This is a genomic window from Pseudomonas sp. PICF141 (assembly GCF_002286815.1).
Lineage (GTDB): Bacteria > Pseudomonadota > Gammaproteobacteria > Pseudomonadales > Pseudomonadaceae > Aquipseudomonas.
Window position 1 is genome coordinate 1 of record NZ_MUNM01000069.1, and the last position, 56385, is coordinate 56385.

Here is a 56385-nt window from a genome sequence, read left to right on the forward strand (position 1 = left end):
ACGACCGTTGCGGCGGGTGGACATGAACAGGACCATGAAGTCCTGAACCGCACCGGCCAGCACCACCCCGGCAATCAGCCACAGCGTACCGGGCAGGTAACCCATCTGCGCCGCCAGGACCGGGCCGACCAGCGGCCCCGCGCCAGCGATGGCGGCGAAGTGGTGTCCGAACAGAATGTGTTTGTTGGTCGGCACGTAGTCCAGACCATCATTGTTGAGCACGGCGGGGGTAGCCCGACGCGGATCGAGTTGCATCACTTTGGTGGCGATGAACAGGCTGTAGTAGCGGTACGCGACCAGATAAATGGCCACGGCGGCAACCACAATCCACAAGGCATTGATTGCCTCGCCTCGGCGCAATGCCACGACACCCAGGGCGCACGCTCCCAGGATTGCCAGCAGCAGCCAGGGTAGGTGGCGTAGCAGGCTATTATTATTTTTCATTTTATGATTCCAGCCAGAGTGGACAAGAAAGAAAGCCACCCGGAGTTTAGCGCTACTGACAGCAAAGGCCATACCCCGACATTGATCCAGGGCCTTGTCTTGGCTGGCAGGTTTTAATAATGCGGGTCTATAGTCAGCGGACATTCAGAGGATTACGCCATGAGTGACCACCGCGCTGATCGTCGCCGCTTCAAACGTTTTGCGTTCGATGCCCGCACCGAGCTGAGTCAGGGGGAGTTCATCTGGCCGGTGAAGTTGATCGACCTGTCGCTCAAAGGATTGTTGATCGAAAAACCCGAGCCTTGGCTGGGTAATCCAGACTGGCATTTCCTGGTTGATATTCATCTCAACGAAGATGTCGCCATCAAGATGGATGTGCTGCTGACCCACGATGGAGGTGGTCAACTCGGGTTTGTCTGCAAACACATCAGCCTGGAATCCATCGAGCGTCTGCGACGGTTGGTTGAGCTCAATCTGGGAGATCCCCAGGAACTTGAGCGCGAATTGGGCGCACTCATCGAAACCTGAAGACACGACGCAATACCTGTGGGAGCGGGCTTGCCCGCGATAGCTGATTCAACCGCAACAGATAGGTTGAATGAAGGAATGCAATCGCGAGCAAGCCCGCTCCCACAGGTTTTTGTATCGATCCGAAGTTACTCGAACAACGCGTCCAACGCTTGCTCCAGCCGCGTCACGGCAATAATCTGCAACCCCGGCGGCGCTTCTTTCGGCGCGTTGCCCTTGGGCACGATGGCGCGCTTGAAGCCGTGCTTGGCCGCTTCCTTCAAACGCTCCTGGCCGCTCGGCACCGGGCGCACTTCACCCGACAAGCCGACTTCGCCAAACACCAGCAGATCATGGGGCAGCGGCCGGTTACGCAAACTGGACATGACCGCCGCCATCAAGGCAAGGTCCGAAGCGGTTTCCAGCACCTTTACCCCGCCGACCACGTTGAGGAACACGTCCTGATCGTGAGTCGGGATGCCGCCATGTCGATGCAAAACCGCCAACAACATGGCCAAGCGATTCTGATCCAGACCGAGCGTTACCCTGCGTGGATTGGCCATGTGGCTGTCGTCCACCAACGCCTGCACTTCCACCAGCATCGGCCGGGTGCCTTCCCACGTTGCCATGACCACGCTACCCGGGACTTCCTCCTGGGCACGGGTCAGAAAAATCGCCGAGGGGTTAGAGACTTCTTTCAGGCCCTTGTCGGTCATGCCGAACACGCCCAATTCATTGACTGCGCCGAAACGGTTTTTCACCGCCCGCAACAAACGCAGGCGTCCATCGGATTCGCCTTCGAAATACAGAACGGTGTCGACCATATGTTCCAGCACTCGCGGGCCGGCCAGTGCGCCTTCTTTGGTGACATGGCCGACGAGGAAAATCGCCGTACCGCTTTGTTTGGCGTAACGCACCAGTAACGCCGCACTTTCGCGAACCTGAGAGACGCCACCCGGTGCCGATTGCAGTTGCTCGGTGAAAATCGTCTGGATCGAATCGATCACCATCACCTTGGGCTTTTCCTGCCGGGCCGTGGCGATGATGGTTTCGATGCAGGTTTCGGTCATCACCCTCAGCTGATCCTGAGGCAAGCCCAAGCGCCGGGCGCGCATGGCCACTTGTTGCTGGGACTCTTCGCCGGTGACATACAGTGCCGGCATGCTCTTGGCGAGGTTGCACAGGGTTTGCAACAAAATGGTCGACTTGCCGATGCCCGGATCCCCACCGATCAACACCACCGAGCCATCCACCAGGCCGCCGCCCAGAACGCGATCCAGCTCGCTGGACGCCGTGGAGAAACGCGGGATTTCTTCGACGCTGACTTCGGCCAGGGTCTTGATCTGCGCCTGCTGACCGGTCCAACCGGTGCGTCCACTGGGGGCTGCGGCACCGCCGCTCTCGACCATGGTTTCGGTCAAAGTGTTCCAGGCCCCGCATTCACCGCACTGGCCGGCCCACTTGGGGAAGGTTGAGCCGCACTCGGTGCAGCCGTACATGCGCTTGGCCTTGGCCATCTGAACTCCCGGCAAAAACCGCGATGATAGCTCAGCTCACGCGGATCAGCGCGGCGGCGCCGTACGGATTTCACCGCTGGCCAGACGCGCGGCACTGTTGCCCAGCGGATCTTCGGCGTGCATGTCCGCCCCTTTGGCCTTGAGGACGTCCAGCAACTCGACACGCCTGAACAAACCGGCGTACATCGCGGCAGTCTGCCCCGCGCCATTGCGTTGGTCGGGGTTGCAAGGAGCGGCCAACAAAGTCCTGGCGATCTGCACTTCGCCTTTGAAAATCGCGCCCATCAACGCCGTATTGCCGCGTTGATCCTGAGCGCACGCGTCTGCCCCGGCAGCGAGTAAACGCGCCACCGCGGCGCTGTGACCGTGATAGGCGGACAGAATCAATGCGGTGTAACCCTTGCTGTCGCGGGTATCGAGGGAATAGCCGGCCTCGATGAAGGTCTCGAGCATGGGCACATCACCGCGCCGGGCGGCATCAAAGTAGTAATCCTGTAATTGGGATTGCAGCGCCTGAGGGTTGTTCGAGGTTTGCGCGTCAGGCCCGGCGAACCCACTGAGTGACCAGCACGCCAGAAAAACAGACAGATAAAAACGCATGGCACAGCTCCTTGATCAGACGGGACCTGCATGAGGCCCCGCTTCAGGCAGATGGATCAATCGACCAGTTTGGCCGCCAGCGCCTTGACCCGAGCCAGATCACCCTTGGCCACTTTGGCGACCCCGGTGCCGTACTCCGGGTCGGCCTTGTACAGGAACGACAGGATGATGTGTTTGCTCTCATCGTCAGTGGTGGCCAGTGAGCCACCGAAGCTGCCGATCAGGTCCTGACGCTCCTTCTGATTGAACGAGCGATACAGATCACCCGCCTGCTTGAAGTTCTGCTCGCGCTGAATCTTCGTCTGCTGCGTGCTGCCCGACAGGGCCGACTGGCTGTAACGCGCGGTTGGCGGCTCATCACGGGACAGCAGGCGACTTGGCTGGTAATTCACGCCAGTGCTGCTGGCGCCGATGTTCATTGCGCCATCCTGATTACCGTTATTCACGGCAACTTTGGGGGCGTTGATCGGCAACTGCAGAGCGTTGGCCCCCAGACGATACAGTTGAGTATCGGCATACGAGAAAACTCGCCCTTGCAATAAGCGATCTTCCGAAGGTTCGATACCCGGAACTAAATTGGCCGGGGCCATGGCCACTTGTTCAGTTTCCTGGAACACATTCGCCGGGTTACGGTTCAACACCATTTGTCCAACTTTTCGTTCCGGCACACCTGGCCAGATCTTGGTCGCATCCAATGGATCGAAATCAAACTTGGACAAGTCTTGCGGGCTGAGAACCTGGATGTACAAGTCCCATTTAGGAAAGTTGCCCTTATTGATATTGGCGACCAAGTCGTTAGTCATATGACTGTAGTCTTGACCTTGAACACTTGTCACTTCTTTAGGGTCGAGGTTCTTTAACCCCTGCAAACTTTTCCAGTGGAATTTTACATAGTGCACATCGCCTTTGGCGTTCACTAACTTGTAGGCATGTACACCGTTACCGTCCATCTCCCGATAACTGGCCGGCGTACCGGAGTTGGAATACAACTCGGTCAGGGTACGAGTGGCTTCCGGAACATGGGAGAAAAAGTCGAAACGACGGGAATCGTCGTCAAGGTTGGTACGCGGATCCGGCTTGAAGGCATGAACCATGTCTGGAAACTTGATCGCGTCACGGATGAAGAAGGTTGGAAAATTGTTGCCGACCAGGTCCCAGTTGCCGTCTGCGGTGTAGAACTTGGTGGCGAACCCCCGCGGATCACGCAAGGTTTCCGGGGAATGGTTGCCGTGAACCACCGCGGAAAAACGCACAAAAACCGGTGTGCTCTGACCACCGGCGAACACCTTGGCCTTGGTCAGGTCGCTGAGGTCGTCGGTGACGGTGAACGTGCCATGGGCGCCAGTGCCACGGGCATGCACCACGCGTTCGGGAATGCGTTCACGGTCAAAACGCTGGAGTTTCTGAATCAATTGTATGTCTTGCAACAGCACCGGCCCGGTCGCGCCAGCGGTTTGCGAGTTCTGGTTGTCGCCGACGGCAGCACCGTTATCGCGGGTCAAGGTCGCGGCATTGACGCTGAAGGACAACAGGCTGGCGGTCAGAACGCCAAGGGTACGACGAAGGGGAAAAGCCCCGAGGCCAAGGGGAGTTGTCATGGAAGTTTCCTCTGATTTTATAAGGCGCATCCAGGTGCGCCCCACAGAGGCTAGTGACCCAAAGGCCAAAATATAAATAGAAATCCCCCACCGAGCCGATAGCGAAAAGGTTCTGGAATGCCCGGTCTAGAGCGGGTAGTCGCGCGCGACTGGTGGCACTTTGTAAACTAATTGTCGAAAGATGTGTCGATAAGAGCGGGCATTGTAAGGCGGTGTTTCGAGCGCGAGCCGTTTTGCTGATTTACACTGCGCTCACCAACCTCATCTGTAACAAGGAAATAACCTATGGGCGTGATAAGTGAGTTCAAGGCCTTCGCGGTCAAAGGTAATGTGGTCGACATGGCCGTGGGTATCATCATCGGCGCCGCCTTCGGAAAAATCGTTTCGTCGTTTGTCGGTGACGTGGTGATGCCGCCAATTGGCCTGCTGATCGGTGGGGTGGACTTCAGTGACCTGGCTATTACGCTCAAGGCTGCCAATGGTGATGTGCCAGCGGTAGTGCTGGCCTACGGCAAGTTCATCCAGAGCCTGATCGACTTCATCATCGTCGCCTTCGCGATCTTCATGGGCGTCAAGGCCATCAACCGCCTGAAACGTGAAGAGGCCGTTGCGCCAACGCTTCCGCCGGTTCCGACCAAGGAAGAAGAGCTGTTGGGCGAGATTCGCGATCTGCTGAAAGCCCAAAACAATCATCCTTGATAATGGATTGCCCACAGTAACGGCGCCCTCAGGGCGCCGTTTTTGTTTACCAGTAGTTTTCCACTGCCACCTGTCCGGGTCGTCGACTGAGGCTCAAGTGCATGCCCCGTTGTTTGAGCAATTTGCGCGTGTCATCGATCATCTGTGGGTTACCGCAGAGCATCACCCGCGAATGCTCGGCTGTCAGCGCAACACCGGCCGTGCGCTCCAGTTCGCCACTTTCGATGAGCGTCGTGATCCGCCCATTCAGGGCCCCCGGATGCTGCTCGCGGGTGACCGTGGCGATGAATTGCAGCTTGTGCGCGTACTCCGCCAGATAATCGCGCTGGGCCAGCCCTGCAATCAGCTCCTGATACGCCAGCTCCCGCGCTTCGCGCACGCTATAGACCAGGATAATTCGTTCGAATTTTTCCCAAACCTCGAAATCCTGCAAAATCGACAGAAACGGCGCCAGCCCCGTACCTGTGGATAACAACCAGAGGTCACGGCCATCGACGAAACGATCCAGCGTCAGATAACCAAAGGCTTGCCGGTCGACGAGCAGCGTATCGCCGACTTCCAGCCGGCTCAGTTCGCTGGTGAACTCCCCTCCCGGCACGACAATGGAGAAGAACTCCAGGAACTCGTCATAGGGGGACGAGACCATGGAATAAGCCCGCCACACAGCACTGCCGTCGGCCTTGGTCACGCCCAACCGAGCGAATTGCCCAGCGCGAAAACGAAAGCCCGAATCCCGGGTAGTGCGCAGGGTGAACAGGTTTGGAGTCAACGGCTGGACGTCGAGCAGTGTCTGGCGTGTGAATTTCTCTGCACTGGCAGTCATGGGTCGCTCCATTCAACAGATAACACCAGTGTCCCGCAAAGCAGAAGGTATAAACACCGGTGATTTGTAATGGCTTTTGCTTCACAGCACCTGACAGTAGAAATACAAAAATGATAGGCCATTGACTCCTGTTACTTTGCTAGCAAGCTAAGAATCGGTTTATGCAGTTGCAACTTTTTTTTAAGAGCAAAAAAATACAGCACGCATGTAAGAATTCTCCTACACTCGTGGGCGTGCCGGATATTGGATCCTAAAGCACCAAACGCAAGTAAGTCCACAACGGAGTTACCAAATGAAAGTGTGGAAGGAATCACAGTTAACGCAGCTTTCTTACGCTCAGAAAATAGAGACCGCGTACGAGATTTCTCTCAATCTCGTTAAAAACCTTGGCTTTAATTTCTGTGCCTTTTCAATAGCATCCCCAATAAGGGAGATACGCCACCCCACGATCAATCTGAATAATTATCCTACTGAATGGAACAGCAAGTATGAACAGGAGCATTTTAGTGAAATCGACCCAGTAGTAGCCCATTGCAATCATTCGGAGTTACCGATTCTTTGGCAGGAAGAAATCTTCTGCAAGACTCCCACATTGTGGCAAGCACAAAAACAGCAAGGATTGCGCTATGGCTGGTCCCAATCCGTTCATGATGAGAATGGGCTTTGCAGCATACTGAGCCTGGCCAGAAGCCACTGTCCGATTACGATGCATGATCTGTACAAAAATCTGGGCTACGCGTTGTTCATTAGCCGTCATCTGCATGGCCTTGTGGCAAAAGAACTGCCTGCGCCCCCAAAACCGGGCACAGTGCATTTATCATCCCGGGAAATCGAGGTGCTTAAATATTCAGCCGATGGCAAGACGGCAGACGAGGTCGCGATGATCCTCAACCTGAGTCCTAGCACGGTACAGTTCCATATACGCGGCGCCATCCGGAAATTCGGCGTAAACAACAAGATTGCGGCGGTGATCAGAGCCGCGAAAGTGGGCGTCATCTGAATCTGTTTGAATCCGGTAATCCCTGCGAGTAATCCAGGCGAAAAAAACGTACCATTTGCGATCCATCCCGAGTGATGCCGTGTGAAATTCCATGACGCAGTCCACTCGGATGGTTCGCCCGCGACAAGCCCCTGAGCGGCGGGCCATTCGTTGATTATCCTCCGTTGATTACCCAGAGCCCCCGCCTCATGCCTCTGCTCGAAACCCCCTTTGCTCAACTCGATCTGATCCGCCAGCCAGAACAGCAGAACGAACCATTGCAAGCATTTGATGCCGCAGATGAATACCTGCTCAATCATCTGGCCGGGCAACAACCGGCAGCCGATACCCGCGTGCTGGTGCTCAATGACAGCTTCGGGGCTTTGGCCGCCAGCCTGGTGGGCAAGGTTCGGGTGAGCAGCAGCGGCGATTCGTTTCTGGCTTTTCAGGGGCTGGAAAAAAACCTGATACGCAACGGCCATACGTTTGATGCAGTGCCGAAGGTGCCTGCCAGTGAAATGTTCGTCGGGCCGTTTGACCGGGTATTGATCCGGGTACCGAAAACCCTGGCCCTGCTGGAAGAGCAACTGATCCGGCTACAGGGGCAACTGGCTCCCGGCGCTCAAGTGATTGCAGCCGCGATGGTGAAGCATTTGCCACGCGCTGCGGGCGATCTGCTGGAGCGTTACATCGGCCCGGTACAAGCCTCGCTGGCGGTGAAGAAGGCTCGATTGCTGATCGCCACAGCCGAAGCCAGAACCCCGGCTGTCTCTCCCTACCCGACCCGCTATCGACTCGACGAGCCTGCCATCGAACTGCTCAATCACGCCAATGTGTTCTGCCGCGAAGGGCTGGATATCGGTACGCGGGCCTTTTTGCCGCACTTGCCGAAAAACCTCGGCAAAGCACGGGTTGCCGACCTTGGATGTGGCAACGGCGTGCTGGCGATTGCCAGTGCCCTGCAAAACCCTGAGGCGCACTACACGCTGGTGGACGAATCGTTCATGGCCGTGCAATCGGCGGCTGAAAACTGGCGCATGGCGCTGGGCGATCGCAATGTGATTGTGCGGGCCGGCGATGGCTTGGCAGATCAGGAACCTCAATCCCTGGACGTGGTGCTGTGCAATCCGCCGTTCCACCAGCAGCAAGTGGTCGGCGACTTCCTGGCCTGGCGGATGTTCCAGCAGGCGCGTGAAGCGTTGGTGACGGGTGGCGCGCTGTACATCGTCGGCAACCGTCATCTGGGTTATCACAGCAAGCTGGCGCGGTTGTTCCGTGGCGTCGAGCAAGTAGCCGCCACCCCCAAGTTCGTCATTCTCAAAGCACGCAAATAAAAGCCCAAAAAAAACCCTCCATGACCAGGAGGGTTATAAATCCGTGCCTCAAGGCAACGGGATGGGAATTTCAGTGGGTGCTCAGGCCCGCGGCATTCATGAACATCCGCATGAGCGTGGCCACAATAAACAGTGCCACGACGCTACCGGCCCAGATCATCGCCAGCCAGCCGAGTCGCTGCCACAGCGGCTTTTTCTCGGCGGCTTCGATTTCCCGCAAAGTGGGTTTGCCAGCCATCATCGTTTTCTCCTCTGCAGCGGTGCAGGATTCAATGCCGCGCCCTAGTGACTAGTGGTAACCATCTTCGTGGGTGACCTTGCCGCGGAACACGTAGTAGCTCCAGAAGGTGTAGCCCAGGATGAACGGAATGATGAACAGCGTGCCCACCAGCATGAAGCCCTGGCTTTGCGGCGGTGCGGCGGCGTCCCAGATCGAGATCGAGGGCGGCACGATATTCGGCCACAGGCTGATACCCAGACCGCTGTAGCCAAGGAAGATCAGCACCAGGGTCAGCAGGAATGGCGTGTAATGCGCATTGCGGGCTACCGCCCGAAGCAGACCGTACAACGTCACCAGCACCAGAATCGGCACCGGCAAGAACCAGAACAGATTCGGCAGGGTGAACCAGCGTGCAGCGATCTCAGCGTGGGCCAACGGCGTCCAGATGCTGACGATGCCGATCACCGCCAGTAACACGAAGGCCAATGGTCGCGCCAGGTCATGCATCTGCTCCTGCAATTTGCCTTCGGTTTTCATGATCAGCCAGGTGCAGCCAAGCAGTGCGTAAGCCACCACCAGCGCCGCCCCGCAGAACATCGTGAACGGCGTCAGCCAGTCGAGTGAACCGCCGGCAAACTGACGATTGACTACCGGTAGCCCATCGATGAACGCACCCAATGCCACGCCCTGGAAGAAGGTTGCGGCGATCGAGCCACCAATGAATGCCTTGTCCCAGAGGTGGCGCTTGTCGTCCTTGGCCTTGAAGCGAAACTCGAAGGCCACACCGCGAAAAATCAGCCCGACCAGCATGAAAATCAGCGGCAGGTACAACGCCGAGAGCACCACCGAATAGGCCAGCGGGAAGGCGCCGAACAGCGCTGCGCCGCCCAATACCAGCCAGGTCTCGTTGCCGTCCCAGACCGGGGCGACGGTGTTCATCATCACGTCCCGATCGCTCTTGCCCTGGATGAACGGGAAGAGAATTCCGATCCCCAGATCAAAGCCGTCCATGACCACGTACATCATGATGCCGAAGATGATGATCACGGCCCAGATCAGCGGAAGATCAATACCCATGATTCAAATCTCCTTGTTCAGGCTGTGGTTGTGATCAGCGTCACCATTGTCATCGGCTGCGGACAGCGGACGGGCTGGTGTGCGTTTCTGGCCAGGACCGCCTTCGTTGGTTTCCTTGCCCTCGTCGATCTTCGGCCCTTTGCGCACCAAGCGCATCATGTAGCCAAGACCGGCACCGAACAGCGCGAAATACACCACGACGAACATGATCAAGGTGATGCTCATCTGCATGAAGCTGTGCCCGGAGGAGGCATCCGCCGTGCGCATCAAACCGTACACTACCCACGGCTGACGGCCGATTTCAGTGGTGAACCAGCCGGCGAGAATCGCGATCAGGCCGGATGGGCCCATCCACAGCGCCAGGTACAAGAAGGGACGTGAGGTATAAAGCCTGTCGCGTTTGCGCAACCACAGGCTCCACAAACCAGTGAAGATCATCAGCACGCCCAGGCCGACCATGATCCGGAACGACCAGAAGACGATGGTCGAATTCGGCCGGTCTTCAGGCGCGAACTCCTTGAGTGCCGGTATTTGCTTGTCCAGGGTATGGGTCAGGATCAGGCTGCCCAGGTAGGGAATTTCCACGGCAAATCTGGTTTTTTCGGCTTCCATGTCCGGCCAGCCGAACAGTATCAGCGGGGTCGGTTCGTCGCCGACGTTTTCCCAGTGGCCTTCGATTGCAGCGATTTTCGCCGGTTGATGCTTGAGCGTATTGACGCCATGGAAGTCGCCGATCACCGCTTGAATAGGCGCCACGATCAGGGCCATCCACATCGCCATCGAGAGCATGGTGCGGATGGCCGGGTTGTCCTTGCCGCGCAGCAAGTGCCAGGCCGCCGAGGAGCCGACGAAAAACGCGGTCGCAACAAACGCTGCCGTGGCCATGTGCATCAGGCGGTAAGGGAACGACGGGTTGAAGATAATCGCCAGCCAGTCCACTGGAATGACCTGGCCGTTGACGATCTCGTAGCCTTGCGGGGTCTGCATCCAGCTGTTGGAAGCCAGAATCCAGAAAGTCGAAATAAGGGTGCCGATGGCGACCATGACCGTTGAGAAAAAGTGCAGCTTGCGCCCGACCTTGTTCCAGCCGAACAGCATGACGCCCAGGAAGCCGGCCTCGAGAAAGAAGGCTGTCAGCACTTCATAGGTCAGCAATGGCCCGGTCACTGAACCGGCGAAGTCCGAGAAACGGCTCCAGTTGGTACCGAACTGATAGGCCATGACCAAGCCGGACACCACGCCCATGCCGAAGTTGACGGCAAAGATCTTCGACCAGAAATGATACAGATCGCGGTAAGTATCATTGTGCGTCTTCAGCCACAGGCCTTCGAGCACCGCCAGGTAACTCGCCAGGCCAATGGTGATGGCCGGGAACAGGATGTGAAACGAAATGGTGAATGCGAACTGAATCCGGGCGAGATCAAGAGCCTCCAAACCGAACATACGTCTTCCTCTGTCAGGTAATACCGGCTGAAGGCATGAGGCCTACACCCACTGTCCCCACGGATATGGCGTATGGCGAATTCGAATTCGTTCTTTTTGTACCACCATCACAAACCTGGGGAGTCTGGCCATCTGGCCGCCGGACCAATTCCACGAAGGGTCTTGATCTGGGTCAAGCAACGTTGAAAGAGTAGTCGCATTTTTGCCGATGGACGGTGTGGTCTTTTGCCGCGTGACAGGTTGCCTCATGGTTTTTGGCATGCGTTGCAATAGATTTTTAGCTGGGTGAATTAACTGTGGCGAGGGGGCTTGCCCCCGTTCGGCTGCGCAGCAGTCGGTTACTGTGGTGCAGTGAGTTACCCAGGTCTGGGGGCCGCTTCGCAGCCCAACGGGGGCAAGCCCCCTCCCCACAGGGATTCGTATGCTCTATAGATCGGTGTCTAGCTAACTAAATTTCCTGGCCTTGCAACTTCTGGTTACAGCTTGGTGATAATCTCGCCCTTTCCCCCTCCCAGACCCGCCTTCAGATGCCCAGCCAAGCGCCCCTGCTGTTACGTCATCACCGCCCGTTTATCGCGTTCTGGCTGGCTCGCGTGTTTACCGCCAGCGGTTTTCAGATGTTGACCGTGGCCATTGGCTGGAATCTGTATCAACTGACGGGCAATGTGCTCGATCTGGGCCTGGTGGGGCTGGTGGAATTTGCCCCCCGTGTGTTGTTCATGCTGCACACCGGGCATGTCGCGGACCGCTATGACCGGCGCAAGGTCGCGGCGATCTGTCAGTCCCTGCAAGCGCTGATCGCCCTGTCGCTGGTCATCGGCAGCGCGACCGATCAGGTCACCCGGGAGATGATCTTCATCCTCGCGTTCCTGCTCGGCGCCGCCCGCTCCTTCGAAATGCCGACGACCCAGGCCTTGCTGCCGGGCATCGTGCCCAGCGCCTTGTTTCCCCGTGCCGTTGCCGCCGCGCAATCTGCGCAACAATCGGCCACCATCGTCGCCCCGGCGCTGGGCGGTTTGCTCTATGCCTTCGGCAGCGTCTGGGTGTATGGCCCGACGGTGATCCTTTACCTCATCGCCTGTGCATTGATGCTCAACCTACCGGCCCGGCAAACACCGCTGAACAAGGGCAAGGCCACCCTGGATTCGCTGCTGGCGGGTATTCGCTTCATTCGCAGTCGCCCGGACATTCTCGGGGCGATTTCCCTGGACCTGTTTGCCGTCCTGCTGGGTGGCGCAACCGCGCTGCTGCCGGTGTTTGCCAAAGACATTCTGCTGACTGGCCCCTGGGGCTTGGGCCTGTTGCGATCGGCCCCGGCAGTCGGTGCATTGCTGATGTCGTTGTTTCTGGCGCGATTTGCCGTGGAGCGCAACGTCGGGCGGGTGATGTTCACGGCCGTGGGCGTATTCGGCGTGGCGACGATCGCTTTCGGCCTGTCGACTTCGTTCTGGTTCTCTCTCGCGGTGCTGGTGGTGTTGGGCGCGGCGGACATGATCAGCATGGTGATCCGTGCCTCGTTCGTGCAACTGGAAACCCCCGACGAAATGCGCGGCCGGGTCAGCGCTGTGAATGGCTTGTTCATCGGTGCTTCGAATCAGCTCGGCGAGTTCGAATCCGGCCTGACGGCCCACTGGTTCGGTACCGTGCCGGCAGTGGTCATGGGCGGTATCGGCACGCTGATGGTAACCGGCGCCTGGATCAAACTGTTCCCGACCCTGGCCAACCGCGATCGTATGCATGAGCCAGTGGAAGCAGTCAGGGCCTGACGTTGCTGTTCAGGGCACTTGTTAAACCACCAACTCCCCCGCCACCGTTGACCGCGTAGCTTTGCCGCAAAGTTGCTCCACCAGCGTCAGCGCAAACTCCAACGCGGCGCCTGAGCCTTGAGCGGTGATGCAGTTGCCATCGACCACCACCGGTTGATCAACGAAGTTGCAGCCCGACAGTTGATTGCTGACCGTGGGCAGGCAAGTCATGCGCCGTTGGCGCAAAACACCAAAGGTTTGCAGCGCCAATGCCGGAGATTCGGCAATACCGGCGAACAGGCGCCCGGCGGCGGCCTGGTCCTTGATCAATTGTTGCAGGGGTTGGTGGGCCGCCAAATGCTGCGACCCTACGGCACCGCCCGGCAGTACGATCAGGTCGAAGGGTTGGGCCAGTAAATCCACCAACATCGCATCGGCGGTCAAGCGGGTGCCGCGAGCACAGGTAAGCATCCGTCGTGCCTCGATGCTGGCCACCACCACTTCAACCTTGGCGCGGCGCAGCACATCGATCAGGGTTACGGTTTGCAGATCGTCGATGCCCTCGGCGAGGGTAATCAGGGCTCTAAAAGTCATGGGCGCGGTCCACAGGATAATCTTTAAAGCGTAGTCAGCTTTCCTGCCCTTGTTCCAGCCCAGCCGTTACTTGATGTAAAGCTGCGTCGACATCGTATTGCCGGGGGCGTTGATCGAGGTGTTGCTGAACGTGAAAGTGCCGTCCTGCTTGCCTTTCAGGTTGAAGATGTACAGATAACCGACGGTTTTTTTCCCGGCGGAGCACTCGGTCAGGTTGCCGGTATCAAAAGCACAAACAGGGGTTCGAGTGCCATTCACCTCGAAACCGTCCAGTGCGACATGGGCTGCACGGCCGTAGCCGACTTCCAGCACGTACACCTTGATGTCTGGCCCGTTGTGATCGCAACGGGTTTGCGCCTGGCCGTCCGCGATATTTTCAAAGCCACAGCCAGGTGATTCGACCTTGAGCACCTTCACCTGGCTCAACGGTTGAGCCATTGCCGCCGAGGCTGTTGGCGCGCCGATGAGACAGCTGAGCAGCAATCCAAATGCCGCAATCACACGCTTATTAATGCAATACATATCTACCCCCTCCCTCCCCCCAAAAAACAGCGCGCAGTATGGCGCAGTTCCCTTATGCGCAAAACATCGACGACGATCGCAGCCATAAGCAGCCATAGCCCCACGCTGCTGGTATGATGCGCGGCTTTTTCCGACCCGCAGAAAATAACCCAGGCGCCTGCAGCGGCCTGTGCTTTGCTGTTGAGGTCGATACATTCACGGCGCCGGGCGCGCCACGGGGAGCAGACATGCTGGAAAGGCTGTTTCAACTCAAGGCACACAACACCAACGTGCGGACCGAGATTCTGGCGGGCCTCACGACCTTTTTGGCCATGGCCTACATTCTGTTCGTCAACCCGAGCATCCTCGGCGAGACCGGCATGGACAAAGGTGCGGTGTTTGTCGCCACCTGCCTGGCAGCGGCCATCGGCTCGGCGACCATGGGCCTGATCGCCAACTACCCGATCGCACTGGCGCCGGGCATGGGCCTGAATGCCTTCTTTACCTACACCGTGGTCCTGCACATGGGCCACACCTGGCAAGTGGCGTTGGGCGCGGTGTTCCTCTCGGCGGTGATGTTTTTTCTGTTGTCGATCTTCCGCATCCGCGAATGGATCATCAACAGCATTCCGCTGGCGCTACGCTCGGCGATTGCCGCCGGTATCGGCCTGTTCCTGGCCCTGATCGCCCTGCACAACGCCGGCATCGTGGTCAGCAACCCGGCGACCATGGTCGGTCTCGGTGACTTGAAGCAACCGGCACCGATTCTCGCCACCCTTGGTTTTGCCCTGATCGTTGCCCTCGAAGCCCTGAAAGTGCGCGGTGCGGTGCTGATCGGTATTCTCGCGGTGACCCTCGTCTCCATCCTGTTGGGCTTCACCCCGTTCGGCGGCGTGATGTCGATGCCGCCGTCGCTGGCGCCGACCTTCCTGCAACTGGACATCATGGGCGCACTGGACATCGGTCTGGTCAGCGTGATCTTCGCCTTCCTGTTCGTCGACCTGTTCGACAACTCCGGCACCCTGATCGGCGTCGCCAAGCGCGCCGGCCTGATGGGCAAGGACGGCCACATGCCGAAAATGGGCCGCGCCCTGATCGCCGACAGCACCGCGGCCATGGCCGGTTCTTTGTTGGGCACCTCGACCACCACCAGCTACATCGAATCCGCAGCCGGCGTGAGTGCCGGTGGCCGCACCGGCCTGACCGCCATCGTGGTCGCGATTCTGTTCCTGCTCGCGCTGTTCTTCTCGCCATTGGCGGCCAGTGTTCCAGCCTTTGCCACTGCGCCTGCCTTGCTGTTCGTCGCCGTACTGATGACGTCCGGCCTGGCCGAAATAGACTGGGACGACATCACCGTCGCCGCACCGGTCGTGATCACTGCCCTGGCCATGCCTTTCACTTATTCCATCGCCAACGGCATCGCCTTCGGTTTCATCTCCTGGACGGCCATCAAGTTGTTGTCCGGTCGCGGCCGTGAATTGAATTCGGCGCTGGTGATTCTGTCGATTCTGTTCGTGATCAAATTGGGTTGGTTCAACGCATGACTTTTGACTCCCAGGCCTACACCGTTCAACTCGAAGAAAAGGTCACGCGCCTGCGCGACCTGCTGGCCCCGTTCGATGCCCCTGAACCTGCAGTGTTCGATTCGCCACTGAAAAACTTCCGCCTGCGTGCCGAATTCCGCCTGTGGCGCGAAGCCGGTGAGCGCCATTACGCGATGTTTTCCCAGGAAGACAAACGTACGCCGATCCTGATCGAAGAATTCCCGATCGCCAGCCTGCGCATCAACCAGTTGATGCCGCAACTCAAGGCTGCGTGGCAAGCGAGTGCAGCGCTGAGCCACAAGCTGTTTCAGGTGGAGTTCCTCACCACGTTGGCTGGCGATGCGATGATCACGCTGTGCTATCACCGCCCGCTGGACGAGCACTGGCACGTAGCGGCGTCGAAACTGGCAGCCGACCTGAATGTCAGCATCATCGGTCGCTCGAAGGGCAAACGCGAAGTGATCGGTCACGATTACGTGGTCGAGAAACTCGAAGTAGGCGGCCGCACCTTCAGCTATCGCCAGCCGGAAGGCGCGTTCACCCAACCCAACGGCACGGTGAACCAGAAGATGCTCAACTGGGCGTATGAGGCCCTCGGCGATCGCCCCGACGATTTGCTGGAGTTGTATTGCGGCAACGGCAACTTCACCCTGCCGCTTGCGACCCGTGTGCGCAAAGTGCTGGCCACCGAAATCAGCAAGACCTCGGTCAACGCAGCGCTCAGCAACCTGAGCGAAAACGCAGTGAATAACGTCACGCTGGTGCGTTTGTCTGCCGAAGAACTGACCGAAGCACTGAACGAAGTTCGTCCGTTCCGCCGCCTGCACGGCATCGACCTCAAGAGCTACGAGTTCGGTAGCGTGTTCGTCGACCCGCCCCGTGCTGGCATGGACCCGGACACGTGCGAACTGACCCGACGCTTCGACAACATCCTCTACATTTCCTGCAACCCGCAAACCCTGGCGGAAAACATCGCCCAACTGCACGACACTCACCGCATTACTCAATGCGCGATGTTCGACCAGTTTCCCTGGACCCATCACATGGAATCCGGGGTGTTGTTGACCCGTCGTTGATCGCAGCCTCCCTATACAAATCAGCCGTCCACTGGACGGCTTTTTTGTGGGTGATCAAAGTGCCGCATCGGTCTTGCGCGGGCGACCACCCTTCTTGCCATTGGCCCGTGCGGCCTCAGCCTTGGCGGCGCTGCTCTGACGACCATTGCGCGAGGCGATCACCGAGGCGGCCATATCCATCAGCGGTTTGCTCGCCGAAATCAGACCGGCGATGGACACCTGCAGATCCTTGTCTTCGTGACAAAGTGCGGCTCCGGCGAAACCGACTTTCAGCCCGGCGAAATCCTCGGTCTCAAAACCATCGAATTCCGGATAGTTTTTCACTGGTAACAACACACCGCTGCCATCCTCAAAGCCGACGGCGAGACATGGATCAAGAAAGATCACCGTCGTTGCATTCAATCCGGCACGACGGCGTGCCCCACCACGCTCGATCGCTTCGTCCAGAGCGCCTTCGGTCACGGGGTGATCGACCTGCATTTTTGCGCTTATCGTTTTCATAATTCGATCTCCACGCCTTCTGGTGCTCCCATCAGGGTCAGTAGGGTCTTGTTGCCTTCAGGCTCATAGCGAGCCGAACCAATTATGTAAGTCTTGCTGCCAATCCACTTCATCACGACCACTTCATTGCCCTGCCAATCCCATAACTGATTGTCGAGGCAAGCCGTCTGCAATTTGCTCCACCAGATGTCACGGGCTCGCCGTAAATGGGCAGGTTGCCTGAGCGCCTGACGCAATCCCTCCAGCACAGCCAGAGGAGGTCGATGCGAATGAGGGACGACATCCCAGAGCTCGACGCCGTTGTGCCAGAAGCTGAACCTGAAGCGCGCGCTCCATAAGCCTGCGTCGACGTGAACGTGTGGCGGGCAATGCTCATCACGCAACATGACCACCAGTGAAAACCCTTTGTAGCGGCATACATTCATGCTAACCCATCCGTTAGGTTATAGAGTTCGAAGATTCGCCATTCCTTGAAGAATCCGATAAGTGGCGCTGATCGCTAGGATCAACTGGCCACGTTTGAGCCTAGCGTTCCAGGTCGATCGGGCTCCGCCAATCAAGGCAAAAAAGAGTAAGCAATCCTTTCATCGCCAATACCTGGCCGGTAACCAGCCCTGTATTTGTGCGCTCTTATTTGATAGATACAGACTCAGACACTTCATTTGATTTCCGGTGTAATCAATCATGCAGCGACATTTCGACGATCTTCAGCTGGGCAGCATCGAACTGTTTTGCCTGGCCGCCGAAGCCGGCAGCTTTACCGCAGCAGCTCTGGTGGCAGGTGTGACCCCGGCCGCCGTCAGCCGCTCGGTGTCGCGCATGGAAGAACGCTTGGGTGTGCGGCTGTTTGCGCGTACCACCCGCAGCGTCAAGCTGACCGATAGTGGCCGGCGTTATTTCGAGGAGTGTCACGAAGCTCTCGCACAATTGGTCGAGGCCCAGCGCGAAGTGATGGGGCAACAGCAAGAACCCTCTGGCACTTTGCGCATCAGTATTCCCACGACCTATGCCCATCATCGAATCCTGCCCTTGCTGCCTGCGTTTAGGGCGCGCTTTCCCGCCGTGAAAGTCGAGGCACACATCAGCAATCGCAACATCGATTTCGTCGGCGAAGGCTATGACATGGCAATTCGTGTGCGGGCCATTCCCGACTCCGGGCTGATTGCACGGCCGTTGGAAGACGCCCCGCTGGTGCTAATTGCCAGCCCTGATTACCTGAAACGTGCCGGTACCCCGCAGACCCTGGATGACTTGGCTCAGCACGAATGTATTCAGTACGAACTGCCCAGCAGTGGGCGGCGGATCGCCTGGCTGTTCAACAATAACGGCGTGCCTCGGGAGATTTTGGCCGAGGGCAATTACTGCTGTTCCGATGATGTATTGGGGGGCGTGACGCTGGCAAAAAGCGGCGCCGGGATCTTTCAGACCTATCGTTTCATCGTCGAAAAGGAACTGGCGGACGGTTCGCTGGTGGAAGTGCTCAAGCCCTATGGCGGACGTTCCCGTCCCTTCACTTTGCTGTACCCGCAAAGCCGCCATGTGCCGTTGCGGCTAAGGGCGTTTATCGATTTTCTGGTTGAGCATCTGCCACGCTGAAACGATCGCAGCTGTAGGAGCTGCCGAAGGCTGCGATCTTTTTGCGCATGTCCGATCACCGCACAAATAATCCAGTCCCGGCACCCTCTTCAATTGACCTTATTAACCAGTTAGTACAATTTCTCTCCACAGGCTGAAACCCTCGGCCAATGCCAACAATAATATGTGGAGAGACCCGATGTCCCCTATCGTTCTGGTGCTCAACGGCCCGAACCTGAACCTGCTGGGCACCCGTGAACCGGCGACTTATGGCCATGAAACCCTGGCGGATATTTCCGCACTGTGCGGTCGCGCGGCCGAAGAATTTGGCCTGACAGTGGAGTTTCGCCAGACCAACCATGAAGGCGAATTGCTCGACTGGATTCACGCCGCCCGTGGCCGCTGCGCCGGGATCGTCATCAACCCGGCCGCGTGGACTCACACCTCGGTCGCCATTCGTGACGCCCTGGTCGCCAGCGAGCTGCCGGTGATCGAAGTACACCTGTCCAACGTCCATGCCCGTGAACCCTTCCGGCATCACTCCTTTGTTTCGTCCATCGCCACGGCGGTCATGTGCGGTTTCGGCAGCCACGGCTATCGTTTGGCGCTGGAGCATTTCAGCCATCGTTTGGAAGGTTAAATGTCATGACACAGAACACCGTGGTATTGGCCGGGCTGATCGGTGCCGGCATTCAAGCTTCCCGCACTCCCGCGCTGCACGAACATGAAGGTGATGCGCAGGGCTTGCGTTACCTCTATCGGTTGATCGATCTGGATCAGTTGAAACTCGACAGCAGTGCCCTGCCCGACCTGTTAATGGCCGCCGAACGGATGAATTTCACCGGGCTAAACATTACCTTCCCGTGCAAGCAGACGATCATCCCGCTGCTGGACGAATTGTCGCCGGAAGCCCGCGGTATTGGTGCGGTGAACACGGTGGTGCTCAAGGACGGCAAACGCATCGGCCACAACACCGATTGCCTGGGTTTTGCCGAAGGCTTTCGCCGTGGCTTGCAGGATGTTGCTCTTGAGCGCGTCGTACAAATGGGCGCTGGTGGCGCAGGCGCGGCAGTGGCCCACGCGCTATTGAGCGAAGGCGTACAGTTGCTGAGCATTTTCGATGTGGATCAAAGTCGCGCTCAGTCGCTGGCGAACAACCTCAACCAGCATTTTGGTTTCGGCCGCGCCGTGGCCGGGCATGATTTGCCAGGCACGTTGGGCCAGGCAGACGGGCTGGTGAATACCACGCCAGTGGGCATGAAAAAGCTGCCGGGCATGCCCGTACCGGTAGAGCTGCTTCGGGCGCAGCTGTGGGTTGCGGAGATCGTCTACTTCCCACTGGAAACCGAACTGCTGCGCAACGCTCGCGCGCTGGGTTGCCGAACACTGGATGGCGGCAACATGGCGGTATTTCAGGCGGTGAAAGCGTTTGAATTGTTCAGCGGCGTGGTGCCGGATGCCCAGCGGATGCTGGCGCATTTTCAGAGCATGAATGGTTGAAGATCAAAAGATCGCAGCCTCGTTTCACTCGACAGCTCCTACAGGGATATGGGTACTTGTAGGAGCTGTCGAGTGAAACGAGGCTGCGATCTTTTAAGGGACCTACAAATCAGGCCTGCAGATATCGCAAAACCGACTCGCAAATCATCTCCCGATGACGCTGCTTGATGCTTTCGTCCGGCAAGTCGATTTGAAAGATCTCACCGAAGGTATGACGGTTCGACACACGATAGAAGCAAAACGAGCTGATCAGCAGATGCACATCCAATGGATCGAGGTCGGTGCGGAATACACCTTCTTCGCAGCCGCGACGCAAAATCTCGCCCAGTGAATCGAGGATGGTGTTATTCATCGCCTTGATCGCATCGGAGCGCTTCACATACTCGGCATTGTGAATGTTCTCGATGCTGACGATACGCACGAAATCGACGTTGCGATCATGATGATCGAAGGTGAATTCCACCAGACGGCGAATCGCTTCCACCGGCGCCAGTTCGGCCAGGTGCAAACGGTTCTCGGTGCTGCGGATATCCCCGTAGAGTTTCTCCAGCACCTCGACATAGAGCTGTTCCTTACTGCCGAAGTAGTAATAGATCATGCGTTTTGAAGTGTGGATGCGTTCGGCAATTGCATCGACGCGCGCACCGGAAAGTCCCTGCTGAACGAACTCGACAATGGCCTCTTGAAGAATGTTCTCGCGGGTCTTTTCCGGGTTGTTCTTGCGACTCTTGCGAGGTTCGGCAATCGGCTTTTCGGGCGCTGCGGAGAGTTCTGTAATTATTGTCATTGCGGGCTCACGGCCATCACTGCACAAGCTGGCGATTATGGGCTGCCGCGCCCGGTGAAGGAAGGCGCGAGGCAGCAGTTTTGTCTCCGTGTTTACGATTTTCCTACAACTTTGCCTGACGTACGCCACCACTTCGCGATTTGGCCATGGCCGCCAGTCGCACGGCCACATTAGCCGCGCCGTAACCTGCGTAGCCGTTTTTGCGCTGAATGATTTCAAAGAAGAACCGCCCTTCGAACGGCTCGGTGTACACATGAAACAGCTCGCCACCCTGAGCATCGCGGTCATAGAGCACGTTGAAATAGGCCAGCTCGCTAAGGAATTCATCGTCGAAATCGAACCGCGCGGCGAGATCATCGTAGTAGTTGAGCGGGATATCCAGCAGCGGCACGCCCGCCTCCTTGGCGCGGCTGACTTCGGCAAAGATGTCGTCGCAATCGAAAGCGATGTGATGCACGCCGGAACCGCGATAACTCGACAGCGCGTGTGAGATAGCCGTGTTGCGGTTCTCGGAAATGTTCAGCGGCAGACGGATCGAACTGCAACGGCTGCGCAATGCGCGACTCTTCACCAAACCATACGGGTCGGGCAGCACCACTTCATCGTCGGCTTCGAAATCCAGCAGGCTTTTATAGAACAGCACCCAACTGTCGAGGCTGTCGGCGGGCAGTGCCATCGCCATGTGGTCGATGTGTTTGAGGCCACCGCTGGCCACGGCCGTCGGTTGCAGGTTGAAGTCGGTGCCGTAGACGTCAGCGTCCTTGTCCACCAGATAAATCAGACTGCCGTCCGGCGCTCGCACCGCTGCCAGTTCCAGCTCGTTGGGGCCAACGAGTCCGCGATAAGGCTGGCCTTTGTAAGCCACGGCACGGGCCAGCGCGCTGGCGCTGTCCTTGACCCGCACGGCGGTGGCGCAAAGCGATGGGCCGTGGGCCTCGAAAAAACTGTGGGCGAAAGAATAAGGCTCGGAGTTGAGGATCAGGTTGATATCGCCCTGACGCAACAGGCTGACGCTCTTGGAACGGTGCTGCCCGGCCTTGACGAAACCCAGCCGCTCCAACCAATGGGACAGCTTGGCGCCGAGGTTTTCATCCACAGCGAATTCAAGAAATTCGATGCCGTTGTATTCGCTGGCACTTGGGGTTTGGAACAGAATGTCGCGATTGACTGCGGGCGTGGCTTCCTGTTCCAGACGTTGGCGGGTTTTCTCTTCCAGATACAACAGCGAACGCAAACCGTCGGCGGCGTTGGCCCGTGGCGGTGCGGCGCGGAAGCCGTCGTTGAAGATCTCCAGCGACAGCGGCCCGGTGTAGCCGCTCTTGATGATGGGCGCGAGGAAGCCCGGCAGATCGAATTCGCCCTGGCCCGGGAAGCAGCGGAAATGCCGGCTCCACTCCAGCACGTCCATGGCCAATATCGGCGCATCGGCCATTTGCACGAAGAAGATCTTGTCGCCGGGGATCTGGGCGATGGCACTCGGGTCGCCCTTGAGCGATAGCGTATGAAAACTGTCCAGCAACACGCCGAGGCTTGGATGATCAGCCTGGCGAACGATGTTCCACACCTGTTGCCAGGTGTTCACATGCCGGCCCCAGGCCAGCGCTTCATAGCCGATTCGCAGGCCTCGACTAGCGGCCCGTTCGGCGAGCTGGTGCAAATCATCAATCAGAATCCGCTCATCACCGATCGAATCGGCCGAGGCGTTGCTGCACACCAGCACCAGGTCAGTGCCCAGTTCCTGCATCAGATCGAACTTGCGCTCGGCCCGCTCCAGATTGCGTGGCAGGCAATCGCGGCGGCAACCTTCGAAATCCCGAAAGGGTTGAAACAGCGTGATGGCGATTCCGAGATCGGCGCACATCTGCCTGATTTCCCTCGGACTGCCGTCGTAGTAGAGAAGGTCGTTCTCGAAAATCTCCACGCCGTCAAAACCGGCGGCGGCAATGGCTTCGAGTTTTTCCGGCAAGGTGCCGCTCAAGGAAACGGTGGCTATGGAACGCTGCATGTGTCGACTCCCGGTGGTGGGGACATTCTTGTTAGGCAAATTATTGGCTTGACGAATCCACACAGCAATTCAAAGTGTACTACCCGGTTAGTTTTGCGGGCGATTATCGAACACAATGGCGGTTGGCGAATTGACGATTTTTCGTCCACTGCGCAACATCGACACCACATTGAGTCCGGCCACGAACCCATGGACTCGGTTACCAAAGACCCTGAACACCACATAAAAATTTCAAAAAACGGGTACACGCTCATGCACTCATTCAACGCCTTGCTTGCTTGCTTGCTCAACCGCCCTCACGCCGTGCCTGGCGTCCATCCGAACCTTGCGCCCTCTGGGCCGAAGCGTGCCGCTCGCTGAATAACCCGTTGTCGTCAGCCCGACGAAAACACCTCAGCCGATCAATCACACCCGCGCCCTGGCGCCATCGATTGATCACGCGCCCTTGAAGTCCCGACAAGCCATGCTTGTCAGTCATTGAATGGATGGCACATACATATGATTCCTTCTCAAAGCTCTCGCGTGGCTCCGGCCATCGGCGTCGCCACTGGCGGCATCGGTGACAAAATCCGCGGCGCCATGGCCGTCGGTAAAACCCGCTGGGGGATGCTGGCGCTGGTGTTTTTCGCCACCACCCTGAACTACATCGACCGCGCCGCCCTGGGCGTGATGCAGCCGATCCTGGCCAAGGAAATGAGCTGGACGGCGATGGACTACGCCAACATCAACTTCTGGTTTCAGGTCGGCTACGCCATCGGCTTCGTGCTGCAGGGCCGGTTGATCGACCGGGTCGGCGTCAAACGCGTGTTCTTCTGCGCGGTGCTGCTCTGGAGCCTGGCCACCGGCGCTCACGGCCTGGCCACTTCGGCGGTGGGCTTCATGGTCTGCCGGTTCATTCTCGGTTTGACTGAAGCGGCGAATTACCCGGCCTGCGTGAAAACCACCCGGTTGTGGTTCCCCGCTGGCGAGCGCGCCGTGGCCACCGGCATCTTCAACGCCGGTACCAACGTCGGCGCGATGTTCACGCCCATGCTACTGCCGCTGATCCTCCACGCCTGGGGCTGGCAAGCCGCGTTCCTGTGCATGGCGGCACTGGGCGGTATCTGGTTGTTGTTCTGGGGTTTGAAGTACTTCAACCCTGAAGATCACCCGAGCGTCAAACAGTCGGAACTGGACTACATCCAGAAAGAAGTCGAGCCGGAACAATCCCGCGTACCGTTCTCGCGAATCCTGCGCATGCGTGGCACCTGGGCCTTCGCCCTCGCCTACTCGATCACCGCGCCGGTGTTCTGGTTCTACCTGTACTGGTTGCCGCCGTTTCTCAATCAGCAATACAACCTGGGCATCAACGTGACCCAGATGGGTATTCCGCTGATCATCATCTACCTCACGGCTGACTTCGGCAGTGTTGGCGGCGGGATTCTGTCCTCGTTCCTGATCGGCCGCGGGATCAACCCGATCAAGGCGCGATTGATGTCCATGTTCCTGTTCGCCTGCTGCATCATCGGCGTGGTCATGGCCGCCGGCTCGAGCAACCTGTGGCTCGCAGTGTTTGCCATCTCCCTGGCCATCGGTGCGCACCAGGCCTGGACCGCGAACATCTGGAGCCTGGTAATGGACTACACGCCCAAGCACATGATGAGTACGGTGTTCGGCTTCGGCGGGATGTGCGCGGCAATCGGCGGGATGTTCATGACCCAATTGGTCGGCCACATTCTGACGGTCACCCACAACAACTACACCGTGCTGTTCACCATGATTCCGGCGATGTACTTCATCGCACTGATCTGGATGTACTTCATGGCACCGCGCAAGATTCCTACCGTCACCGCGTAAACGCCCTTTCCCCGGCAGGCCTGATTCCAGGCCTGCCGCCCTCCTCTTGTCGACGCCGTTGTTGCCACGCCGCTGCCAACCCGCTGCAGCAAATCACCACGATCCCGATCACCGCAGTCAGAGTCGGCGTGTGGGAAAATAGCCACCAGCCCAGCAAACCGGCAAAGACAATCTGGCAATAGCCGAACGGCGCCAACAACGCGGGCGCTGCATGACGGAAGGCCTGGGTCAGCAACAGATGCGCCGTCATTCCGCACGCCCCCAGCGCCACCATCAAAACTCCATGCCCCACGCTTGGGACTTGCCAGAAGAACGGCACTAGCGCACTCATCACCAACGTATTGCAGAGCCCGGCGAAAAAATTGCTGGTGGTCGGGCTATCGATTTCGCTGAGCTTGCGGGTGAGCAACTGATAGAAACAGAAAAACAGCGCTGAGCAGAACGGCAGCAACACCGCAGGCGTGAACAGTTCGCCGCCGGGATGGACGATGATCAACACCCCGATGAACCCGCAAATCACTGCCAGCCATTGGCCGCGCGTCACCTGCTCACCGAGCAGTGGCACTGACAACGCCGTCACCAATACCGGTGCAAGAAAATTCACCGCCGTGGCTTCGGCCAACGGAATGAACAACAGCGCAGCGGTAAACAGCAGACTGGTTGCCAACAAGCACAACGCCCGCATCAACTGCAGCAATGGCCGCTTGGTGCGCAGGACGCGCAACCCGGATTGCGGGAGAAAAATCCCGGCCATCAACAAGGTATGAATCACGTACCGAGCCCAGACCACCATGACGACCGGATAAAACCCGCAGAGGTATTTCGACAAGGCGTCATGGCTGGAAAACAGAAAGGTGGCGACCACCACCAGCAGGATGCCTTTGAAAGGATGATGGACGCCGCAGAGCGGGGTGCTGATAGACGACGTCAAGGCGAGGTTCTCTTCTGGCGGGATAGTTCCAGTAATTTAGAACCCGGTTCCAGATTCTTATAGTTGCACCGATTGAAAGTGTGCGAACAGCGCACGGTTTTTAATCGACTTCAGATCGATGGGGGCAAGCGCCATCAGCTAAAGAGTTCCGACGCCTGACTCGCTGCCGACAGCTCTTGGGTGAAGGCCAACAACATCGGTGCCAGTTCATGCAGTCGCGCTCCCGGCAGCCGCGCGCTCGGTCCGGCAATGCTGAGCACGCCGATCACTCGCCCCTGCAAGGGATGACGGATAACCGCAGCAATCGCCGACGTGCCTACCGCCGAACTTTCCTCGACCCAGGCATAACCTTGCTCCCGCGCCAGGCGCAGCCGCTCCAGCAGTTCGATGTTGGAGCGAGGCGCATTGGGGCCCAGGCCCTCGGGCGTCTCGATAGCCTGTCGTTCAACCAGCGACAACGCTTCGGCATCGCTCATGCTAGCCAGCCACGCATGCCCGGAAGCGGTATAGAACAGTGGCGCATCGCGCCCCATATCCGGGTCGTAGCGCAGGCCGGAACGGGCGCCCTGGGATTTGGCGATCCAGGTCTGGCGCTCGCCTTCGATTACCCCCAGACGCACCAGTTCGCCGGTCTCCCGGGCCAGCCGATCCAGCACTGGCTGGACGATGTCGGCACCACTGCCGGACAAGTAACGAAAGCCCATCGCGACCAGTTTGGTCGATAGGTGATAGCGCAGGTTTTGCGGATTCTGCCGCACATACCCCAGACGAATCAGTTCGGCGAGCAGACGGTGGGTCGCGCTCTTGGGAATGTCCAATTGCTCGGCGAGAGTTTGCATCGGTAGACCTTGAGGTTCACCGGCAAGGCTTTCCAGCACGCTGAAAACACGTTCGATCTGACTGCCTGCCATGGGGAGATTCCAAATGAAATTTGGCTGATTCTAAAAGACAACTCAGAGCAAGCAAAATCTGGAACTTGTACCGCAGCAAGCTTGACCGAACCTGCAGTACCCGTCCGTCCCTGAAATCGCTAATGTCGCCACTGACGAGAACCCCTGGCGCCAAGGGCTGTCAGACGACCGGACTGGCGCCATACCTACTCACCGGCAACACTCATCACCATGCGCCTTCATCAGGCAAAAAAGAGGATCCCCCATGCTTTGGAAAAAAGGCCGACGCAGCGACAACGTGGTCGATGCCCGTGGCGATGATGTCGGTGGTGGGGGCGGTGGTATGCGTTTTGGTGGAGGCAAGGGCCTGAGCCTGACGGCGATCCTGTTGATCGTCGGGATCGGCTGGATCACCGGCCAGGACCCGCTGCAAATCCTCGGTCAACTGACCGGGCAAATGAGCGAACAGTCAGCCCCGGCCCCCACCCAAACTCGCAAGGCGCCACCGGCCAATGATGAAGGGGCCGAATTCGTGCGCTCGATCCTCGGCGATACCGAAGACACCTGGCGCCAGATTTTCCAGCAGGCCGATCGGCAATATAAAGACCCGACCCTGATTCTGTTCAGCAACCGCGTCAACTCGGCCTGCGGCCTGGCGACTTCGGCGACCGGTCCTTTCTATTGCCCGGCTGACCAGAAGGTCTACCTCGATATGAGTTTCTTTCAGGAAATGTCCCAACGCTTTTCCGCCGCCGGCGACTTCGCCCAGGCCTACGTGATTGCTCACGAAGTCGGGCACCACGTGCAGACCCTGCTCGGCGTTTCCGCGAAGATTCAGGCCGCTCGCCAACAGGGCCGGCAAATGGAAGGCGACAATGGTTTGCTGGTGCGTCAGGAATTGCAGGCCGATTGCCTGGCCGGCGTCTGGGCCCACAATGCGCAAAAACGTCTGAACTGGCTGGAACCCGGAGACATCGAAGAAGCCTTGAACGCCGCCAACGCCATCGGCGACGACCGCTTGCAACAGCAAGGTCAGGGCCGCGTGGTGCCGGACTCCTTCACCCACGGCACGTCGGCCCAGCGAGTGCGCTGGTTCAAGGCCGGGTTCGCACAGGGCCAGGTCGGCCAGTGCGACACCTTTGCGGCGAAGAATCTGTGATGCGCAAGTGGCTGCTGGCTCTGCTGATTACCTGCGCAAGCACCCAGGCTGCCGAGCAAGGGGTCAAGGCGATCAGTTCCGGGCGTTTGCTGTTGAGCGCCGGGGAAATCGCAGTCAGCCTGGGCCCGACACCGGAAAAAATCGAACGCGTGCTGATCATCGTCCATGGTCAATTACGCGATGCTGAAACCTATCGCCAAAGCGCCGAACGCGCTGCCGAGCAAGCCGGGCAAAGCGCCAACACCCTGGTCCTCGCCCCGCAGTTTCTCAACGAAACCGACGTCGCGAGCCATCCGGTACCGGACAGCGTTTTACGCTGGCAAGGCAATGACTGGATGGCCGGCGGTTTATCCACCGCGCCGTTTACGCTGAGCGCCTATGCGGCGCTCGACGAAATCATCGCGCGCCTGGGTGATCGGCGACAGTTTCCGGACGTGAAGCAAATCGTCATCGCCGGCCATTCCGACGGCGCTCAGGTGGTTCAACGTTATGCCTTGCTGAGCCACCCTCAGCCAGCCCTCGAGGCGGAGGGCGTGAAGGTGCGCTACGTGATCGCCAATGCTTCGTCGTACGCGTACTTCAATGAGCAACGGCCGGTGGCGTTCAGTCACGCGGGATGTCCGGATTTCAATCGCTGGACGTACGGGCTGGCGGATCTGCCCGCCTATACCGAGGGACAAACACCTGCGCAACTCGAAGAAAGCTACGTCAAACGCGACATCGTTTATTTACTCGGGCAGCAGGACATCGACCCGAATCATCCGCAGCTGGATAAAAGTTGCGAGGCCAAAGCCCAAGGTGCTTCTCGATTGATTCGTGGCCGCCACTATTTCAATTATCTGAAACGGCGCCATCCACAAGGGCTGAGTCAGCAACTGATCGAAGTGCCCGGGGTCGGGCATGATGGGGATGGAATGTTGACCTCGCCTGAGGGGCAGAAGGTGTTGTTTGGTCAGTGAGTTTTTGTGGTGTCTGATCTGACGCTTTCGCGGGCGAGCCTCGCTCCTACAGGTGGCGGTGTGAGCAAGGAACGTCACATCACCTGTAGGAGCGAGGCTTGCCCGCGAAGAGGCCCTCAAGCCGAAAGCATCTGCCGCAACGCCACGCAATCGGCTGCATGCCAATCCGTCAATTCAGGCCACGGATTATCCGGCAGATTCACCAGCACCGTCCGTGTCCCCGCCGCACGCCCGCAATCCAGATCAAAGCGGTAATCGCCGACCATCACCATTTCACTCGCCGGCACTTTCCAGGCTTCGGCCAGTTTCAGCAATCCACCAGGATGCGGCTTGGGCGGCGCTTCATCGCGGCCCAGGACATCCTCTGCCGCAAAGCAATCAGCCAGGCCGATGGCCTCCAGCGTGACATGCGCCAGCTCACGAGCATTGCGCGTGAGGATGCCCAGGCGATACCCGCGCCCGGCCAACTCACGCACCAGTTCCACCGCGCCCGGCGCCGGTTTCGAACCCAACGCCAGATCCCGCTCGTGCTCCAGCAGCCACGCATGTTTGGCCGCGGCTTCATCGGCCGGCAGTGCCGCCAGGTGGGTGAGGATGTCCTCTTCGGCGGGAATCGCCAACGCCACGCGAATCGCCGCGAAGTCATGCACCGCCACCGTCAGGGTGCCGTCCATGTCGAACACCCAGTGCCGCACCTGGGCCAGGCTCATGCCCAATCCTTGCGATGGCGAATCAGGCCTTCCTGAGTGACCGAAGCCACCAGTTGCCCGGCACGGTTGAACACGCTGCCGCGGGAGAATCCGCGCGAGTTGCCGGCCCACGGGCTGTCCATGGCGTACAGCAACCAGTCATCGGCGCGCAGGTCAGCGTGGAACCACAAGGCGTGGTCGAGGCTGGCGACCTGCATGTCTTTCTGCCAGACCGATTTGCCATGGGGCAGCATCGAAGTGGTCAGCAGACCGAAGTCCGACGCGTAGGCCAGCAGGTATTTGTGCAGCGCCGGCGTGTCCGCCAAGGCGCCATCGGCGCGAAACCAGACGTATTTGACCGGGTCGGAAGGTTGAGGGTTGTAGGGGTCTTTCTCGGTCACCGGCCGGACTTCGATCGGTTTCGGGCACAGCAGTTTTTCACGCATGTGCTCGGGGATCAGGTGCGCTTGGAGCTGGGTGAGTTCCAGCTCCGATGGCAGGTTTTCCGGGCCGACTACTTGCGGCATCTCAGTCTGGTGCTGGAAGCCTTCTTCATCGTACTGGAACGAGGCGCTGCAGGTGAAAATCGGATGGCCCTTCTGGATCGCCGTCACCCGGCGCGTGCTGAAACTGCCGCCATCGCGCACCCGATCGACCTGATACACCACCGGCAATTTGGCATCGCCCGGGCGCAGGAAATAACCGTGCATCGAATGCACATGGCGCGCCGCCTCGACGGTCTGACTGGCCGCCGACAAGGACTGGCCGAGTACCTGGCCGCCGAACAACTGGCGAAAACCCAGGTCCTGGCTGCGGCCACGGAACAGGTTTTCTTCAATCGGTTCCAGGGTCAGCAGGTCTACCAGATCTTCCAACACTTGGCTCATTCAGACTCTCCTCACACAACGCAATGCCGCGCAGTCTTGGCTGCAGCGGTCGATTCAGTTTATGGCCCGCTTCAACATGAGGGCCATTGTAAACGTCCGCGCCTGCTTATCCATGCAAGGTTTGCAGCCATTGCTCACGGGTGATGCGGTACAGCACGTGGGGACGCAGCGGATGATCGGCTGCAAGCCGCGGGTGCTCGAAGTCATCGGCGGGGGCATGGTGCATGCCTATCGCTTGCATGACTTTCCCGGATGGCAAATTGGTCTTTGTGGTGAATGCGACGACCTCTTGCAGTGCCAACCGATCAAACCCGCAGCGCAGAGCGGTCCACGCCGCCTCACCGGCATAGCCCAGGCCCCAGTGCTCGCGCGCCAGGCGCCAGCCGATCTCAGTGGCCGGCGTGAATGGCGCATCGAAGCCGACCACACCCAACCCGGTAAACCCGATGAACGCCCCGGTGTCCTTGCGCTCCAGTGCCCAGAGGCCGAAACCATGCTCGGCAAAATGCCCGCGAATACGCCCGATCAACGAGGCACTTTCCACTCGACTCAAGGGTGCCGGAAAATAACGCATCACTTGTGGATCGGCGCACATCGCCGCAAACGCCGGCAAATCCTCATCACGCCACTGCCGTAACAACAGTCGCGCGCTTTCGAGTTCCAGTATCGGCTCCATCGTGCCTTCTCCCCCGTTTCCATGCTGCGAGTCTACATCGCTGGTAGGATCGTTCACTCATTCCTGCCTGCCTTGCTGTATAAATCTGCCATGCCTCTGCCACTGATCTACCACGAAGACTACAGCCCCGAGTTCCCGGCGGATCACCGCTTCCCCATGGACAAGTTTCGCCTGCTGCGCGATCACTTGGTGGACAGTGGCCTGGCCCGCGACACTGACTTGCTGCGCCCGGACCTCTGCCCGCCAGAGATCCTCGCCCTCGCCCATGACCCTGCGTATATCGAACGCTACATGGGCGGCGAATTGTCCCGCGAAGATCAACGACGCCTCGGCCTGCCCTGGAGTGAAGCGCTGGCCCGGCGCACCGTGCGGGCGGTCGGCGGTTCGCTGCTGGCGGCCGAACAGGCACTGGAGCATGGTTTGGCCTGCCATCTGGCCGGCGGCACCCACCACGCACATTACGACCATCCCGCCGGGTTCTGCATCTTCAATGACCTGGCGGTGATCAGCCATTACCTGCTGGAAAGTGGCCGAGTGAATCGGGTGCTGATCTTCGACTGTGATGTGCATCAGGGCGACGGGACTGCACGAATCCTGCACAACACCCCTGAGGCGATCACCGTTTCCCTGCACTGCGAAAAGAATTTTCCTGCACGCAAAGCCGAAAGTGATTGGGACATTCCATTGCCGATGGGCATGGGCGATGCCGATTACCTGAAAGTGGTGGACGATGCCCTCAATTATTTGCTGCCGCTCTACCAACCGGACCTGGTGCTGTACGACGCCGGCGTCGATGTGCATAAGGACGACGCCCTGGGTTATCTGAAGCTGACAGACGAAGGCGTCGCCGCTCGCGATGAAAGCGTGATGCGTCATTGCCTGGGCCGGGATATTCCGGTGGTCGGCCTGATTGGCGGCGGCTACAGCAAAGACCGCAAGGCCCTGGCACGCCGTCATGGCATCCTCCACCACAGCGCCCAACGGGTGTGGCAGTCATCAGGTTGTCATTGATGTGTGGGTCTTTACCCACAATGCCTGTGGAACCGCCTGTGGATAACCTGAGTGAAAGGGCTTGCAAGCCATGCTGCCTATAGCGTGCAACGGAGTGGTTGTTTTTTGATCAGCTCTTGAACACACCAATGATCCCTGTGGGAGCGGGCTTGCCCGCGATGTGGCCGGTACATTCAACATCATTGTTGCCTGACAGTCCGCTATCGCGGGCCAGCCCGCTCCCACAGTGACCGTGCACTGCTAGAATGCCCGCCTTCATTCCGCCATACCGCAGCGCATTCCATGACCCAGCCTTCCACTTCCCTCCCCCCTCACGTCGCTGTCATCGGCGGCGGCCCCGCCGGTTTGATGGCGGCTGAAGTGCTGAGCCAGGCCGGGATCAAAGTCGACCTGTACGACGGCATGCCTTCAGTGGGGCGGAAATTCCTCCTCGCCGGAGTCGGCGGCATGAACATCACCCATTCCGAAGCCTACCCGGCGTTTCTCTCGCGCTACGCCGAACGCGCGCCACAAATTGCGCCGCTGCTGCGATCCTTTGGCGCCGACGCGCTGTGCCAATGGATTCATGACCTGGGCATCGAAACCTTTGTCGGCAGTTCCGGGCGGGTGTTTCCGACCGACATGAAAGCCGCGCCCCTGTTGCGCGCCTGGCTCAAACGCCTGCGCGATGCCGGCGTCGTTATCCATACCCGCCATCGCTGGCTCGGTTGGGATGACAACGGTGACTTGTGTATCCGCAGCCCTGAAGGGGAAAAAACCGTTCAAGCCGATGCCACCCTGCTGGCCCTCGGTGGCGGCAGTTGGTCGCGCCTCGGTTCGGACGGTGCCTGGATGTTGGCACTGGAACAGCGCGGTGTCGGACTGGCGCCGCTGCAACCGAGCAATTGCGGCTTCGAGGTGCAGGCCTGGAGCGAATTGATGGTCAGCAAATTCGCAGGCGCCCCGCTGAAAAACATCGCCATTGGCCTCAATGACGATGTACCGCGACTTGGAGAATGTGTGATCACCGCCACGGGAATTGAAGGCAGTCTGATCTATGCCCTGTCGGCGCCGATCCGTGAAGCGATCAATCAACACGGCTCGGCGACCATTCACCTCGACCTTTTGCCGGGCAAGCCTGTGGATAAAATTCAGTCTGCGCTGAGCAAACCGCGCGGCTCACGTTCCATGGCCAAACACCTGCACAGTCAGCTTGGGCTTGATGGCGTGAAAGCGGCGCTGTTGCGGGAACTGACACCGGCCGACTGTTTCAGCGATCCGGCGCTGCTGGCCAAAGCGATCAAGGCATTGCCGCTGACGCTGGTGAAAACCCGGCCATTGGACGAGGCCATCAGCAGCGCGGGGGGCGTGATGTTCGAGTCGATGGATGAACGTTTGATGCTCAAGCAACTGCCCGGCGTGTTCTGCGCGGGGGAAATGCTCGATTGGGAAGCGCCGACCGGCGGCTATCTGCTGACCGCGTGTTTCGCCAGTGGGCGAGCAGCGGGGTTGGGGATGGTGGAATGGCTCAAGGCCGGCGGCAAGCTATAAGCTGCAAGACGGGCGCATTTCTGCTTGCCGCTTGCAGCTGATAGCTTATAACTGCTTCTTTACGGCTTACGCTTACGCGGTCCGGTGTTAAACACCGGCACTTTACGCACAGGCTTGATCGAAGGCTCCGGCGCCGAGGCATCACCGCTTTCGACCCATTTACCCAGGTTGCGTTTGCCGCCACTGGAGGTTTTTGGCTTCTTCGGTTTTTTCGGTTTCTTGACCACCTGACCGCTGGCATCGGTATCCGGCACGCGGTGCTCAGGCTCGAAGTCCTGCTCCATCTGACGAGTCAGCGTCTGACGGGTCAACATCTCGATGGCAGACAGCTGATTCACCTCATCGGCACACACCAGCGAAATCGCCTGCCCGGTTGCGCCCGCACGGCCGGTACGACCGATACGATGGATGTAGTCCTCGGCCACGATCGGCAGGTCGAAGTTGACCACCAATGGCAAATCTTCGATATCCAGACCACGCGCGGCCACGTCGGTGGCGACTAGGATCTGCACTTCACTGGCCTTGAAACGATCCAGTGCCCGCTGACGGGTCGCCTGAGGTTTGTCGCCGTGGATGCCGTCGGCATTGATGCCCAGGCCCTGGAGTTTTTCCACCAGCGCGTCTACGCCGTTGCGGGTCTTGGCGAACACCAGCACCTGCTTCCACTTGCCCTTGCGCATCAAGTGAATGAACAGCTCCGGCTTGCGCTTCTTGTCCACCGTCACCACCCATTGCTTGACGGTGTTGGCAGCGACGTTGCGCGGGCTGACTTCGATGCTCAGCGGGTCGTTGAGCATTTGCCCGGCCAGCAGGCGGATCGCATCGGAGAACGTGGCAGAGAACAACAACGTCTGACGCTTCTTCGGCAATACGCGGTAAATGTTCCCCAGCTCTTCGGAAAAGCCCAGATCCAGCATGCGATCGGCTTCGTCCAGCACCAGGGTTTGCAACTGGTTGAACTTGAGCGCGTTCTGACGGAACAGGTCGAGCAAGCGGCCCGGAGTCGCCACCAACAAGTCGACGCCCTTGCGCAGCTTCATCATTTGCGGGTTGATGCTGACGCCGCCGTACACCGCGTACGTGCTCAACGGCAGATTCTCGGCATACTGGCGCACGGCTTCGTGAACCTGCTCAGCCAGTTCGCGGGTCGGCACCAGGATCAGTGCGCGCACGGAGTTGGCGCTGACTTTCGGCCCTTCCATGGCCAGCAATTGCAGCAACGGCAGAGCGAAACCGGCGGTCTTGCCGGTGCCGGTCTGGGCGGCGGCCATCAGGTCACGACCGGCCAGCACCGCCGGAATCGCTTGTGTCTGCACCGGCGTAGGGGTCTGGTAGCCGAGCGTCTCGAGAGCGCGCAGCAAGGGTTCGATCAGGCCAAGGGTGGCGAAAGTCATGGGAGTACCGTAGGAAAATTCAGCGCGGGTTTTTCAAAACAAGTGTGCAAAACAAGATGCAATGGCGCGCAGTTTACCCTAATTCGCGCGGGATTCTGTCGGCACCACTACGCCAGGCCGATCGGCACCACGGCGCCACTGCGGCAACCCGATCAACACCACGGCACTGATGATCACCGCCATGGCCAGCGCTTCCTCGATACCAATGGTCTCGCCAACGAACACAATCCCCAGCAACACCGCCACCGCCGGGTTGACGTAGGCATAACTGGTGGCCGCCGCCGGACGCACGTGTTTCAGCAGGTACATATAGGCGTTGAAGGCAATGATCGAACCGAAGAGCGTCAGATAGGCCAAGGCGGCCCAACCTTCGATCGGCGGCATAGCCTCCAGATGCTCACCGCTTACCGCGCTGCCGATCAACAACACCACGCCACCCACCAGCATTTCCACCGCACTGGCCATCGCGCCCTGTGGCAACGGCAAGTGTTTGCTCCACACCGAACCGAACGCCCAGGACGCTGCCGCGAACACCAGCAACGCCGCGCCCAACGGGCTCGATTGCAGATTGGAACCCAGGTTGAGCATGGCGATACCGATCAGCCCGAGCATGATCCCGGCCCATTCGAGACGGGTATTACGCGCGCCCCAGAAATATCCACACAACAAAGTGAATAGCGGCACCGTCGCCACCGCCAACGCGGCAACGCCGGAGGCGACACCGGTGTGTTCAGCCACGCTCACCGCACCGTTACCGAAGGTCAGCAACAAAATCCCGATGATCCCCGCCGCTTTCCATTGCGCCCACGTCGGTGCCGGGGCACCCCGCCAGCGCAGGAACGCGTACATCAATGTTCCGGCGATCACGAAGCGGATACCCGCCAGCAACAAGGGCGGCCAGTACTGCACGCCAATGCGAATCACCAGGTAGGTCGATCCCCAAATCACGTACAGCGCGAAAAAAGCAGCGATCAACGGTAAGGAAAAACGGCGTAGGCCAGGCATGGGCAGCTCGAGAACAAGACAAAGAGAGCCGCTATTCTAGAAAGGCCAACGGCAGAAAATAAGTTACAAAACCTGTTTATAGCGCCGGTACACTTTTCAAAACACGGAGTTCAGCGCTATAAACCGTGCTTTCGAAAGTCAGCCTTTTTTCAGGAATGCCACGATGGACAAATACGACCGCATGCTCCTCAGCGCCCTGTTGGAAAACGGTCGTGCGTCTTACGCCGATCTGGCACGCAAGGTGAACCTGTCCGCTCCGGCGGTGGCCGAGCGCGTGGCCAAACTTGAGGCCTGCGGAGTGATCACCGGCTACCAGGCGAAAGTCGACATGGCCAAACTCGGCTTGCCGATCCAGTGCGTCATCGAACTGCGCCTGAACCAGCACGGCAACCAGAAAACCTACGACGAACTGATCAAAATCCCACAGCTCACCGAATGCCACCGCGTCACCGGCGACCCGTGCGTGATCATGCAAGCGGCGGTGGGCTCGATGCCGGAACTGGAAGAGTTGATCAACCGGATCGCCACGTTCGGGTTCAGCAAGACCTCGATCGTGCTGTCCAGCGCCATCGAGAAGCGGGTGCCGTTGGGGCAGTTGGAAGGGAATGGCAAATAGTTCTTCTGTAGGAGCTGTCGAGTGGAACGAGGCTGCGATCTTTTGATTTTTAGGATCAAGATCAAAAGATCGCAGCCTCGTTTCACTCGACAGCTCCTACAGGATGATCTGCACCCAAAAAGTTGGACAGAATCAGGAGATCGGCGGTGTTTCTGTCAGAACCCGCGATACCGCTTCAGATGCTCATTGATTTTCGCCGCCGGCACTTTCTGCAAACTGACGAGCAGATCATGGGACAACTCCCGCAACCCATGCTTGCGCCGCAATTCTTCAGCAAGATGCGCCGTCAGGTTGGCCGCCATTTCCGCATCGGCCATGGCCCGGTGCGCCTTGCCGGTATTGGGCAGGCTGGCGAACGTGGTGAGGGTGCCGAGTTTGTGGTCCGGCGCGGCGGGCATCAGGCGGCGGGCGAGTAACAGCGAGCAGGCAAAGTTCTGCAAGCGTGTGCGTTTGATTCGCCCGAGTTCGTAGTCCCAGAACTTCTGGTCGAACGCAGCGTTGTGCGCCAGCAGCGGCGTGATGCCAACGAATTCGTTGACTTCATTCATCACCTGCTCGGCCGAGGGCGCGGTGCGCAGCATGGCGTTGCTGATGCCGGTGAGTTGCTCGATAAAAGCCGGCACCCGCACGCCAGCGTTCATCAGGCTTTGGTAACGCTCGACAATGCGCCCCTGCTCGAGAATCACCACGGCGATTTCCGTGGCCCGGCAGTTGCTGTTCGGGGAAAGCCCAGTGGTTTCAAAGTCGATGACTGCTATGCGTTCCAAACCTGTTTCAACTCCGTAAAAATCAATTCTTGAGCAGCAACGCGCCTTCGATCGGCACGTAACGGCTGGCAGCGCGAATCAGCGAATTGGCGGTGAGACCGGGCACGCCATAGGCCACCGCTTGCACGCCGTGCTTGCTGATGATGCGCTCCAGCAGCATGTCGAAATCACCGTCGCCGGAGGCCAGCACGATTTCGTCGACGTGGTCGGCGGCGTCCATGATGTCGAGGGTGATGCCCACGTCCCAGTCGCCTTTGGCCGAACCGTCGCTGCGCTGGATGTAGGGTTTGAGCTTCACGATGAAGCCGAGGTTGCGCAGGATCTGCTGAAACTGCTGCTGCTTGCTGTCGCCACGATCGATCGCATAGGCATAGGCCTCGACGATCTGCCCTTCTTTGCTGACGTCAGCCCACAGCGCGGCGTAGTTGAAGTGGCAACCATAGGCCTGACGCACGGTGTAATAGAGGTTCTGGACATCGGCGAACACTGCGATTTTTTTCACCGTACATCCTCATTGGCGTGCCGAAGCGCGGGCAGGATCAGGCACCGGGCCCGAAAAGTTGCCCAGTATGCCAGCCCGAAGGATTGTTCCGCGAATAATCGGCCATGTGGTGAGGGAGCAAGACTCCCTCACCACTGATGAGTCAGACGAAGGAATCGTCGTCGCCACCGAAGAACGATGAATTGTCATCGCTATAGTCGGCGTCAGCGTATCCGCCTTGATCGCTGGAATTGTCAGCCACCCGCTGATCGTCGCCCCAGCCATTGCCGCTGTCGCTCTGATCGTTGACCTGAGCCGGTTCTTCCTTGATGACTTCAACCACTTCCGGCTGCTGAGGGTGCTGGAACAGACTGCTGATGCCCTGCGCCAGCATCACGCCACCGGCCACGCCCGCTGCGGTTTTCAATGCACCACCGAGGAAGCTGCTGCCGGCGGCCTGTTGTGGTGCGTAATTTTGCTGCTGTGCGGCACCGAAGTTTTGCTGTGGCGGCTGCGAGTTGAATGACGGCCGCCCCGGTTCACGCCAGCCGCCATTGGAGGGGGCTGCGCTTTGAGTCGGCGCAGGCTGTGGATCACGAGATCCACCACCGAAGATGCTCGACAAAAAGCCACCGCTGCTCGGCGCCGGTGCCGTCGCCTGAGCCTTGGCCGATTGCAGTTCAGCCTGCAATTGCTGGATTTGTTGACTGAGTTGCTTGTTCTGTTCATCGAGGCTCTTGATGGCTGCCTCTTGCACCAGAATCGCCTGGGTCATGAAATAGCCCGCCGCGGGCTGGCGAGTCAGGTGTTCCTTGATCCGCGCTTCGGCCTGGGCGTCGCGGGGGGCTGAATCCGTTTCGGCTTGTTGCAGCCGGGAAAACAGTCCATCGATCAGGGTTTGTTCTTCGCTGTTCATGGCGACCTCATAGATTGCCTGGAATATCGTCGCCCTCATCCACGGTGGACAAGGTGCTCACCCGTAATGGGGCTGATACAGGATGTTTCAATGACCTTTACCGAACGTTTACGTTTGCGCCCCAAAGGGGTTCATCGGTTAAAGTGAGGCACCTGCTTTCGACCTGCGATACCGACTGATGAATCCGTTCGATGTACTGCGTGACTCTCTGTATTTCTTCAAGCGCAATCTGCGCCAGATCGTGCAGCTGTGCCTGCCGCTGGTGATTTTCGAGGCGCTGCTGCAACAGGTGGTCGACCACTCCACCAAGCCGGACAGTTTCCCCGGCATCAGTGTATTGGTCGGCTTGCTGGTGTATCCGCTGTACACCGCCGCGCTGATCCTGTTTCTCGATGCCCGCAGCCGTGGCGAAACGCCACGCACCCGCGACTTGCTGGCGACTTCCGCGACCCTGTGGCCGCGTTTCGCCCTGCTGACCGCTCTCAATACCCTGCTGATCCTGATCGGTCTGTCGCTGTATTTCCTGCCGGGGATCTGGCTGATGGTGACGCTGGCGTTCGGCGAATACCTGCTGGTGCTGCGCGGCCTGGCACCGCTGGCGGCGATGAAGGAAAGCCTGCGCCTGACCCGCGGGAATTTCCTGCGCATTCTGGTGTGCATTCTGTGCGTGATGGGCCCGCTGTGGGTACTCAAGGGGGCGACGCTGGCGGCTTACCCTGAGCCGCAGAACCCGGTGATCTCGCTGCTGATCGACAGCGCCCACAGCTTCCTGCAACTGTTCACCAGCGTGGTGGTGTTCCGTTTGTTCATGCTGATTAGCGATGCGCCCGAGAAGGTTGACGGGGCGCTTTGAAGAACGCTGCGATCCCTGTAGCAGCTGGCGAAGCCTGCGTCCGGCTGCGAAGCAGTCGTAATCCAGCGAACGTGGTCTATCTGATTCAACGTGAACACTGATTTCACGACTGCTTCGCAGCCGGACGCAGGCTTCGCCAGCTGCTACAAGGGTATGTGTTGCGGCTAACTGATGGGCATGCCGTTTGCGCTCGGTTATGCTCGGGTCCATCTTTTGTAACGCTATAAGCCGAGCCATGCCCCGTCTACTGCGCTACACCCTGCTGTGCGTGCTGATTGCCATTGGCCTGATTGCATTGATGATCTACAGCCTCACCTGGCGCCCCGAAGCCAAGGAAGCGCTGCCGGTCAGTTGCAACGCCCAGGCGCCGACGCTGGTGCCCGGCCAGGCGCTGAAGGTGATGACCTGGAACGTCCAGTACCTGGCAGGCAAGCGCTATGTGTTCTGGAATGATCTGGCCAACGGCACCGATGAAAAACCCACACCGGAAGACATGGCCTTCAGCCTCGACGAAGTGGCGCGGGTGATTCGCGACGAGCAACCTGATGTGGTGCTGTTGCAGGAACTCGATGACGGCGCCAAAGCCAGTGACTACCAACACCAGTTCAAATTGCTTCAGGATCGAGTCACTGACCTGTATCCCTGCAGCGCTCAAGCCTTCGACTGGAAAGCCGACTTCGTGCCTGAACCGCGTATCTTCGGCAGCGTTGGCCGGCAACTGGCAACCCTGAGCCGCTACCGGATCGAACAGGCCGAACGCCTGCAATTACCGGTCGCTGCGGCCAATTTCATCAGCCGTCAGTTCAAGCCGAAAAACGCCGTGCTGGTCACTCACCTGCCATTGGGCAACGGCGGCCAAATGGCCGTGTTCAACACCCACCTGGACCGTGCCACCACCCCGTTCGACGAAACCTTGCAACGTCAGGTGACGGCCATAGCCAAGGTCCTCGACAAGTATGAAAGCCGCGGCACGCCGTGGTTGATCGGCGGCGATTTCAACCTGTTGCCGTTGGGCCAGCATCGACGCCTGCTACCCGAGCAAAGCACGCCCTACTCCGCAGACAGCGCGCTGCATGTGCTGTGGGACAAATACCCGATGATTCCCACCAACAACGAAGCCAGCGGGATCGACCGGGCGCAATGGCTGACCCATTACCCCAATGACCCCGGCTTGAACGGCCCGGACCGGACCGTCGACTACCTGTTTTACAGCCCACGCATCAAACGGGTCGAGGCAAAGGTGAAGCAGGACGATACGTTGCGCATTTCCGATCATTTGCCGGTGATTGCGCGGTTTCTGTTGCCGGCCGCGCCTTAGGCGTTGATCGCCGCCTTGCCGCTCCGGACCTAGGCTGCAATCTTTTGCTTGAGGCTGGCGCGGTTGACGCGAAAGGTCACTGGATCCATTATGCCGAAGGAATTATTCAGCGGTTTCGGTCCCCGTAAAATCGTACTTAAGGCCCCTGCCTTGGATGAGGTGCAAGCCTTGCAAATAGGCAGGGGCTATCGCCCCCCTTCCATGACGTCTGAAATGGCCTGACGGTAATACCCTCACCATGCCCAATACTGATCTATCCAAAAAAACTGCCAGCCAACCGGGACGTGGACGTCCGCGAGAATTCGACGTCGATACCGTTTCCGAGGTCGTCGCTCATGTCTTTTGGGCGCGCGGGTATCGTGGCACGTCTCTGGACGAAATCTGCAAGGCGACAGGGTTGATGAGGGGTAGCTTGTACGGCGCTTTTGGCGACAAGCATGGCATGCTCTTGGCCGCTATCGAGCATTACAGCAATGGTTCTATCGCTCAATTGGCGGCGCGACTGAACTCCATCGAGCCTGCGGATCAGGCGCTAAGGGCGGCGCTAATGCACTACACCCGCTCTGCTTCGGCGCTGGAAGAACTGGATGGTTGCTTCATCGTCAATACCACCCTGGAAATGATGCCGGAAGACACTGAACTGTATTCGCGGATCGATTCGTTCATGAGCCGGACTCTGACCTTGCTGACGGCAACGGTCATTCGCGGTCAGTCCGAAGGGGTGTTCAACTCGGCCCTGGATGAAAAGACCGTGGGGGATTTCCTTTTGTGCATGGTTCAAGGGCTGCGTGTGTTCGGAAAAATGGTACATGAGGAGTCTCGATTGACGGCGATCGTCGATATGTCCATGTCTGCCATTGCGCGCCGCTGACCTTCAATCGTTGCGCTGAGTGCACCCATGACCGCCCGCCCCGGGGGCGGCCATCGGCAGAGTTCCAGGTTCGTTTTAGCTCATCAGAGCTTTTTGAATACATATTGATAGACGCTGCTGGAGACCTTCAGCTCGCCATCCTGCAGGCAGTATTTCTCGATGAGTTCACGGGCAGCCTGCTTCAGGGAGTCATCGCCGATCTGTTGGGCGATGTTCTTGTAGCGCAGGGTGCGGGTATAAAAGTTCAGCACGGCGTCCACGTCCGGAAAGACCATGGTGCCATCGAACCAAGGTTTTTTGACCAGCGTCAGCGATGCCGGCACAAACCTCATGATGTTGGCTTCGCAAAAGCTATTGGTGCCTGGGGCGGTCAAGGCCGGGCCATCGAATGGGAAGCCAAGCGTGAGCAGGGCATGGTCCTGCAGTCGATTCAATTCGCTCATCCAGTCGAAGTCGGCAGTCAGCAGGGCGACGTGTCCACCAGGCTTGACCAATGTTGCCAGCTTCTCGAACGCTACTTTGATGTCCGGCACATGGTGTAGCACCAGATTCGCCAGAATAAGATCAAAAGCCTCTTGCTCAAAAGGTGCCTCTTCGATAGCCGACTGAATGAAGCGGTGATTGCCCGGCAAGGTTTCTACGCGTTGACGGGTGGCTTGTACCATCTCCGGCGAGATATCGATCGCCGTGATGTTAACGTCTTTCGACCGCGCCACTGCATCGCTAAAGCGACCCAGACCGGCCCCGGCATCCAGTACCTCCGTGAACGTCAATTCTTTGAGTTGCTCGGCATACCATTGGCTGATGGAGTTTTTAGCCAGTGTTTCCCACGAGTCTGACCGCTGTTTGTAGTCTTCTGTCGTTGCGTAATGCGCTTCCAGATGCTTGCGATCAAAATAAGTATTCAGGCCCATCTTGCACTCCTTGCTGGTTTTATTGAGGTATGAACGCGGTGTAGCCAGTGCAGCAAATGTTGTAAAACGGCCGGGGCAAGTCACACGCCCCGTGAGGTCGTAGCGTTCAATCGCTGCGCCGATACTGATTGGTTGCTGGGGTGTGCACGGATAAATGCCGGCTCGGCCATGCTGTTTTCGACGATTCGGGCCAGGTTCGGCCATTGATCAATTGCCAGTTCCAAGCGCTGGGCTGCGTATACCTGAGGTGTCAGGGCAATGTCGGCGAGTGTCAACTGGTCGCCATGAGCGAAGCGCCCGGTCATGGCGGAGCTACTAAGCAAGGTCTCGATGGCCGTGAAACTTTCGCCGAGCCAGTGGTGCTGCCACTGGCGAATCTGGCGCTCTTCGGCGCCTTGCTGTGTTCGCAGGTAGTGGCTTACGCGCAGGGTCGTGATGTGGTGAGTGTCGGCAGCGATGAGCTGGTACAGCGCCCGCACCCGTGCCCTGCCTGGTGAGTCTGGCGGTAGAAGAGGCATCTGCGGATAGACCTCGTCCAGATACTCGATAATTGCCTGCGATTGCGTCAGTACAATTCCGTCCAATTCAAGGGCCGGCACCAACCCTTGCGGATTGAGGCGCAGGTACGGTGCCTGACGCTGCTCACCACGGGTGAGGTCGAGCTCCACCGATACATAATCAAGCCCCTTGAGATTCAAGGCGATGCGCACCCGAAAGGTCGCCGATGAGCGATAAAAGCCATGCAATCTGATCAAGACATGCTCCTTGAAACGGGCGGCGCCGAATGGCTCAACTCGTCGTTGGCCGATACCGGGAGAGAAAGCTGGGGATGACTACTCATGGAGTCCCACAGATCCAGGACGCACCGTTGTGCATCGAGGGTCTGGCGTGAGGCTATTTCGGGGCGAGGCAAGGCATGAGTATAAAAATGTTGGCCTTCGACGGGGTAACCTATAGCCCATAGGCGTTTTTCAGGTTTGCCCTGCAAACCTACAGGATGCAGATTGGCGTCGATATCGATGCCGCCCGGGTGATAGTCGCCATTGCGATAAGGTTGAATCAGCCCTCGAGCCAGCAGGTTTTTCGTCAAAGCAGCGCCGTCGCTCAAGGGCGAGTAATTGTCCAGCCGCGCGACGACCAGCGCATCGGCGTAACGTCGCTCGGTGTGATGCGAGTAGTGGGTGTCAATCCTGAATTGGTTGCGGTCACCGTCCATGATCAATTGCGCCCCCGGACCACCGGCAATATCGATCAGGCCTGCCTCGCGCAATGCCAGGTATTCGAAGTTGCGCTGCCTTGGCGGTCCGAAGGAGACACGGTTAGTGATAGCGTTGAAATGCTCCACGAAGTATCGATGGGAGCAGGGAGTCAAGCCGCTGTATTCGACGGCCACCCGCAGCGCCTCACGGGTATCCCTCAACACATCGGTGGCGGCTTTCACCGGGCTGCCAATATTGCCTTTCAGGGCGTGATCCAGATCGTCACGAACTAGCGCTTCAAAGAATCGTCCAAAATCCTCCTGGCTGGCGAATGTCTGATCCTCGAGAGGCCACAGAATCCTGTTGATCGCCATAAGCTCTTCAGCACTTGGCACGAACCCTTCATGGGCAACAGGTTGGTCCGCGGCAGCTATTCGGTAGGCGTAGGCCATTTCCTTGATAATCAAGGGCAGCACATCATGGCGAAAATCCAATTGCGGACTGCCGGTGCGGGCCAGTACCTGTTCGCGTTGTGCCAGCATCGCGGCCGGGGTGAAAAACTGCGCCACGTGTTTACCCGTCAAACCTTTCTGATTGATGCCGCGAGCGGCAAATGGCAGGCAGTTTCGCGAAAACAGCAGCAAATTGGGTTCCTCGCCGGACGGCAGGTACTTCAATTGCCCCTGACGCTCGACGTAACGTCCGCCACGACCGAGCGTCAGCGCAGAAATGACATCGTGGGCGGTCAGGCCGAAGCCTTGAATGGCCACGGTAGCCTGTGGGGCAATATTACTCAGGCCCTGCACGGGATAAGGCGTGGAGAAATAACTCAGGTGCGGATTCCTGCTGGCCTGCTGTACGACAAACTCCGAAAACGCCAAGTCTTGAGCAGTCGGCTGACGGTTACCATGCCCCGTGGCAATCACGACGTAATCCACTTGGCTGACTTCATCGTTATCCAGGACCACTTCGTAGCCTGCGCGTCCAGGTATCAGATCGATGACGCGGTGGTGCCTTGGATTGAGGGTGATGCTCGATGGTAGTTGCTGCGCAAGATGGTTGTAGAACCATGCCAGGTATTCACCCAGCAGGCTGCGCGGCAGATGGTCCGCATCGGTTATAGGCTCACCAATATCGGAACCGGCACGGCAATATAATCCGTCGATGCGTCGGTAACCTTCCAGTTGCGCCCATTGCACCAGAGACAAACCCTGCCCTGCGCCTGCAATGCTGGACGGCGCGAACATCGTTACCTGAGACGACACCGTATTGATCAATAGGTGGTCCGGTTGCTGTGAATCGTGAACCCCCTCTCCAAAAGGCCTGCGGTCGAAGATCTCAACTTGTAACTGTTTGCCGGCCGGCATCGTGCGAGCGTGTTCCAGCATCCTTTCCAGCACCGTCAGGCCTCTTGGGCCCATACCGATGATCGCCACTTTTATGAGCTGCATCGTTCGAACCTCCAGGTTCTGCGCAAGGCCGTTGTGAACCTTTTCATTCTTTTGCCCAAGGGGCCGCATCAAGTGCCAAGGTGGAGACGGGATGTTTGTGCAGGGCGACGATGTTCGATTCGCCCCGCCAGGTCGGGAACCACAAGCGAACTGCCGGGTCATGGCCAGGAATGATGTGTTGCGGCCCATCAGCCAGATGTTCGATGCGCTGATGACCATCAAGCATGTCGGCCACATCAAGCACGATCGGGAATGGCCGGCGCGAGCGCAGGTTGTCCCAGTAATGAGCGGCATCGCTGGCCAACACTACAAAGCCGCGTTCGGTATATACCCTGACCACCTGCAGGCCTGCGGTATGGCCGCCCAGCAAATGAACGCTGATTCCGGGGGCAATGATCTTGTCGCCGTCGGCGAACTCCACCCGGCCGGCATACAGACGCTCGATAGCCGAGGCCACGTCGCGCGCTTCGAAGGGTTTGCGCAGCGGCAGATGGCACATGCATCGGCCGGTGCAATAGGCCATCTCGGCTTCCTGCAAATGCAGGCGGGCGTTTGGGAAAGCATCGATATTCCCGGCGTGGTCGTAGTGCATGTGGGTAATGATGATGTCTTGTACTGCAGTCGCATCAATGTCCAGGCGCTGCAACAACTCAACCGGCGAATGCAGGTATGTGCGCTTGCGACGCGCGGCCATTTCAGCATTGAAGCCGGTATCGACCAGAATGGTGCGCTGGCTATCCCGGATGACCCAGACATAAAAGTCCAGAGGCATCGAAATATCAACATGGGGATCGTCGCCCAGATAGTTTTCGGCGCTACGTCGTTCGCCATGGGTGGCATAGCGCAAGGCAAAAATTTCGTACTGGGGGATGTTCGCTTCAGGCGAAGAGGTATTCATTCCATGACTTCCAGCAGGTGTTCGTCGTCATCGATCAACTCGACCGGTATCACGTCGTCGTTGGCTGCAATGTGCTGTTCGAAGAAGAAGTGTTTTTCGCCAAAAGCCGGTACCAGATCATCAAGCCAGGTAGCATCGGGATCGAATTTGGCGAAAAACGGACGGCGCACCCACAACGGATTACGCGCTTGCAGGAACTGCAGAACGAACACCTTTTCCCCAGCGATTTCGGTTATTCCGTCGATCATCACCTTGCCGGGAAAGGCGCTCATCGAAGGGCCCCTTACGGTGCGGGCCAAACCCGAGACAATGCGGTAGGCCTGCGTGAAGATTTCATAGGCACGGGCCAGTGGCAGGTTGAAGTAGTCACTGGGGCCGGTGTCGCGCTCCACGAACATATAATAAGGAATGGCCCCCAATCGCACGGCGGTGGTCCATAACTCTGCCCAGTCTTGCGGTGCTTCGTTTACATGCCGGATAAGCGGTGCCTGAACGCGTATTGTTGCGCCGGTGGCAATGATATTGCGCACCGCCGCCTGTGCGATGGGGTGATTAAGTTCACGCGGGTGGTTGTAGTGGCCCATGATCGCCAGGTTCCGTCCGGCGGCGACGACACTCTCAAATAGCTGCAACAAGTCTTTTGAGTCCTTGTCGCTAATGAATCGCTGGGGCCAGTAGGCAACTGATTTGGTGCCTATGCGAATGTTCTGCACGTGGGCCAGTTCGTCAGTCAGCAATGGCTCTATATATGCCCTCAGCGCCCGTGCGCTCATGACCAGCGGGTCGCCACCCGTGAGCAGCACATCGGTCACTTCGGGGTGCTGCTTCAAATACTCAACCAGATTCTGGGAGCAGCGGGCATTGAACTTCAGGTCTTCCATGCCAACGAATTGCGGCCAGCGGAAGCAGAAAGTGCAATAGGCATGACAGGTTTGCCCGGCGCTGGGGAAAAACAGCACGGTCTCTCGGTATTTGTGCTGAAGACCCGCTATCGGCTGCCCGTTCAGGCGAGGCACGTTATGGGTCATCTGGCCCGCAGGGTGCGGGTTCATACGCTGGCGAATGGTATTCACCTGCGCATCAATGGTCGCCTGAGGCGCACTGGACGCCAGTAAATCGCGCAAGGCGGCGTATTCGTTTTCACGCAACATGTCGCGATGGGGAAAGGTCAGCCGATAAATCGGATCATCAGGGATGTTGTCCCAATCGATCAATTCGTCGAGCACGTAGTTGTTGACCCGAAACGGCAATACCAGGGAAACGACCTCAATAACCTCGCGCTGGTCCGCCGAAAAGCGCTCCCACTGCGGTGCCTTGCGTATTGTTTGCCGGGTATAGGGTTTGAACGCCCACACTTGATTATCTTCCATAAGCCCTCTCCTGAAGGATGGAAATCAAAACTAAAGGCCGGCAGGTGCCGACAGTTCCAGGGTTGTGAAAATGCGCAAGCGCTCAAAGCTCCAAAGTGACGTCGTATTCACTCAGCCAGGTGTTCAGCCCGATGGCCATTTCCATGCCGATCCGGTTCTGGCGTGCAGAGGAAGCACCGATATCGGTGTTCAGCACTTGCTGGATACGCTTGCTGTCCAGCAGTGGCTTGGCCGGTGCATTGGGGTCATTAGCAATCTGGCTCATCGATGCCCGAAGCTGTCGCTCGTAGGCCGGATCCTGAGTCGCGGGATAGGGGTTTTTGACACGGTCAAGAATGGAGGCCGGCAACAGATCCTTCACGGCAGCGCGCAGAATGCTTTTTTCCCTGCCATCAAAGGCTTTCATTTCCCACGGAATGTTGAAGGCATAATCGACCAATCGGTGGTCGCAAAACGGCACTCGAACCTCCAGCCCCACCGCCATACTCATGCGGTCCTTGCGGTCCAGCATGATTTGCATACAGCGTGTCAGATGGACATAAGTCTCTTGGCGCATACGTCGGTTAACCGCGCTTTCTCCGGCCAGAACCGGTACTTCATTGACTGCCTGGGCGTAGCTATCCTTGAGAAAAATCGGAATATCGAGCTGCTTGACCAAGCCGGGATCGAGCAGTGCCTTGCCATCAAAGTACTTGCCTGTGGCTGAAGTCATCCAGCCAAAAGTATTCTCTGCAATGGCTTGCGGGTCATGAAACCAGCGGTAGCCGCCAAACAGTTCGTCTGCTGCTTCACCCGACAGCGCGACAGTGGAATGCTTGCGCACCTCCTCAAAAAGCCGATAAAGCGAAGGCCACATGTCGCCCCAGAAAGCAGGCGGCAGGTCGAGTGCGCGCACCACCTTGGCATGCAGTTGGGGATCAGCCATCAGCGCACTGTCGAGAATCACTTCTTCATGGGTGGAGTGAATCTGCTCTATCAGCGCTCTGACGAAAGGTGCATCAGGCGTGAGGTTGAAGTTGTTGGCGACAAAGTCCTGGCCGTGGTCACGGAACTCCAGAGAGTAAGAGCGAATATTGCCTTTGCCGCTTTGCAGGAGCTTTTTTGACGCCAGCGCAGTGATGATCGAGGAGTCCAGACCGCCCGACAGCAGGCTGCACAACGGCACATCGGCTACTACCTGACGGCCGACAATGTCTTCCAGCAAGTCACGGGTATGGCTGATAGTTTGGCTAAGGCTGTGCTCGTGTTCACGGGCCTGCAGTTGCCAATAGCGTTGACTGGTGAGCCCGTTCTGTGTGACCCGCACCCACTCGCCGGGCAGCACTTCGCGCATGCCTTCAAAGATTGCATGACCCGGCGTCTTGACCATCTCCAGGATTTCGCGCAAGCCATCGGCCTTGACTCGGCGAGGCACCAGAGGGTTGGCAAGCAGCGCCTTTGGTTCGGAGCCAAATATCACCCCGTCCCGGGTCTGATAATAAAACAGAGGCTTGACGCCTGCGCGGTCGCGCACCAACAACAATTGCCAGGTCCGAATGTTCCAGATGGCAAAGGCATAGATACCGTTGAGCCGATCGACAAAGGCCTCGCCCCATTCCAGATAGGCCATCAGCACGACCTCGGTATCACTGCATGTCTCGAACCGGTGTCCACGAGATTGCAGTTCAGCGCGCAACGCCTGAAAGTTGTACACCTCACCACTGTAGGTAATGACGGCGGCATCTTGACCGGTCTTATCCTTGGCCAGCATTGGCTGACGGCCACCTTCAAGGTCAATGACCGATAGGCGCCGATGACCAAAGCCAACCGGTCCATCGATCCATAAGCCTTCGGCATCGGGGCCGCGCAACGCCATGGTATCGGTCATGTCCTGCAATACCTTGCGTTGCAAACGCAGATCCTGGCTGTACGAAACCCAGCCTGTGACTCCACACATACGTTGCTCCCTTTATTTTTTATTGTGTATGACCATGACAGAGGCGCACACGAACAGCCCCCGCTTAATAAAGCGGAGGCCGATATTTTTTAAAAAGCGTTTTCTATATCAACTACTTAGTTTGTTACCAGCAAGCGCTTGGGCGATGCGAATATAAAAATGCTGATCGCCGCTAATAACCAGACGCCCATACCGCCATATAACATCAGGATGCCAAACCCGTGGGTCAATGCGTCGTGAATAGCTGCCGCCGGCAATACGCTACTCAGTGCGGGACTTATAACCGTATTACCGGCAGCAATGGACTCAGCCAATGAGTGCACCTGTGCGCTGTCGACATCCGGTAGTTGTCGTTTTAATTGCGTATACACGGCTTGGGACAGAATAAGCCCCATCAGTGCAATATTGATGGCCAATGAAATCATACGCGCACTCATATCGATGCCCGACGCCATGCCTGCGCGGCTGCTATCCACTGAGCCGGTAGTGGTATTGGTGACCGGCGTATTGGTGATGCCCAGGCCGATGCCGGCAATCAGGCAGCCGGGCAACATCGTCAACCAACTGGCCTGTTCCAGGCTGCTGCCAAATTTCATCAGCATAAAGCCCAGGCCGATGGTAAACAGTCCGCAAGGAATCACGATGCCCGGGCGGTAACGCAGCGCGAGTCGCTCACCGACAGGCGGGAATACCAAAGTCGGCAAGGTATAGGCCAAGAGGGCCAGCCCCGCCATGACCGGGTCGTAGCCCAGGCCGCTCTGGAAATAGATGGGCAGGTAGATCATGAACGGCCAGAAGCTGAAGTTCATGCCGATAGACCCCAGCAGTGCACCAGAAAAATTCCGGATCTTGAACACCGAAAAATCGAACATCGGGTGAACATGGGTCTTTTCTGCGTACAGAAATAGCGCGAAACTAACGACAGTCGCAGCCAGGATAACAATGGCCTGTACGCTGTCGAAGCCTAAGTCGGGGCCTTGGGTGATGTAGAACGCCAAGCCGAATACTGCCAGTGACAACGTGACAATGCCCAGGGTGTCCAGCTTCCTGACATAGGGGTCGCGTGACTCTTTGACGCCGATGAACACCAGGAACAAGGTGACGATAGCGATTAGCACGTGAATCAGAAATACCCACTGCCAGCTGGAAACGGCCACGATCAGGCCACCAATGATCGGTCCAAAGCCAAGCCCCATGCCAAATACAATCCCCCAGGCACCAAAGGCCTTGCTTCTCTCGCGACCCTCCTGGAACTGATGAGAAAGGATCGCGACCTGAGCAATCAGCATCGCGCCTCCCGCCAGTCCCTGAAGGAAACGACTGACGATGAGAACCGTCACATCTTGAGCCACGCCGCAAATCAATGACGTAATACCAAAAGCCAGAATACTGATAATAAAGACGCGCCGACGCCCAAAACGGTCGGCCAGTGTTCCCGTCGCCATCATGATAGTTGTGCAGGCGATGGTATAGGCATTCATGATCCATTGCATTTGCTTGAAGTCGGCCTGCAATACTGCTTCCAGCCCAGGCAGAATAACCGGCACGCTGGATATCTCCAGGCCAAACATTAAAGATGCCAGGCAAATTGCCGCCAGGGCAACATTATTTTTAGATCGGTGCGAAAGAGGCACGATAAAGCTCCCTGCAATTTATCGAATAACGAAAATTGGCGTTGATTAAATAGATGGACGACAATTTACCGATAGCGCGAAACCATTCAGCGTGCAGCGGTGCTCTGTAATTTAAGTTGCGAGCGTCTGACCCAGGCCACACTTCGCAGGCCAATCACAATAAGCAACACGCTCATGCACAGAACGACGTGAAGCTCCACAGTCGGTCGATGCAGGGTGTAGATGACGAATGCGGAGACGAACATCGACCACAGATAGTAACTTCCCATCCGATGCAATAACTGCCAAGCGGGTCTTCCCATCCAGGTGACGGCTTGATCGAACGACGTGGCTACCATCACGTACATGAACAGATAGCCAATAGCGCCGAGGATGCTGAAGGCAAAGGATGGTTTGACGGTATCGAACAGCGCGGGCGCTGCGATGGCGAAGGCGACGACTGCTGCCATATGTACGGTGTGTGCAAAAGCAAAAGCCACGCCCAAATAGCGCCGGTTACGTTTAAGCCAGTGAGTCAAAGGTGCAGGCCATAGTGTCTGGACTGCGGATGCGGCGAATGCCGTGCAAAAAAGCACCAGCGCATAACGCGCAGAGAAGATGGCCACACCGCGCACACCGGTCACGTCGGGCTGGGCGCCCCAGATTGCCAAAGCGACAACCAAAACCACTGCCGTCAAGCTAGCGCACAGATACCAGCCTTCCTGCCATTTTCCATAATAGCTCGGAGTCGTCATGTCGACTGCTTCCAATGAATACACGTCCATGTTTTCGAATCAGCACCAGTAGGTAGTACCGATTGGATTTTTTGGATCCAATGATCCAACTGCCGACGAACATATGACTGAGCGTTCAATATGTCAAGATATGTAGAAGCGGTTCTCTTGAGAAATTCTGAGAGTTTTATTGATAATTTGTCGAAAAATAGGATGTTTTCGAAGGAAATACCCAACACAATTCAATTTTTTGTCGATTATTTATTGAATATTTATTCACTATATCTGTACGTAGGTCGGCAGCTTCTACAAATCCGAGGCCACATTTCAGGCAGGTCACAACGATGGGACAATCCAGAGGGAGATACCATTTCTGCGAAATGCGGGGTCTGGAAACTCAAGCTTTGCTTGGCTTGATCCGCGCAGTAGCTTCAGCCACTAATGGGTCATCCGGCCAATAATGCTTCGGGTATCTACCCTTCAAATCCTTCTTCACCTCGGCATACGTACTGCGCCAGAAGTTCGCCAAGTCCTGCGTCACCTGCACCGGCCGCCGCGCCGGGGACAGCAAATGCAGTTTGACCACCTGCCGGCCACCGGCAATGCGCGGGGTCTCGGCCAGGCCGAACAGCTCCTGCAGGCGCACCGCCAGAATTGGCGGCTGTTCGCTGTAATCCAGACGAATCGATGAACCCGACGGCACGCTCAAATGATGCGGTGCCAGCTCATCCAGCCGTTGCGGCAGCGGCCATGGCAACAAGTTATGAACGATGCTCGACAAGTCCAGATTGGCGAAGTGACTGAGTCGCGAGACTTTGCCCAGATACGGCATCAACCAGTGTTCGAGATTTTTGAGCAGTGTTGCGTCGCTGACATCCGGCCATTCACTCTCACCCTTGCTGCCAAGGTCCAACTGACGTAACAACGCCACCCGCGCCTGCCACTGACGCAGCTCTGGCGTCCAGGGCAACAGCTCCAGGCCTTTGCGCCGAACCAGGTTCACCAACGCCTGACTGCGGGCCGTTTCATCGAGCCCGGTCAGCGGTTCGCGGCTGAGGATCAATTCGCCGACCTTGCGCTGACGCTCGGCCCGCAGCACGCCTTCGCGCTCATCCCAATCCAGTTGATCGACGCAGCGCACCTGTTCGGCCAACACTGAGTCGAACAGCGCCGGATCAAAATCCGTCGCCAGATAAATCCGTTCTTCACGCTGGCCCTGACGACTGCCCAAATCGGCGATCACCAGCCACGGTTGCTTCATCAGGCTGTCCGCTTCGGCGAACAACGCTGCGCGACCATTCGCCAATCGATATTCAGCGCCACCGGCCCGCCGTTGTTGCGCAACTCGGTCGGGATACGCCAACGCCAGCAACGCGCCAAGCCAGCGCGGATGTTCAGGATCACTGACCGGTTCCGAAGCCTTGCCACGCAGATAACCGCGATACTGCCGCGCCAATTGTCGGGCCCGCTGAACACCGCCCTGCGCACCACGCGCGGCCCGTTCTTCGCCGGACAACAGCACCAGTCGGCTATGCAGATCCGCCCCGGCGCCACGCAAAATATCCCGCTCGCCGAGCAATGCCGCGACATCGCAGGCCATGTCGGCCAAGCCGAGCGCCTGACCACGTAACAGCAAATGAGCGATCCGAGGATGGGCTGGCAGTTCAGCCATGGCCTGACCGTGACGGGTCAGCGCCTCGCCCTCCAGCGCGCCCAAACGTTCAAGCAAATCCTGAGCCTGTGCATAAGCTGCTGCGGGCGGGATATCCAGCCAAACCAATTGCCCCGGCGTCACGCCCCAACGACCCAGTTGCAAGGCCAGCCCGGCAAGGTCCGCCGAGAGAATTTCCGCACTGGCGTAAGCTGCCAGTTGCTCGTGCTGATCCTGCGACCATAGGCGATAACACACGCCGGGCTCCAGACGCCCTGCCCGGCCCGCGCGCTGCGTGGCGCTGGCTTTGGAAATGCGCTGAGTGTCCAGCCGGGTCATGCCGCTGCCGGGGTCGAAACGCGGCACTCGCGCCAGCCCGGCATCGATCACAACGCGCACACCGTTGATGGTCAGGCTGGTCTCGGCGATGTTGGTCGCCAGCACCACTTTGCGTTTGCCGACGGGCGCCGGATCGATCGCCGCACGCTGCGCCGTCAGATCCAGTTCACCGTGCAACGGGCAGAGCAGAACCTGTGTGCTATTGCCCAGCGCATCGGCGAGTTGCTGATGCACCCGACGGATTTCCGCCTGCCCCGGCAGGAACACCAGCAGGCTGCCGGTCTCATCGTTCAGCGCGTCGAGAATGGTCTGCACCACCCGTGGCTCGATAAACTCACCGGGCTGAAAAGGTCGCCCCCAGCGCATCGCCACCGGGTACATGCGACCTTCGCTGCGCAGGATCGGCGCATCATCGAGCAACCCGGCCAGGCGTTCACCTTCCAGGGTTGCCGACATCAACAGGATTTTCAGCGGTTGGTCGTCGCGAAACAACTCGCGGCCATTGAGGCTCAGCGCCAGCGCCAGGTCGGCGTCGAGACTGCGTTCGTGGAATTCGTCAAAGATCAGCAGGCCCACGCCTTCCAGCGCCGGGTCATCCTGCAAGCGCCGGGTGAGGATACCTTCGGTGACCACTTCGATGCGGGTATTGGGGCCGACTTTGCTGTCGAGACGAATCCGGTAGCCAACGGTTTCGCCGACCTTCTCACCCAGTTCACTGGCCAACCGCTCCGCCGCCGCCCGTGCGGCCAAGCGGCGCGGTTCAAGCATCAGAATGGTCTGCCCGGCCAACCACGGCTCATCGAGCAAGGCCAAGGGCACGCGGGTGGTTTTACCCGCGCCGGGCGGTGCTTCGAGCACGGCTTCGTGGCGTGTAGCGAGGGCTTCACGCAGGGCGGGTAAAACTTCATCAATCGGCAAAGAAATCATGCTGGCTCCACAGGGCGTGCCCACAGTAAATTGCGAGTCGCGTTGAAGCTGTGGGCGTGCCAGGCAAGGCGCGGGACGCCGGTAAGGGTCGTTTCCTTGCCAAGTCCCGCAACGCAGCATGGCGCGCCCACAGCTTCAGCCCGGAGGGCCGAACCCCGATAACATCCATCAGTCGTTACGCGTTGTCGATCTGGAAAAAACAACTTCAATCCTCAGCCATTCCAGTGGGGGGTGAGACGCGACCGCAATTTACTGTGGGCACGCCCTGCCGCCGCGAGTATAACGGCCTTCGTCGCGGTCCTAATTCATATTGACGCCCCTTCGTTTCCAGATAACCCAGGAGATTTCACATGCGTGCTCCCTTTCGCTTGATCGGCGGTGTACTGGTCGCGAGCTTGCTGACCCAAATAACCGCCTGCGGCACGATTTTCTACCCCGATCGTCGCGGCCAGATCGAAGGCAAGATCGACCCGGTGATCGTCGCGCTGGATGCCGTGGGCCTGCTGTTTTATATCATTCCGGGGCTGATTGCCTTTGCGGTGGACTTTGCCACTGGCGCCATTTACTACGAGCCCGGCCGAACCGCCCAAGTGGCGCCGGAAAAACTCAAGGAAGCCATTGGTGCCGACGGTAAAGTCGATAACCACAAGCTGCAGACTATTCTGGAAACCGAGTTGGGCCGCCGCTTCCCGCTGGACGACCCACGTCTGATCCAGCACAAAGGCAGCGCCCAGCAACTGGCCATGTTCGGCCTGCAACCGGCCGCGTAATCGGTGCACCAAAAAGGAAAAGCCGCACTTATGACCAGCAGTACCGAACACGCCCGCCTGCTGCGGTTGGCGACGCGCGCCTCGGTGGCGGTGGCGTGCATATTGATCGTCGCCAAAGCCATCGCCTGGTGGTTGAGCGGTTCGGTGAGCATGCTCGCCGGGCTGACTGACTCGGCACTCGATGGCGTCAGCTCGCTGCTCAATCTGCTGGCCGTGCAATACGCCTTGCGCCCGGCCGACGACGATCACCGTTATGGGCATGGCAAGGCTGAATCATTGGCGGGCATGGCTCAGGCACTGTTCATTGGCGGCAGTGCGGTGCTGATTGCGTTGCAGGCGATCGAACGGTTGAAACATCCGGAGCCGATAGGCGCTGCGTGGCTCAGCATTGGGGTGATTGTGTTCTCCCTCGCCCTGACCATGGCCCTGCTGATGTTGCAACATCGGGTGATCAAGGCAACCGGCTCCAACGTCGTGAGTGCCGACTCCTTGCATTACCGCTCAGACTTGCTGCTCAACGGCAGCATTTTGTTGGCGCTGGTGTTAGCCGGTTTTGGCTGGCATCAAGTCGACCCCTGGTTTGGGTTAGGGATCGCCGCCTACATCCTCTGGAGCGCCATTCATATCGCCCGAGAAAGTTTCGCGGTGCTGATGGATGAAGAGCTGCCGCCGGGTGTCAGCCAGCACATGCTTGAACTGGCGTGCAGCGTGCCGGGGGTTTTGGG

53 protein-coding genes and 1 pseudogene (1 of these 54 only partly in view) are annotated in these 56385 nt (G+C 58.4%); 21 read left to right on the forward strand and 33 right to left on the reverse strand.

Annotation, left to right across the window (positions count from 1 at the left end):
- On the reverse strand, positions 1 to 444 hold a 444-nt coding region (locus BZL43_RS19700), incomplete at its 3' end, for a carbon starvation CstA family protein (RefSeq protein WP_305884085.1).
- Between the two features lie 159 nt (positions 445 to 603).
- On the opposite strand from BZL43_RS19700, the gene BZL43_RS19705 reads away from it, so the two are divergent.
- Positions 604 to 972 carry a PilZ domain-containing protein gene (locus tag BZL43_RS19705; RefSeq protein ID WP_095633842.1) on the forward strand — a complete coding sequence of 123 codons (369 nt, stop codon included), beginning with the start codon at positions 604 to 606 and terminating at the stop codon, positions 970 to 972.
- A 128-nt stretch (positions 973 to 1100) separates the two neighbouring features.
- Here the strand turns inward: BZL43_RS19705 and radA are convergent, their stop codons facing one another.
- From radA to katB, 3 genes are read right to left on the reverse strand one after another with little or no spacing between them, the layout of a single operon-like run.
- A complete protein-coding gene (radA, locus tag BZL43_RS19710) occupies positions 1101 to 2468 on the reverse strand; it encodes a DNA repair protein RadA (RefSeq protein ID WP_007895270.1) in 1368 nt (455 codons plus the stop codon).
- Between the two features lie 45 nt (positions 2469 to 2513).
- Positions 2514 to 3068, reverse strand: a complete 555-nt coding sequence (locus tag BZL43_RS19715; RefSeq protein ID WP_095633843.1) for an ankyrin repeat domain-containing protein — start codon at positions 3066 to 3068, stop codon at positions 2514 to 2516.
- A 56-nt stretch (positions 3069 to 3124) separates the two neighbouring features.
- Entirely contained in the window at positions 3125 to 4666 is a 1542-nt protein-coding gene (gene katB / locus BZL43_RS19720; RefSeq protein WP_095633844.1) for a catalase KatB, read from the reverse strand.
- A gap of 285 nt (positions 4667 to 4951) precedes the next feature.
- Between katB and mscL the strand changes: the two genes are divergently transcribed.
- Positions 4952 to 5365, forward strand: a complete 414-nt coding sequence (mscL, locus tag BZL43_RS19725) for a large-conductance mechanosensitive channel protein MscL (RefSeq protein ID WP_095633845.1) — start codon at positions 4952 to 4954, stop codon at positions 5363 to 5365.
- 46 nt (positions 5366 to 5411) lie between these two features.
- Here mscL and BZL43_RS19730 read toward each other — a convergent pair whose 3' ends face one another.
- Complete coding sequence (locus BZL43_RS19730) at positions 5412 to 6188, reverse strand: ferredoxin--NADP reductase (RefSeq protein ID WP_095633846.1); 777 nt, start codon at positions 6186 to 6188, stop codon at positions 5412 to 5414.
- A 292-nt stretch (positions 6189 to 6480) separates the two neighbouring features.
- Between BZL43_RS19730 and BZL43_RS19735 the strand changes: the two genes are divergently transcribed.
- Complete coding sequence (locus tag BZL43_RS19735) at positions 6481 to 7188, forward strand: autoinducer binding domain-containing protein (RefSeq protein ID WP_095633847.1); 708 nt, start codon at positions 6481 to 6483, stop codon at positions 7186 to 7188.
- Between the two features lie 188 nt (positions 7189 to 7376).
- Complete coding sequence (locus tag BZL43_RS19740) at positions 7377 to 8501, forward strand: class I SAM-dependent methyltransferase (RefSeq protein WP_095633848.1); 1125 nt, start codon at positions 7377 to 7379, stop codon at positions 8499 to 8501.
- A 70-nt stretch (positions 8502 to 8571) separates the two neighbouring features.
- Here the strand turns inward: BZL43_RS19740 and BZL43_RS19745 are convergent, their stop codons facing one another.
- The 3 genes from BZL43_RS19745 to BZL43_RS19755 are packed head-to-tail and all read right to left on the reverse strand — an operon-like array spanning position 8572 to position 11241.
- Entirely contained in the window at positions 8572 to 8739 is a 168-nt protein-coding gene (locus tag BZL43_RS19745; protein ID WP_168185121.1) for a DUF2474 domain-containing protein, read from the reverse strand.
- Between the two features lie 51 nt (positions 8740 to 8790).
- A complete protein-coding gene (gene cydB / locus BZL43_RS19750) occupies positions 8791 to 9798 on the reverse strand; it encodes a cytochrome d ubiquinol oxidase subunit II (RefSeq protein ID WP_095633850.1) in 1008 nt (335 codons plus the stop codon).
- A 3-nt stretch (positions 9799 to 9801) separates the two neighbouring features.
- Positions 9802 to 11241, reverse strand: coding sequence for a cytochrome ubiquinol oxidase subunit I (locus BZL43_RS19755; protein ID WP_095633851.1), 1440 nt, complete (start codon positions 11239 to 11241; stop codon positions 9802 to 9804).
- A 527-nt stretch (positions 11242 to 11768) separates the two neighbouring features.
- On the opposite strand from BZL43_RS19755, the gene BZL43_RS19760 reads away from it, so the two are divergent.
- Entirely contained in the window at positions 11769 to 13007 is a 1239-nt protein-coding gene (locus tag BZL43_RS19760) for an MFS transporter (protein ID WP_095633852.1), read from the forward strand.
- Positions 13008 to 13028: 21 nt separating this feature from the next.
- On the opposite strand, the gene BZL43_RS19765 is transcribed toward BZL43_RS19760, so the two are convergent.
- Complete coding sequence (locus BZL43_RS19765; RefSeq protein WP_095633853.1) at positions 13029 to 13580, reverse strand: DJ-1 family glyoxalase III; 552 nt, start codon at positions 13578 to 13580, stop codon at positions 13029 to 13031.
- Positions 13581 to 13646: 66 nt separating this feature from the next.
- Positions 13647 to 14102, reverse strand: a complete 456-nt coding sequence (locus BZL43_RS19770; protein ID WP_095633854.1) for a DUF4879 domain-containing protein — start codon at positions 14100 to 14102, stop codon at positions 13647 to 13649.
- Between the two features lie 227 nt (positions 14103 to 14329).
- On the opposite strand from BZL43_RS19770, the gene BZL43_RS19775 reads away from it, so the two are divergent.
- Together BZL43_RS19775 and trmA are read left to right on the forward strand one after the other, a co-directional pair.
- Complete coding sequence (locus tag BZL43_RS19775) at positions 14330 to 15625, forward strand: NCS2 family permease (protein WP_095633855.1); 1296 nt, start codon at positions 14330 to 14332, stop codon at positions 15623 to 15625.
- The gene (gene trmA / locus BZL43_RS19780) at positions 15622 to 16701 is read left to right on the forward strand and encodes a tRNA (uridine(54)-C5)-methyltransferase TrmA (protein WP_095633856.1); all 1080 of its coding nucleotides are present in this window, start codon (positions 15622 to 15624) and stop codon (positions 16699 to 16701) included. Before BZL43_RS19775 ends, trmA begins: the two co-directional genes overlap by 4 nt.
- Before the next feature lie 54 nt (positions 16702 to 16755).
- Here trmA and BZL43_RS19785 read toward each other — a convergent pair whose 3' ends face one another.
- Positions 16756 to 17202, reverse strand: a complete 447-nt coding sequence (locus tag BZL43_RS19785; protein WP_095633857.1) for a DUF2442 domain-containing protein — start codon at positions 17200 to 17202, stop codon at positions 16756 to 16758.
- Positions 17199 to 17627 carry a DUF4160 domain-containing protein gene (locus BZL43_RS19790; protein ID WP_095633858.1) on the reverse strand — a complete coding sequence of 143 codons (429 nt, stop codon included), beginning with the start codon at positions 17625 to 17627 and terminating at the stop codon, positions 17199 to 17201. Before BZL43_RS19790 ends, BZL43_RS19785 begins: the two co-directional genes overlap by 4 nt.
- Before the next feature lie 259 nt (positions 17628 to 17886).
- Between BZL43_RS19790 and BZL43_RS19795 the strand changes: the two genes are divergently transcribed.
- The 3 genes from BZL43_RS19795 (at position 17887) to BZL43_RS19805 (ending at position 20277) form a co-directional block, all read left to right on the forward strand.
- Positions 17887 to 18798 (forward strand): LysR family transcriptional regulator, encoded by a 912-nt coding sequence (locus BZL43_RS19795; protein ID WP_095633859.1) that lies wholly within the window; start codon positions 17887 to 17889, stop codon positions 18796 to 18798.
- Positions 18799 to 18976: 178 nt separating this feature from the next.
- Entirely contained in the window at positions 18977 to 19417 is a 441-nt protein-coding gene (gene aroQ / locus BZL43_RS19800; RefSeq protein WP_008070016.1) for a type II 3-dehydroquinate dehydratase, read from the forward strand.
- Positions 19418 to 19422: 5 nt separating this feature from the next.
- Complete coding sequence (locus BZL43_RS19805; RefSeq protein WP_095633860.1) at positions 19423 to 20277, forward strand: shikimate dehydrogenase; 855 nt, start codon at positions 19423 to 19425, stop codon at positions 20275 to 20277.
- Between the two features lie 109 nt (positions 20278 to 20386).
- On the opposite strand, the gene BZL43_RS19810 is transcribed toward BZL43_RS19805, so the two are convergent.
- Both BZL43_RS19810 and quiC read right to left on the reverse strand, forming a co-directional pair.
- Positions 20387 to 21064: a TetR family transcriptional regulator gene (locus tag BZL43_RS19810; RefSeq protein ID WP_095633861.1), complete on the reverse strand. Its 678-nt coding sequence runs from the start codon at positions 21062 to 21064 to the stop codon at positions 20387 to 20389.
- Positions 21065 to 21167: 103 nt separating this feature from the next.
- Positions 21168 to 23069: a 3-dehydroshikimate dehydratase QuiC gene (quiC, locus tag BZL43_RS19815; RefSeq protein WP_095633862.1), complete on the reverse strand. Its 1902-nt coding sequence runs from the start codon at positions 23067 to 23069 to the stop codon at positions 21168 to 21170.
- A 498-nt stretch (positions 23070 to 23567) separates the two neighbouring features.
- On the opposite strand from quiC, the gene BZL43_RS19820 reads away from it, so the two are divergent.
- A complete protein-coding gene (locus BZL43_RS19820; protein ID WP_095633863.1) occupies positions 23568 to 24905 on the forward strand; it encodes an MFS transporter in 1338 nt (445 codons plus the stop codon).
- 49 nt (positions 24906 to 24954) lie between these two features.
- Here BZL43_RS19820 and BZL43_RS19825 read toward each other — a convergent pair.
- Positions 24955 to 25836 (reverse strand): annotated as a pseudogene (locus tag BZL43_RS19825) (DMT family transporter); the annotation flags it as partial.
- A 134-nt stretch (positions 25837 to 25970) separates the two neighbouring features.
- Complete coding sequence (locus tag BZL43_RS19830) at positions 25971 to 26747, reverse strand: IclR family transcriptional regulator (protein WP_095633865.1); 777 nt, start codon at positions 26745 to 26747, stop codon at positions 25971 to 25973.
- Between the two features lie 244 nt (positions 26748 to 26991).
- Between BZL43_RS19830 and BZL43_RS19835 the strand changes: the two genes are divergently transcribed.
- Both BZL43_RS19835 and BZL43_RS19840 read left to right on the forward strand, forming a co-directional pair.
- Positions 26992 to 27885 carry a neutral zinc metallopeptidase gene (locus tag BZL43_RS19835; RefSeq protein ID WP_095633866.1) on the forward strand — a complete coding sequence of 298 codons (894 nt, stop codon included), beginning with the start codon at positions 26992 to 26994 and terminating at the stop codon, positions 27883 to 27885.
- On the forward strand, positions 27885 to 28844 hold the full coding sequence (locus BZL43_RS19840) for an N-acetylmuramoyl-L-alanine amidase (RefSeq protein WP_095633867.1): 960 nt from the start codon (positions 27885 to 27887) through the stop codon (positions 28842 to 28844). Before BZL43_RS19835 ends, BZL43_RS19840 begins: the two co-directional genes overlap by 1 nt.
- A gap of 116 nt (positions 28845 to 28960) precedes the next feature.
- On the opposite strand, the gene BZL43_RS19845 is transcribed toward BZL43_RS19840, so the two are convergent.
- The 3 genes from BZL43_RS19845 to BZL43_RS19855 all read right to left on the reverse strand — a co-directional run bounded on the left by BZL43_RS19845 (position 28961) and on the right by BZL43_RS19855 (position 31096).
- Positions 28961 to 29554 carry an HAD family hydrolase gene (locus tag BZL43_RS19845; RefSeq protein ID WP_095633868.1) on the reverse strand — a complete coding sequence of 198 codons (594 nt, stop codon included), beginning with the start codon at positions 29552 to 29554 and terminating at the stop codon, positions 28961 to 28963.
- Positions 29551 to 30420 (reverse strand): acyl-CoA thioesterase II, encoded by an 870-nt coding sequence (gene tesB, locus BZL43_RS19850; RefSeq protein WP_095633869.1) that lies wholly within the window; start codon positions 30418 to 30420, stop codon positions 29551 to 29553. Before tesB ends, BZL43_RS19845 begins: the two co-directional genes overlap by 4 nt.
- A 106-nt stretch (positions 30421 to 30526) precedes the next feature.
- The gene (locus BZL43_RS19855) at positions 30527 to 31096 is read right to left on the reverse strand and encodes a GNAT family N-acetyltransferase (protein ID WP_095633870.1); all 570 of its coding nucleotides are present in this window, start codon (positions 31094 to 31096) and stop codon (positions 30527 to 30529) included.
- A gap of 90 nt (positions 31097 to 31186) precedes the next feature.
- Here BZL43_RS19855 and BZL43_RS19860 point away from each other — a divergent pair, with 90 nt between their 5' ends.
- Positions 31187 to 32107, forward strand: coding sequence for a histone deacetylase (locus BZL43_RS19860; RefSeq protein ID WP_095633946.1), 921 nt, complete (start codon positions 31187 to 31189; stop codon positions 32105 to 32107).
- Between the two features lie 282 nt (positions 32108 to 32389).
- Entirely contained in the window at positions 32390 to 33637 is a 1248-nt protein-coding gene (locus BZL43_RS19865; RefSeq protein ID WP_095633871.1) for a TIGR03862 family flavoprotein, read from the forward strand.
- 59 nt (positions 33638 to 33696) lie between these two features.
- On the opposite strand, the gene BZL43_RS19870 is transcribed toward BZL43_RS19865, so the two are convergent.
- Together BZL43_RS19870 and yedA are read right to left on the reverse strand one after the other, a co-directional pair.
- Positions 33697 to 35031 carry a DEAD/DEAH box helicase gene (locus BZL43_RS19870; protein WP_095633872.1) on the reverse strand — a complete coding sequence of 445 codons (1335 nt, stop codon included), beginning with the start codon at positions 35029 to 35031 and terminating at the stop codon, positions 33697 to 33699.
- 78 nt (positions 35032 to 35109) lie between these two features.
- Positions 35110 to 36036: a drug/metabolite exporter YedA gene (yedA, locus tag BZL43_RS19875; protein WP_095633873.1), complete on the reverse strand. Its 927-nt coding sequence runs from the start codon at positions 36034 to 36036 to the stop codon at positions 35110 to 35112.
- Between the two features lie 163 nt (positions 36037 to 36199).
- On the opposite strand from yedA, the gene BZL43_RS19880 reads away from it, so the two are divergent.
- Positions 36200 to 36652 carry an Lrp/AsnC family transcriptional regulator gene (locus BZL43_RS19880; protein WP_095633874.1) on the forward strand — a complete coding sequence of 151 codons (453 nt, stop codon included), beginning with the start codon at positions 36200 to 36202 and terminating at the stop codon, positions 36650 to 36652.
- A gap of 155 nt (positions 36653 to 36807) precedes the next feature.
- Here BZL43_RS19880 and BZL43_RS19885 read toward each other — a convergent pair whose 3' ends face one another.
- The 3 genes from BZL43_RS19885 to BZL43_RS19895 all read right to left on the reverse strand — a co-directional run bounded on the left by BZL43_RS19885 (position 36808) and on the right by BZL43_RS19895 (position 38816).
- Positions 36808 to 37419, reverse strand: coding sequence for a PolC-type DNA polymerase III (locus BZL43_RS19885; protein ID WP_095633875.1), 612 nt, complete (start codon positions 37417 to 37419; stop codon positions 36808 to 36810).
- A gap of 22 nt (positions 37420 to 37441) precedes the next feature.
- The gene (locus BZL43_RS19890; RefSeq protein ID WP_095633876.1) at positions 37442 to 37921 is read right to left on the reverse strand and encodes an NYN domain-containing protein; all 480 of its coding nucleotides are present in this window, start codon (positions 37919 to 37921) and stop codon (positions 37442 to 37444) included.
- Between the two features lie 142 nt (positions 37922 to 38063).
- Complete coding sequence (locus BZL43_RS19895) at positions 38064 to 38816, reverse strand: DUF2076 domain-containing protein (protein ID WP_095633877.1); 753 nt, start codon at positions 38814 to 38816, stop codon at positions 38064 to 38066.
- 178 nt (positions 38817 to 38994) lie between these two features.
- On the opposite strand from BZL43_RS19895, the gene BZL43_RS19900 reads away from it, so the two are divergent.
- From BZL43_RS19900 to BZL43_RS19910, 3 genes are all read left to right on the forward strand, one after another.
- A complete protein-coding gene (locus BZL43_RS19900; protein WP_095633878.1) occupies positions 38995 to 39669 on the forward strand; it encodes a YciC family protein in 675 nt (224 codons plus the stop codon).
- Positions 39670 to 39904: 235 nt separating this feature from the next.
- Positions 39905 to 40987: an endonuclease/exonuclease/phosphatase family protein gene (locus tag BZL43_RS19905; protein ID WP_095633879.1), complete on the forward strand. Its 1083-nt coding sequence runs from the start codon at positions 39905 to 39907 to the stop codon at positions 40985 to 40987.
- Between the two features lie 238 nt (positions 40988 to 41225).
- Complete coding sequence (locus BZL43_RS19910; protein WP_095633880.1) at positions 41226 to 41858, forward strand: TetR/AcrR family transcriptional regulator; 633 nt, start codon at positions 41226 to 41228, stop codon at positions 41856 to 41858.
- Between the two features lie 83 nt (positions 41859 to 41941).
- Here the strand turns inward: BZL43_RS19910 and BZL43_RS19915 are convergent, their stop codons facing one another.
- From BZL43_RS19915 to hrpB, 9 genes are all read right to left on the reverse strand, one after another.
- Complete coding sequence (locus tag BZL43_RS19915; protein WP_168185116.1) at positions 41942 to 42772, reverse strand: bifunctional 2-polyprenyl-6-hydroxyphenol methylase/3-demethylubiquinol 3-O-methyltransferase UbiG; 831 nt, start codon at positions 42770 to 42772, stop codon at positions 41942 to 41944.
- A gap of 80 nt (positions 42773 to 42852) precedes the next feature.
- Positions 42853 to 43527 carry a maleylacetoacetate isomerase gene (gene maiA, locus BZL43_RS19920; RefSeq protein WP_095633882.1) on the reverse strand — a complete coding sequence of 225 codons (675 nt, stop codon included), beginning with the start codon at positions 43525 to 43527 and terminating at the stop codon, positions 42853 to 42855.
- The gene (locus BZL43_RS19925; protein ID WP_256582887.1) at positions 43524 to 45584 is read right to left on the reverse strand and encodes an FAD/NAD(P)-binding protein; all 2061 of its coding nucleotides are present in this window, start codon (positions 45582 to 45584) and stop codon (positions 43524 to 43526) included. Before BZL43_RS19925 ends, maiA begins: the two co-directional genes overlap by 4 nt.
- Positions 45466 to 46320 (reverse strand): N-acyl homoserine lactonase family protein, encoded by an 855-nt coding sequence (locus BZL43_RS19930; protein ID WP_095633884.1) that lies wholly within the window; start codon positions 46318 to 46320, stop codon positions 45466 to 45468. Before BZL43_RS19930 ends, BZL43_RS19925 begins: the two co-directional genes overlap by 119 nt.
- Positions 46317 to 47690: a KamA family radical SAM protein gene (locus BZL43_RS19935; protein ID WP_095633885.1), complete on the reverse strand. Its 1374-nt coding sequence runs from the start codon at positions 47688 to 47690 to the stop codon at positions 46317 to 46319. The genes BZL43_RS19930 and BZL43_RS19935 overlap by 4 nt, the downstream gene beginning before the upstream one ends.
- Before the next feature lie 82 nt (positions 47691 to 47772).
- Complete coding sequence (asnB, locus tag BZL43_RS19940) at positions 47773 to 49626, reverse strand: asparagine synthase (glutamine-hydrolyzing) (protein WP_095633886.1); 1854 nt, start codon at positions 49624 to 49626, stop codon at positions 47773 to 47775.
- Positions 49627 to 49742: 116 nt separating this feature from the next.
- Positions 49743 to 51260 carry an MFS transporter gene (locus tag BZL43_RS19945; RefSeq protein WP_095633887.1) on the reverse strand — a complete coding sequence of 506 codons (1518 nt, stop codon included), beginning with the start codon at positions 51258 to 51260 and terminating at the stop codon, positions 49743 to 49745.
- Between the two features lie 86 nt (positions 51261 to 51346).
- Positions 51347 to 51994, reverse strand: a complete 648-nt coding sequence (locus tag BZL43_RS19950; RefSeq protein WP_143517881.1) for a ferric reductase-like transmembrane domain-containing protein — start codon at positions 51992 to 51994, stop codon at positions 51347 to 51349.
- Between the two features lie 376 nt (positions 51995 to 52370).
- Positions 52371 to 54890, reverse strand: coding sequence for an ATP-dependent helicase HrpB (hrpB, locus tag BZL43_RS19955; RefSeq protein ID WP_095633889.1), 2520 nt, complete (start codon positions 54888 to 54890; stop codon positions 52371 to 52373).
- Between the two features lie 350 nt (positions 54891 to 55240).
- On the opposite strand from hrpB, the gene BZL43_RS19960 reads away from it, so the two are divergent.
- On the forward strand, positions 55241 to 55660 hold the full coding sequence (locus BZL43_RS19960) for a polyribonucleotide nucleotidyltransferase (protein WP_095633890.1): 420 nt from the start codon (positions 55241 to 55243) through the stop codon (positions 55658 to 55660).
- Between the two features lie 30 nt (positions 55661 to 55690).
- On the forward strand, positions 55691 to 56385 hold the 5' portion of the coding sequence (locus BZL43_RS19965) for a cation diffusion facilitator family transporter (protein ID WP_095633891.1). Its footprint extends 199 nt past the window's final position; only the first 695 of its 894 coding nucleotides appear in the window; its start codon is at positions 55691 to 55693; its stop codon lies beyond the right edge, outside the window.

What these genes read in the sequence shown, in the direction of transcription:
- BZL43_RS19705 (WP_095633842.1), top strand. Translation starts at nt 604, where the DNA reads ATGAGTGACCACCGCGCTGATCGTCGCCGCTTCAAACGTTTTGCGTTC.
- radA (WP_007895270.1), bottom strand. Translation starts at nt 2,468, where the DNA reads ATGGCCAAGGCCAAGCGCATGTACGGCTGCACCGAGTGCGGCTCAACC.
- BZL43_RS19715 (WP_095633843.1), bottom strand. Translation starts at nt 3,068, where the DNA reads ATGCGTTTTTATCTGTCTGTTTTTCTGGCGTGCTGGTCACTCAGTGGG.
- katB (WP_095633844.1), bottom strand. Translation starts at nt 4,666, where the DNA reads ATGACAACTCCCCTTGGCCTCGGGGCTTTTCCCCTTCGTCGTACCCTT.
- mscL (WP_095633845.1), top strand. Translation starts at nt 4,952, where the DNA reads ATGGGCGTGATAAGTGAGTTCAAGGCCTTCGCGGTCAAAGGTAATGTG.
- BZL43_RS19730 (WP_095633846.1), bottom strand. Translation starts at nt 6,188, where the DNA reads ATGACTGCCAGTGCAGAGAAATTCACACGCCAGACACTGCTCGACGTC.
- BZL43_RS19735 (WP_095633847.1), top strand. Translation starts at nt 6,481, where the DNA reads ATGAAAGTGTGGAAGGAATCACAGTTAACGCAGCTTTCTTACGCTCAG.
- BZL43_RS19740 (WP_095633848.1), top strand. Translation starts at nt 7,377, where the DNA reads ATGCCTCTGCTCGAAACCCCCTTTGCTCAACTCGATCTGATCCGCCAG.
- BZL43_RS19745 (WP_168185121.1), bottom strand. Translation starts at nt 8,739, where the DNA reads ATGGCTGGCAAACCCACTTTGCGGGAAATCGAAGCCGCCGAGAAAAAG.
- cydB (WP_095633850.1), bottom strand. Translation starts at nt 9,798, where the DNA reads ATGGGTATTGATCTTCCGCTGATCTGGGCCGTGATCATCATCTTCGGC.
- BZL43_RS19755 (WP_095633851.1), bottom strand. Translation starts at nt 11,241, where the DNA reads ATGTTCGGTTTGGAGGCTCTTGATCTCGCCCGGATTCAGTTCGCATTC.
- BZL43_RS19760 (WP_095633852.1), top strand. Translation starts at nt 11,769, where the DNA reads ATGCCCAGCCAAGCGCCCCTGCTGTTACGTCATCACCGCCCGTTTATC.
- BZL43_RS19765 (WP_095633853.1), bottom strand. Translation starts at nt 13,580, where the DNA reads ATGACTTTTAGAGCCCTGATTACCCTCGCCGAGGGCATCGACGATCTG.
- BZL43_RS19770 (WP_095633854.1), bottom strand. Translation starts at nt 14,102, where the DNA reads ATGTATTGCATTAATAAGCGTGTGATTGCGGCATTTGGATTGCTGCTC.
- BZL43_RS19775 (WP_095633855.1), top strand. Translation starts at nt 14,330, where the DNA reads ATGCTGGAAAGGCTGTTTCAACTCAAGGCACACAACACCAACGTGCGG.
- trmA (WP_095633856.1), top strand. Translation starts at nt 15,622, where the DNA reads ATGACTTTTGACTCCCAGGCCTACACCGTTCAACTCGAAGAAAAGGTC.
- BZL43_RS19785 (WP_095633857.1), bottom strand. Translation starts at nt 17,202, where the DNA reads ATGAAAACGATAAGCGCAAAAATGCAGGTCGATCACCCCGTGACCGAA.
- BZL43_RS19790 (WP_095633858.1), bottom strand. Translation starts at nt 17,627, where the DNA reads ATGAATGTATGCCGCTACAAAGGGTTTTCACTGGTGGTCATGTTGCGT.
- BZL43_RS19795 (WP_095633859.1), top strand. Translation starts at nt 17,887, where the DNA reads ATGCAGCGACATTTCGACGATCTTCAGCTGGGCAGCATCGAACTGTTT.
- aroQ (WP_008070016.1), top strand. Translation starts at nt 18,977, where the DNA reads ATGTCCCCTATCGTTCTGGTGCTCAACGGCCCGAACCTGAACCTGCTG.
- BZL43_RS19805 (WP_095633860.1), top strand. Translation starts at nt 19,423, where the DNA reads ATGACACAGAACACCGTGGTATTGGCCGGGCTGATCGGTGCCGGCATT.
- BZL43_RS19810 (WP_095633861.1), bottom strand. Translation starts at nt 21,064, where the DNA reads ATGACAATAATTACAGAACTCTCCGCAGCGCCCGAAAAGCCGATTGCC.
- quiC (WP_095633862.1), bottom strand. Translation starts at nt 23,069, where the DNA reads ATGCAGCGTTCCATAGCCACCGTTTCCTTGAGCGGCACCTTGCCGGAA.
- BZL43_RS19820 (WP_095633863.1), top strand. Translation starts at nt 23,568, where the DNA reads ATGATTCCTTCTCAAAGCTCTCGCGTGGCTCCGGCCATCGGCGTCGCC.
- BZL43_RS19830 (WP_095633865.1), bottom strand. Translation starts at nt 26,747, where the DNA reads ATGGCAGGCAGTCAGATCGAACGTGTTTTCAGCGTGCTGGAAAGCCTT.
- BZL43_RS19835 (WP_095633866.1), top strand. Translation starts at nt 26,992, where the DNA reads ATGCTTTGGAAAAAAGGCCGACGCAGCGACAACGTGGTCGATGCCCGT.
- BZL43_RS19840 (WP_095633867.1), top strand. Translation starts at nt 27,885, where the DNA reads ATGCGCAAGTGGCTGCTGGCTCTGCTGATTACCTGCGCAAGCACCCAG.
- BZL43_RS19845 (WP_095633868.1), bottom strand. Translation starts at nt 29,554, where the DNA reads ATGAGCCTGGCCCAGGTGCGGCACTGGGTGTTCGACATGGACGGCACC.
- tesB (WP_095633869.1), bottom strand. Translation starts at nt 30,420, where the DNA reads ATGAGCCAAGTGTTGGAAGATCTGGTAGACCTGCTGACCCTGGAACCG.
- BZL43_RS19855 (WP_095633870.1), bottom strand. Translation starts at nt 31,096, where the DNA reads ATGGAGCCGATACTGGAACTCGAAAGCGCGCGACTGTTGTTACGGCAG.
- BZL43_RS19860 (WP_095633946.1), top strand. Translation starts at nt 31,187, where the DNA reads ATGCCTCTGCCACTGATCTACCACGAAGACTACAGCCCCGAGTTCCCG.
- BZL43_RS19865 (WP_095633871.1), top strand. Translation starts at nt 32,390, where the DNA reads ATGACCCAGCCTTCCACTTCCCTCCCCCCTCACGTCGCTGTCATCGGC.
- BZL43_RS19870 (WP_095633872.1), bottom strand. Translation starts at nt 35,031, where the DNA reads ATGACTTTCGCCACCCTTGGCCTGATCGAACCCTTGCTGCGCGCTCTC.
- yedA (WP_095633873.1), bottom strand. Translation starts at nt 36,036, where the DNA reads ATGCCTGGCCTACGCCGTTTTTCCTTACCGTTGATCGCTGCTTTTTTC.
- BZL43_RS19880 (WP_095633874.1), top strand. Translation starts at nt 36,200, where the DNA reads ATGGACAAATACGACCGCATGCTCCTCAGCGCCCTGTTGGAAAACGGT.
- BZL43_RS19895 (WP_095633877.1), bottom strand. Translation starts at nt 38,816, where the DNA reads ATGAACAGCGAAGAACAAACCCTGATCGATGGACTGTTTTCCCGGCTG.
- BZL43_RS19900 (WP_095633878.1), top strand. Translation starts at nt 38,995, where the DNA reads ATGAATCCGTTCGATGTACTGCGTGACTCTCTGTATTTCTTCAAGCGC.
- BZL43_RS19905 (WP_095633879.1), top strand. Translation starts at nt 39,905, where the DNA reads ATGCCCCGTCTACTGCGCTACACCCTGCTGTGCGTGCTGATTGCCATT.
- BZL43_RS19910 (WP_095633880.1), top strand. Translation starts at nt 41,226, where the DNA reads ATGCCCAATACTGATCTATCCAAAAAAACTGCCAGCCAACCGGGACGT.
- BZL43_RS19915 (WP_168185116.1), bottom strand. Translation starts at nt 42,772, where the DNA reads ATGGGCCTGAATACTTATTTTGATCGCAAGCATCTGGAAGCGCATTAC.
- BZL43_RS19925 (WP_256582887.1), bottom strand. Translation starts at nt 45,584, where the DNA reads ATGACCCGGCAGTTCGCTTGTGGTTCCCGACCTGGCGGGGCGAATCGA.
- BZL43_RS19930 (WP_095633884.1), bottom strand. Translation starts at nt 46,320, where the DNA reads ATGAATACCTCTTCGCCTGAAGCGAACATCCCCCAGTACGAAATTTTT.
- BZL43_RS19935 (WP_095633885.1), bottom strand. Translation starts at nt 47,690, where the DNA reads ATGGAAGATAATCAAGTGTGGGCGTTCAAACCCTATACCCGGCAAACA.
- asnB (WP_095633886.1), bottom strand. Translation starts at nt 49,626, where the DNA reads ATGTGTGGAGTCACAGGCTGGGTTTCGTACAGCCAGGATCTGCGTTTG.
- BZL43_RS19950 (WP_143517881.1), bottom strand. Translation starts at nt 51,994, where the DNA reads ATGACGACTCCGAGCTATTATGGAAAATGGCAGGAAGGCTGGTATCTG.
- hrpB (WP_095633889.1), bottom strand. Translation starts at nt 54,890, where the DNA reads ATGATTTCTTTGCCGATTGATGAAGTTTTACCCGCCCTGCGTGAAGCC.
- BZL43_RS19960 (WP_095633890.1), top strand. Translation starts at nt 55,241, where the DNA reads ATGCGTGCTCCCTTTCGCTTGATCGGCGGTGTACTGGTCGCGAGCTTG.